45 protein-coding genes (1 of these 45 only partly in view) are annotated in these 54,482 nt (G+C 50.6%); 19 read left to right on the top strand and 26 right to left on the bottom strand.

All coding sequences use genetic code 11. From position 1 onward, the window contains the following. Window positions 1–203 precede the first annotated feature (203 nt). The 3 genes from CRP01_RS03500 to CRP01_RS03490 form a co-directional block, all read right to left on the bottom strand. Window positions 204–623 (bottom strand): hypothetical protein, encoded by a 420-nt coding sequence (locus tag CRP01_RS03500; RefSeq protein WP_143473249.1) that lies wholly within the window; start codon window positions 621–623, stop codon window positions 204–206. A gap of 535 nt (window positions 624–1,158) precedes the next feature. Beyond that, window positions 1,159–4,539, bottom strand: coding sequence for a methylmalonyl-CoA mutase family protein (locus tag CRP01_RS03495; RefSeq protein WP_099148612.1), 3,381 nt, complete (start codon window positions 4,537–4,539; stop codon window positions 1,159–1,161). A gap of 155 nt (window positions 4,540–4,694) precedes the next feature. After that, the gene (locus CRP01_RS03490; RefSeq protein ID WP_099148611.1) at window positions 4,695–7,082 is read right to left on the bottom strand and encodes a S8 family peptidase; all 2,388 of its coding nucleotides are present in this window, start codon (window positions 7,080–7,082) and stop codon (window positions 4,695–4,697) included. A 270-nt stretch (window positions 7,083–7,352) separates the two neighbouring features. Between CRP01_RS03490 and CRP01_RS03485 the strand changes: the two genes are divergently transcribed. Both CRP01_RS03485 and CRP01_RS03480 read left to right on the top strand, forming a co-directional pair. Next, complete coding sequence (locus CRP01_RS03485) at window positions 7,353–8,282, top strand: alpha/beta fold hydrolase (protein ID WP_099148610.1); 930 nt, start codon at window positions 7,353–7,355, stop codon at window positions 8,280–8,282. Window positions 8,283–8,284: 2 nt separating this feature from the next. Next, window positions 8,285–9,190 (top strand): sigma-70 family RNA polymerase sigma factor, encoded by a 906-nt coding sequence (locus tag CRP01_RS03480; RefSeq protein WP_099148609.1) that lies wholly within the window; start codon window positions 8,285–8,287, stop codon window positions 9,188–9,190. On the opposite strand, the gene CRP01_RS03475 is transcribed toward CRP01_RS03480, so the two are convergent. Then, window positions 9,174–10,793: a hypothetical protein gene (locus tag CRP01_RS03475; protein ID WP_099148608.1), complete on the bottom strand. Its 1,620-nt coding sequence runs from the start codon at window positions 10,791–10,793 to the stop codon at window positions 9,174–9,176. The two genes, CRP01_RS03480 and CRP01_RS03475, sit on opposite strands and share 17 nt — an antisense overlap. Window positions 10,794–11,069: 276 nt before the next feature. Between CRP01_RS03475 and CRP01_RS03470 the strand changes: the two genes are divergently transcribed. Beyond that, the gene (locus CRP01_RS03470) at window positions 11,070–13,187 is read left to right on the top strand and encodes a tetratricopeptide repeat protein (RefSeq protein WP_170110201.1); all 2,118 of its coding nucleotides are present in this window, start codon (window positions 11,070–11,072) and stop codon (window positions 13,185–13,187) included. Between the two features lie 9 nt (window positions 13,188–13,196). On the opposite strand, the gene CRP01_RS03465 is transcribed toward CRP01_RS03470, so the two are convergent. Continuing rightward, window positions 13,197–13,805, bottom strand: a complete 609-nt coding sequence (locus tag CRP01_RS03465) for a TetR/AcrR family transcriptional regulator (protein WP_233752621.1) — start codon at window positions 13,803–13,805, stop codon at window positions 13,197–13,199. Between the two features lie 847 nt (window positions 13,806–14,652). Between CRP01_RS03465 and CRP01_RS03460 the strand changes: the two genes are divergently transcribed. After that, on the top strand, window positions 14,653–15,915 hold the full coding sequence (locus tag CRP01_RS03460; RefSeq protein ID WP_099148605.1) for an aminotransferase class I/II-fold pyridoxal phosphate-dependent enzyme: 1,263 nt from the start codon (window positions 14,653–14,655) through the stop codon (window positions 15,913–15,915). Window positions 15,916–16,023: 108 nt separating this feature from the next. Here CRP01_RS03460 and CRP01_RS03455 read toward each other — a convergent pair whose 3' ends face one another. Further along, the gene (locus CRP01_RS03455; RefSeq protein WP_099148604.1) at window positions 16,024–16,911 is read right to left on the bottom strand and encodes an endonuclease/exonuclease/phosphatase family protein; all 888 of its coding nucleotides are present in this window, start codon (window positions 16,909–16,911) and stop codon (window positions 16,024–16,026) included. A gap of 42 nt (window positions 16,912–16,953) precedes the next feature. Continuing rightward, on the bottom strand, window positions 16,954–17,451 hold the full coding sequence (locus tag CRP01_RS03450) for a TlpA family protein disulfide reductase (protein ID WP_099148603.1): 498 nt from the start codon (window positions 17,449–17,451) through the stop codon (window positions 16,954–16,956). Window positions 17,452–17,701: 250 nt separating this feature from the next. Between CRP01_RS03450 and CRP01_RS03445 the strand changes: the two genes are divergently transcribed. Both CRP01_RS03445 and CRP01_RS03440 read left to right on the top strand, forming a co-directional pair. Further along, entirely contained in the window at window positions 17,702–19,408 is a 1,707-nt protein-coding gene (locus CRP01_RS03445) for a DUF6029 family protein (protein WP_099148602.1), read from the top strand. Between the two features lie 29 nt (window positions 19,409–19,437). Further along, window positions 19,438–20,277, top strand: a complete 840-nt coding sequence (locus CRP01_RS03440) for an Omp28 family outer membrane lipoprotein (RefSeq protein ID WP_099148601.1) — start codon at window positions 19,438–19,440, stop codon at window positions 20,275–20,277. Window positions 20,278–20,420: 143 nt separating this feature from the next. Here the strand turns inward: CRP01_RS03440 and frr are convergent, their stop codons facing one another. The 3 genes from frr to serS form a co-directional block, all read right to left on the bottom strand. Beyond that, window positions 20,421–20,984: a ribosome recycling factor gene (gene frr, locus CRP01_RS03435; RefSeq protein WP_099148600.1), complete on the bottom strand. Its 564-nt coding sequence runs from the start codon at window positions 20,982–20,984 to the stop codon at window positions 20,421–20,423. 69 nt (window positions 20,985–21,053) lie between these two features. Continuing rightward, the gene (locus CRP01_RS03430; RefSeq protein WP_099148599.1) at window positions 21,054–21,755 is read right to left on the bottom strand and encodes a zinc metallopeptidase; all 702 of its coding nucleotides are present in this window, start codon (window positions 21,753–21,755) and stop codon (window positions 21,054–21,056) included. A 58-nt stretch (window positions 21,756–21,813) separates the two neighbouring features. Continuing rightward, window positions 21,814–23,091 carry a serine--tRNA ligase gene (gene serS / locus CRP01_RS03425; protein ID WP_099148598.1) on the bottom strand — a complete coding sequence of 426 codons (1,278 nt, stop codon included), beginning with the start codon at window positions 23,089–23,091 and terminating at the stop codon, window positions 21,814–21,816. 354 nt (window positions 23,092–23,445) lie between these two features. Here serS and rho point away from each other — a divergent pair, with 354 nt between their 5' ends. Next, complete coding sequence (gene rho / locus CRP01_RS03420) at window positions 23,446–25,125, top strand: transcription termination factor Rho (protein ID WP_099148597.1); 1,680 nt, start codon at window positions 23,446–23,448, stop codon at window positions 25,123–25,125. Between the two features lie 135 nt (window positions 25,126–25,260). On the opposite strand, the gene CRP01_RS03415 is transcribed toward rho, so the two are convergent. The 4 genes from CRP01_RS03415 to CRP01_RS03400 all read right to left on the bottom strand — a co-directional run bounded on the left by CRP01_RS03415 (window position 25,261) and on the right by CRP01_RS03400 (window position 28,845). After that, the gene (locus tag CRP01_RS03415; protein WP_099148596.1) at window positions 25,261–26,058 is read right to left on the bottom strand and encodes a nuclear transport factor 2 family protein; all 798 of its coding nucleotides are present in this window, start codon (window positions 26,056–26,058) and stop codon (window positions 25,261–25,263) included. A 60-nt stretch (window positions 26,059–26,118) separates the two neighbouring features. Further along, window positions 26,119–26,598, bottom strand: coding sequence for a nuclear transport factor 2 family protein (locus CRP01_RS03410; RefSeq protein WP_099148595.1), 480 nt, complete (start codon window positions 26,596–26,598; stop codon window positions 26,119–26,121). Window positions 26,599–26,857: 259 nt separating this feature from the next. Beyond that, complete coding sequence (locus CRP01_RS03405) at window positions 26,858–28,537, bottom strand: PspC domain-containing protein (RefSeq protein ID WP_099148594.1); 1,680 nt, start codon at window positions 28,535–28,537, stop codon at window positions 26,858–26,860. Continuing rightward, entirely contained in the window at window positions 28,534–28,845 is a 312-nt protein-coding gene (locus CRP01_RS03400; protein ID WP_233752619.1) for a PadR family transcriptional regulator, read from the bottom strand. Before CRP01_RS03400 ends, CRP01_RS03405 begins: the two co-directional genes overlap by 4 nt. Before the next feature lie 526 nt (window positions 28,846–29,371). Between CRP01_RS03400 and CRP01_RS03395 the strand changes: the two genes are divergently transcribed. Next, window positions 29,372–30,205 carry an inositol monophosphatase family protein gene (locus tag CRP01_RS03395; RefSeq protein ID WP_170110200.1) on the top strand — a complete coding sequence of 278 codons (834 nt, stop codon included), beginning with the start codon at window positions 29,372–29,374 and terminating at the stop codon, window positions 30,203–30,205. 48 nt (window positions 30,206–30,253) lie between these two features. On the opposite strand, the gene CRP01_RS03390 is transcribed toward CRP01_RS03395, so the two are convergent. The 4 genes from CRP01_RS03390 to CRP01_RS03375 all read right to left on the bottom strand — a co-directional run bounded on the left by CRP01_RS03390 (window position 30,254) and on the right by CRP01_RS03375 (window position 32,841). Continuing rightward, on the bottom strand, window positions 30,254–30,775 hold the full coding sequence (locus CRP01_RS03390) for a phosphoglycerate mutase family protein (protein ID WP_099148591.1): 522 nt from the start codon (window positions 30,773–30,775) through the stop codon (window positions 30,254–30,256). A 115-nt stretch (window positions 30,776–30,890) separates the two neighbouring features. Then, window positions 30,891–31,439: a hypothetical protein gene (locus CRP01_RS03385; RefSeq protein ID WP_099148590.1), complete on the bottom strand. Its 549-nt coding sequence runs from the start codon at window positions 31,437–31,439 to the stop codon at window positions 30,891–30,893. A 197-nt stretch (window positions 31,440–31,636) separates the two neighbouring features. Further along, window positions 31,637–32,014, bottom strand: coding sequence for a DUF3127 domain-containing protein (locus CRP01_RS03380; protein ID WP_099148589.1), 378 nt, complete (start codon window positions 32,012–32,014; stop codon window positions 31,637–31,639). 209 nt (window positions 32,015–32,223) lie between these two features. Beyond that, window positions 32,224–32,841, bottom strand: a complete 618-nt coding sequence (locus CRP01_RS03375; RefSeq protein ID WP_233752618.1) for a DUF2911 domain-containing protein — start codon at window positions 32,839–32,841, stop codon at window positions 32,224–32,226. Window positions 32,842–33,323: 482 nt separating this feature from the next. Here CRP01_RS03375 and CRP01_RS03370 point away from each other — a divergent pair, with 482 nt between their 5' ends. Further along, the gene (locus CRP01_RS03370) at window positions 33,324–35,027 is read left to right on the top strand and encodes a tetratricopeptide repeat protein (RefSeq protein WP_099148588.1); all 1,704 of its coding nucleotides are present in this window, start codon (window positions 33,324–33,326) and stop codon (window positions 35,025–35,027) included. A 66-nt stretch (window positions 35,028–35,093) separates the two neighbouring features. Next, on the top strand, window positions 35,094–35,408 hold the full coding sequence (locus CRP01_RS03365; RefSeq protein WP_099148587.1) for a Dabb family protein: 315 nt from the start codon (window positions 35,094–35,096) through the stop codon (window positions 35,406–35,408). 99 nt (window positions 35,409–35,507) lie between these two features. On the opposite strand, the gene ftsH is transcribed toward CRP01_RS03365, so the two are convergent. Continuing rightward, a complete protein-coding gene (gene ftsH, locus CRP01_RS03360; protein WP_099148586.1) occupies window positions 35,508–37,517 on the bottom strand; it encodes an ATP-dependent zinc metalloprotease FtsH in 2,010 nt (669 codons plus the stop codon). Window positions 37,518–37,542: 25 nt separating this feature from the next. Further along, a complete protein-coding gene (rsfS, locus tag CRP01_RS03355) occupies window positions 37,543–37,923 on the bottom strand; it encodes a ribosome silencing factor (RefSeq protein ID WP_233752617.1) in 381 nt (126 codons plus the stop codon). 142 nt (window positions 37,924–38,065) lie between these two features. Here rsfS and CRP01_RS03350 point away from each other — a divergent pair, with 142 nt between their 5' ends. The 5 genes from CRP01_RS03350 (at window position 38,066) to CRP01_RS03330 (ending at window position 44,918) form a co-directional block, all read left to right on the top strand. Beyond that, on the top strand, window positions 38,066–38,827 hold the full coding sequence (locus CRP01_RS03350; protein ID WP_170110199.1) for a biotin--[acetyl-CoA-carboxylase] ligase: 762 nt from the start codon (window positions 38,066–38,068) through the stop codon (window positions 38,825–38,827). A gap of 154 nt (window positions 38,828–38,981) precedes the next feature. Continuing rightward, a complete protein-coding gene (locus CRP01_RS03345) occupies window positions 38,982–40,226 on the top strand; it encodes a competence/damage-inducible protein A (protein ID WP_099148583.1) in 1,245 nt (414 codons plus the stop codon). Window positions 40,227–40,316: 90 nt separating this feature from the next. Beyond that, window positions 40,317–41,687, top strand: coding sequence for a dihydrolipoamide acetyltransferase family protein (locus CRP01_RS03340; RefSeq protein ID WP_099148582.1), 1,371 nt, complete (start codon window positions 40,317–40,319; stop codon window positions 41,685–41,687). Window positions 41,688–42,099: 412 nt separating this feature from the next. Beyond that, entirely contained in the window at window positions 42,100–44,280 is a 2,181-nt protein-coding gene (locus tag CRP01_RS03335) for a PD40 domain-containing protein (RefSeq protein ID WP_099148581.1), read from the top strand. A gap of 83 nt (window positions 44,281–44,363) precedes the next feature. Then, window positions 44,364–44,918, top strand: coding sequence for a class I SAM-dependent methyltransferase (locus CRP01_RS03330; RefSeq protein WP_099148580.1), 555 nt, complete (start codon window positions 44,364–44,366; stop codon window positions 44,916–44,918). A gap of 326 nt (window positions 44,919–45,244) precedes the next feature. Here CRP01_RS03330 and CRP01_RS03325 read toward each other — a convergent pair whose 3' ends face one another. Both CRP01_RS03325 and CRP01_RS03320 read right to left on the bottom strand, forming a co-directional pair. Then, the gene (locus CRP01_RS03325) at window positions 45,245–46,420 is read right to left on the bottom strand and encodes a D-alanine--D-alanine ligase family protein (protein ID WP_099148579.1); all 1,176 of its coding nucleotides are present in this window, start codon (window positions 46,418–46,420) and stop codon (window positions 45,245–45,247) included. Between the two features lie 128 nt (window positions 46,421–46,548). Further along, window positions 46,549–47,583 carry an alkane 1-monooxygenase gene (locus CRP01_RS03320; protein WP_099148578.1) on the bottom strand — a complete coding sequence of 345 codons (1,035 nt, stop codon included), beginning with the start codon at window positions 47,581–47,583 and terminating at the stop codon, window positions 46,549–46,551. Window positions 47,584–48,000: 417 nt separating this feature from the next. On the opposite strand from CRP01_RS03320, the gene truA reads away from it, so the two are divergent. The 4 genes from truA (at window position 48,001) to CRP01_RS03300 (ending at window position 50,189) form a co-directional block, all read left to right on the top strand. Next, on the top strand, window positions 48,001–48,750 hold the full coding sequence (gene truA / locus CRP01_RS03315) for a tRNA pseudouridine(38-40) synthase TruA (RefSeq protein ID WP_099148577.1): 750 nt from the start codon (window positions 48,001–48,003) through the stop codon (window positions 48,748–48,750). A 258-nt stretch (window positions 48,751–49,008) separates the two neighbouring features. Continuing rightward, window positions 49,009–49,428, top strand: coding sequence for a hypothetical protein (locus CRP01_RS03310; RefSeq protein WP_099148576.1), 420 nt, complete (start codon window positions 49,009–49,011; stop codon window positions 49,426–49,428). A 108-nt stretch (window positions 49,429–49,536) separates the two neighbouring features. Beyond that, window positions 49,537–49,773, top strand: coding sequence for a hypothetical protein (locus tag CRP01_RS03305; RefSeq protein ID WP_143473246.1), 237 nt, complete (start codon window positions 49,537–49,539; stop codon window positions 49,771–49,773). After that, complete coding sequence (locus tag CRP01_RS03300; protein WP_099148574.1) at window positions 49,770–50,189, top strand: putative toxin-antitoxin system toxin component, PIN family; 420 nt, start codon at window positions 49,770–49,772, stop codon at window positions 50,187–50,189. The genes CRP01_RS03305 and CRP01_RS03300 overlap by 4 nt, the downstream gene beginning before the upstream one ends. A 19-nt stretch (window positions 50,190–50,208) precedes the next feature. On the opposite strand, the gene CRP01_RS03295 is transcribed toward CRP01_RS03300, so the two are convergent. The 4 genes from CRP01_RS03295 to CRP01_RS03280 all read right to left on the bottom strand — a co-directional run. Then, window positions 50,209–52,257, bottom strand: a complete 2,049-nt coding sequence (locus CRP01_RS03295; protein ID WP_099148573.1) for a S8 family serine peptidase — start codon at window positions 52,255–52,257, stop codon at window positions 50,209–50,211. A gap of 181 nt (window positions 52,258–52,438) precedes the next feature. Further along, window positions 52,439–53,020, bottom strand: coding sequence for an adenylate kinase (locus tag CRP01_RS03290; protein WP_099148572.1), 582 nt, complete (start codon window positions 53,018–53,020; stop codon window positions 52,439–52,441). 143 nt (window positions 53,021–53,163) lie between these two features. Then, complete coding sequence (locus CRP01_RS03285) at window positions 53,164–53,988, bottom strand: M15 family metallopeptidase (protein ID WP_099148571.1); 825 nt, start codon at window positions 53,986–53,988, stop codon at window positions 53,164–53,166. 151 nt (window positions 53,989–54,139) lie between these two features. After that, on the bottom strand, window positions 54,140–54,482 hold the final stretch of the coding sequence (locus CRP01_RS03280) for a sodium-translocating pyrophosphatase (protein WP_099148570.1). Its footprint extends 1,859 nt past the window's final position; the window shows 343 of its 2,202 coding nt (coding positions 1,860–2,202); its start codon lies off the right edge, out of view; the stop codon is at window positions 54,140–54,142.

Below are 54,482 nucleotides of genomic sequence, written 5' to 3'. Positions count from 1 at the left end.
CGATGATCAATAAGCTTAAATTGGCTGGGAAAAGGTATAAAATTGAGTACTATTAAAAGCTAAAATAAGTGAATGTTTCGTTTTGAGTTTGCGCGAAATTTCGAATTTTGATTCTTACAAGTGCCTCCAAAATAGAAGGCACTTAATAAAGAATCCCATGAAACGAAAAATAATTCGTGTGATTTCTTTTCAGTGAAAGCGTTTTAAAACTTGAAGTTGACACCCAGATCTAATCTTCGGGTTTTTATGATTCGGTCATCCGCGTTGAGAATTTCGGACAGACCGTAATTATAACGCAATCTTAGCCTGCCAAATTTTTCCAGATTAAAACTTAGTCCAGAAACCAGACCGGAATCGAAGCCAAGATCATAACGGGTATCGATATCTGCGGGTAGTGGACGTTCTCCCAGTGCTTCCGCCCGGTTGGCCACCATACCGAGGTACGCGCCGGCCTCAAAATCAACCAGCGGACTCAGGGGCAGACTGCCGTAGATGGGCGCACTGCCGTGGTATTGTTTCAAAAGATTGCCACCCAGACGGGAATAAGGCAAGCTATTCTTATTGACGGCAACATCGGCACAAACGGACCAGTTGCCCAGATCGAAGAGCGTTTTGGACTTCACAAATATGGTGATGGGAGAGCAGGTTCTTGACTTCCCGCCCTTGTTACCGCCGCCAACAGCTTGGGCATTACACTTATGCCAGGCTACTCCTAGAACCAATAAGCAAATAATGACCGCTAATTTCATGAATCCTACCTGTTTAAAAAGCTACAATATGGGGGAGGGTTCTGGCTGTTTAATTATCCAAACTGATTCCTCCGGCATATTATTTTACGAAAAATACGGAAATGGTTGCAAAAATGTGAGTCATGCTACCAAAAACCTTATCTATGACGGCGAAATTGGAAAAGGTAACAGTTTTTATTGGTCCCGGATCGGATGGTTTTTCCGAAAACCTGGGATGGTCCCAATTCCTTATCCCGCCACTTCAAAGTGTGCCGAATCCCGGAGATGTCCCCGGCAAATCGAAAGAAAAATAAAATCTATTCTGGATTGAGAACTGGTACGGGGAAGTTGCCTGACCGTGCCTCGCTCATTTGGAGCCAAATGGCACGGTCAGACGGTTCCCGTACATTTATGAAACAGGAAAATGGATCTACATGTTCCTTCGGTATTGCCCGCCCACTTCGTAGAGGGCACGCGTGATCTGACCCAGGGAACAATACTTGGTGGCTTCGATCATTTCGGCAAAGATATTGCCGTTCCGGCGGGCGACCTGCTGCAGCGCCTGCAGGGCCTTTTCCGCCCGTTCTTCCCGGGCCTGGTGTAGCAGCCTCAGGGATTCGATCTGCGCCTCTTTTTCCGCTTCCGTAGAGCGGATCACCTCGTTCGGGATAACGGTTGGAGAACCAGCATCGCTCAGAAAGGTATTCACCCCGATGATGGGTAGCTCACCCGTATGCTTCAGGGTTTCGTAGTGCAGGCTTTCCTCCTGGATCTTACTGCGCTGGTACATGGTTTCCATTGCGCCCAGTACCCCTCCACGCTCGGTAATGCGGTCAAATTCGGCCAGTACGGCTTCCTCTACCAATTCGGTCAGTTCTTCGATAATGAATGACCCCTGCAGCGGGTTCTCGTTTTTGGCCAGTCCCAGTTCGTGATTGATGATCATCTGGATGGCGACCGCCCGGCGCACACTTTCCTCCGTCGGCGTGGTAATGGCTTCGTCGTAGGCGTTGGTGTGGAGGCTGTTGCAGTTATCGTAAATGGCGTACAGCGCCTGGAGAGTGGTCCGGATATCGTTGAAAGCGATCTCCTGAGCGTGCAGCGAACGGCCCGAGGTTTGAATGTGATACTTCAGTTTCTGACTCCGCTCGTTGGCGCCGTACTTCTCCTTCATCGCTTTGGCCCAGATCCGGCGGGCTACCCGGCCCATAACGGCGTATTCGGGGTCCATGCCATTGGAAAAGAAGAAGGATAAGTTGGGAGCAAAATCGTCGATATCCATTCCCCGCGACAGATAATATTCCACAAACGTAAAGCCGTTGGCCAGCGTAAAAGCCAGCTGGGAGATCGGATTGGCGCCGGCTTCCGCAATGTGGTAACCGGAAATGGAAACGGAATAGAAATTGCGCACCTGGTTTTCGACAAAATATTCCTGGACGTCCCCCATCAGTTTAAGGGAAAACTCGGTAGAGAAAATACAGGTATTCTGGGCCTGATCCTCCTTGAGAATATCGGCCTGAACGGTGCCGCGAACGGCCCGTAGTGCTTTGGCTTTCAGTTCTTCGTAAACCTCCGGCTCCAGGATCTGATCACCGGTAATACCCAGCAACAGAAGTCCCAGACCGTCATTGCCTTCGGGAATATCGCCTTTGTAGGACGGCCGGTCCAGCTCCCGATCATCGTATAGTGCTTTGAGTTTGGCTTCGACCTGATCTTCCAATCCGTGTTCCCGAATATACTTCTCGCAGGTCTGATCGATCGCTGCGTTCATGAAAAAAGCACAGATGGTAGCGGCCGGTCCGTTGATCGTCATGGAAACGGACGTTTTCGGATCGCAGAGATCAAAGCCCGAATACAATTTTTTGGCATCGTCCAGGCTGCAAACGTTGACACCGGAATTCCCGACTTTCCCGTAGATATCCGGGCGATGATCGGGATCTTCCCCGTAGAGGGTCACCGAGTCAAATGCCGTTGACAGCCGGTTGGCGGGCATACCCAGTGAGAGGTAATGAAAACGCCGGTTGGTGCGTTCCGGACTACCTTCCCCGGCAAACATGCGGGTAGGGTCCTCCCCTTTTCGTTTGAAGGGAAATACGCCGGCGGTATAGGGAAATTCTCCCGGTACATTCTCCTGCAATACCCAGCGGAGGATATCTCCCTGATCGTTGAATTGCGGCAACACAACTCGCGGAATACGCGTGTGGGAAAGGCTGGTGGTATAGGTAGGCACTTTGATGTCCCGGCCCCGTACCTGATAGACAAATTCGTCGGCGGCATAGGCCGCTTTCCGATCCTCCCATTCTTCGAGAATGCGTTTGCAATGCCCGTCGAGATCAAGCGAGATCTCTTCGACCGTTTTATTAAGCTGTTCCACCAGATCTTTGCTGCTTTCCGGGTCCTGTGCATGCAGGATGGACCGGCTTTGCAGGAGTGCAGACCGCTTCCTGGCGATATCGCTCTGCTTTTCGACCCAACGATCGTATTGCCGGTTATTTTCCGCGATCTCCGACAGGTAACGCGTGCGGCTGGGGGGAATGATGTAGATCTTTTCGCTCTGGCGCCGGTCCTTCGGCAACTCGGTAGCAAAAGGTGCGCCGGTTTCCGCCGACAGGCGGTTCATCAGTTCGACGTAGAGCCGGTTCATACCCGGATCGTTGAACTGGGAAGCGATAGTGCCGAAAACGGGGATCTCCTCGGCCGGAGTGTCCCAAAGCTGATGATTGCGCTGGTATTGTTTGCGCACATCGCGTAGCGCGTCCTGAGCGCCCCGTTTGTCAAATTTATTGATCGCGATCAGGTCCGCAAAATCGAGCATGTCGATCTTTTCCAGTTGGGTGGCGGCCCCGTATTCCGGCGTCATGACGTACAGAGAGAGGTCCGAATGATCGACGATCTCCGTATCGGACTGGCCGATACCGGATGTTTCCAGAATGATGAGGTCGTATCCGGCAGCTTTGACGATATCCAGTGCGCTCTGAACGTGTTTGGAAAGCGCCAGATTGCTCTGACGGGTTGCCAGGGAGCGCATGTAGACATGCGAATGGTGGATCGAATTCATGCGGATACGGTCGCCCAGCAAGGCACCTCCGGTTTTCCTTTTGGACGGATCCACCGAAATGATGGCAATGTATTTATCCGGAAAATCGTGCAGGAACCGACGGACGAGTTCATCCACCAAACTGGATTTGCCCGCACCGCCCGTGCCGGTGATCCCGACCACGGGAATATCTTTATCTTCCACTTCGCTCCGGATCTGGAGCAGCCAATCCCGGTTTTCGTCCGGGAAATTCTCTACCGCCGAGATCAGCTTCGCAATGGCCCGGGGATCCTTTTCCCGAAAGCTTTTAACCTCTCCGTTCAAATTCAGCCCGAGTGGAAAATCACAGGTTTTCAGTACATCGTTGATCATGCCCTGCAAGCCCATCTGTCGGCCGTCGTCGGGAGAATAGATGCGGGTAATGCCGTAATTGTGGAGTTCTTCGATCTCCGCGGGCAGAATGGTGCCACCGCCACCACCGAAGATCTTGATGTGCTGAGCTCCTTTTTCCCGGAGCAGGTCGTACATGTATTTGAAAAACTCCAGGTGGCCACCCTGGTAAGAAGTAATTGCGATGCCCTGGACATCTTCCTGAATAGCGGTATCGACGATTTCCTGCACGGAACGGTTGTGCCCGAGGTGGATGATCTCAGCGCCCGTGCTCTGCATGATCCGGCGCATGATATTGATGGCGGCGTCGTGCCCGTCGAAGAGGGACGCAGCCGTCACCAGCCGGATCTTATTTTTCGGTTGGTAAGGCGGAATTCTTTCCATATGTAGTTTTGGTTAGGGAATGCAAAGATACGCATCTTTTGGCAGGTAGCACTAAGCAAAACCGGGCTGGAATTGGATAATTACCACCCGCGCCGGGTCTGCTAAGCATGCCTGTCCGGTAGCCCGAACCCTATCGCCATTTTTCCAGACCCGGATCAGCGCACCACCAGTTTCCCGCTTTGCAACAGCTGTCCATCCCGGATAAATCGGTAAAAATACATGCCCGACTGAAAGTCATCGGCAAAAAGTGCGCTTTGCAATTCGGTCAGACTCAGCGAGAACACTTGCGCTCCCTGGGCCGTATAGACCTGAAACCGGACCCGATCCGGATCCGGCACATTGTACAGAACCTGAAAATCACTCTGACGGGAGATCGGATTAGGGTAAATTATAAACTGATCGGGAAGAATAAAGTTCAGGCTGACTATGGAGGTATAAAGAACGGTACCGTCGCTGAGCGTGAGCTTCACCCGGTACGAATTGATTCCGGAATCAGGATTGGGATCGGTAAATTCGAAGCGGGAACCAACCGGGTTATTAATGCTTGATTTCGCGATAAATTGTCCGGATTCGGATCGTTCCAGCGTAAGGGTTTGCAGGTTGTACGTACTGCCGACAGAAAGGGACAGCACGGCCGACTCTCCGACGATCGTGCCCGTAAATTCCCGGATATAACAATTTTCCGGTTGCTGGTTGAGGTCATAGGCAAAACTGCGAATCCCTTCTTTACCGCCGGGCATCACCGGAGCGAAAGCGATCACGGGACTGATCAATTCATTTTTGGAGAGGATCACAAAAGTATCGGAGGTAAGCAGAAAGGGCTCCATATAGTTCGCACCCAATTGGTAGAATCGGTATTGGTCAATGCCCGGATGCCGGGTCCAGCTTACCCCGGTAGAGTCCACGCAGTTCAGTGCAAACTGAAGGAAGGACTGGGAGGAGATAGTAAAAGTGTCACTGATGTAGGATGCATTGCCGATCTCCATCTTCAGCAGCGCCCGGCTGACCGTATCCGGTGGTGTCCATGACCAGGTGCCTGCGGACAGGTCCACATTGGAAGCCAGCGATTGCCAGTTGACCCCGTCAAAGCTGAGCGACAATGCTCCATTTTGGGATCCGTCATTCGGAAATTCCCAGTACACCTGTTCGAGAAAGCTACCATTGGGCACCACCTGGTTGTCGCGACTCGGGAAGAGCCACCGGAAATCACTACCGGTATCCCACTCGTAAACGATGTGGTAGGCCTGTTCCGCTACCTGGAAATCAAAAGCATCGATCCGGATCTCGTAGTTGCCGGCTTCCGGTTGTTCCAAAACGATCTGCTCTACGTTATTGACATGATCTTCGCCGGATCTGGCGGGAAGCGCCAGTGAATCCGCATGCGGGAAGGTGCTCAACACCAGGGGAGACCACTGCCGGCCATCCGCTATCCGTGTAAGGCTCATATCCAGGTCATTTACCAGTGCTTTATCGGTATTGATTGCCGCCGGAGGATCGTTCCAGACCAGGGTGATCTTCAGTTGTTTTACGCCTTCGGGTATTTGTAGATTATGTTGCCGGGTCTGCTCAAATTCGACCGTATCGCTGATATAATGTCCAGTCAGCAGTGTCTGCAGGGACTGATAAACATCGGTATTTCCGAAGCCGTAAGTATAGTCCGGACCGTCAGCGCCCAGATCGGCAGCTCCGTTGATCAGTAAAGCTTTGACGAGCGCAGCGGCCGGCAGTTCCTGCTTTTCTTCCCAATAGGCCTGTTGCAGAATAAGCGCAGCGCCGGAAGCGAGCGCCGCCGCCGCCGAAGAGCCGTTTATCCCGAAAGCTACCAGTTCGGGTTTGATGCGACCGTCAAAAGTAGGACCGCGGGAACTGAAGGGATCAATGATCCGGAATGAATCGACCACTCCCATGGTCAGCACATTTTTGGCCGTTTTGAATTCTCCCGTCATATTGGCGTAAGCGGGAATGCCGGTATACGGACCGCTAACCGGGGTTTCCGCTCCGAGATTACCGATCGAAAACACCTGGAGCAGCTGGGGCAACTGACTGATCTGGAGATCGTATGCCGCAGCAACGGGCCCGTAGAAATTTTCGATGCTATCGATGCCGTAGGAGTGGTTCTGTACGCTGATATCGAGATCCTGGAAATAGCTGTTGGGATCCGGATAAATATCGAAAAAGCTGGAGGACGTCAGGTGGGCTCCCCAAGCGGTACCCAGACCGGTGTGAAAAGAGTTCCCTCCTCCGGCAATGATCGTAGCCATCAGCGTGGAGTGGGGCGATACAACCCCCGAGGATCTTGGATGGGGGATTTGCCGGCCATTGAAATCGATATCCAGCGTGTCGTATTGGAATTCCTTTATGGAAACGGTTCTTCCCTCTCCGTTGTATTCGGGCAGGTAAGCGCGTACCCGGTTGACGCCGTTCAGATTGAAATTGACGAAGTTGGATGCCGTTTCTTCGGAAGCCGGTTGTGCCAGAGCGGAAACTCCCAAAAAAAGGACGAGCATGAAGCTCGATAGAGCCGTTGCAGCGTATCGGATCATTTGTTCTATTTGTGGGCCAAACTGTTATTACCTATTTAATCGAAGTCGATGCAACTTAGGTAGAGGGAATAGAGTAGAGGGATTACTTATCGTTAAAATGGAGCAAAATCGCTCATTTTAACGGTTGCAGTCTCTCTACGCTTTACTCTCTACAATTCAAGTAGCGCAACTTGAATTATTTAACAGCAGGCTGCAAAGATCAATTTTTTTTGCGGATTTGTCACAAACGGGAATAAAGCGAGGTCTTCAGGTAAAATCAAAAAAATTATCATGAAAACTTTTGATCCCAAAGTGAATGCGGCGGCCAGACCCAATTGGCTGCCCTCCGAATTATACCCTTTCCGAAGTCATTTTTTTAATTATCGAGGTGCTAAGATCCACTACCTGGACGAAGGCCAGGGCCTACCGATCGTTTTTTCTCATCCGGCAGTAGGCTGGTCATTTATGTATCGCGCCCTGATCCGTATACTGAGCGAAAGGTATCGGTGCATTGCTGTGGATTACCCCGGTTTCGGGCTGTCGGAAAAACCGGTTGATTATACCTATTCCCTCCGGGGGCAGAGTGAAGCCCTGGAGGCATTATTTGATCATCTGGAGTTGGAAAGGGTGATCCTGCTCGGGCACGATACCGGTGGCGCTTCGGCCTTCGCACTGGCGCTGCGCCGTCCCGAAATTGCAATGGGAATGATCCTGACCGATACCGTGATCTTTCCGGTTAGCGAATACCCATTCATTATCAATTTTCTGAACACGATGGAATACCGGCTCTTTGGCTGGGTCAACCGGCGTTTCAATCTAATGATGCAGATCACCTCCCGTTTTGCCTTCAAGACCATACGATTGAGCGCCACGGAAAGCAGGGTTTACCGGCAAAGTTTCGGGACTCCCGAAAAAAGAGAGGCCATTCGGAAAATTTTACTGGACCTTAAGCACGACGAAGGTTTAATGCAACAGATCTATCAGGCATTTAAAGAGCAGTGGCCGGCAGTACCCAGCTTGTTAATGTGTGGGGAAAAAGATAAATTGGTCAGCGGTGGAGTTTACGATCGCATTAAAAAATTATTGACCAATGCCACGACTCTGCTGATCCCGGGAGAAGAACATTTCCCCCACGAAGGCCAGGCAGAACTTATGGCCCGCCAAATTGAAACCTGGATGGATCGGCATTTTGTAAGCTCCGGCGTCTCAAACCATTTTTGATCATGGCCATTGCGGAATTATTTTCCAGTTACCGACCTTACCTCTTTACGGTGGCCTACCGGATGCTGGGTGCCGTGGAGGAGGCTGAGGATGCGGTGCAGGATGCCTATCTGAAAGTGCGGCATTTACAGCCGGAGTCGATCCGAAACCCCAAATCTTATCTAACCCGGGTAGTGACTCACTTGTGTCTGGATCGGCTCAAGGCATTGAAGCGGGCCAGGCAGGATTATCCCGGCCCCTGGCTACCGGAACCTCTGGAGTTGGATAAGGAGCAACAGGTACACCATCGGGAATCACTGTCTACAGCTTATCTTTTACTATTGGAAGAATTGGGCCCAGTAGAGAGAGCGGTTTTTTTACTGCGGGAAGCTTTTGACCATCCTTACGAAGACATTGCCTTCATCCTGAATAAAAGTGTGGATAACTGTCGGCAGATCTATAGTCGCTCCAGAAAGCACTTGAAAAATTGCCGGAAGATCAGGAGTCAGCCCGATAATGAAAAGGCGGTGGAATTGATTAATCAGCTTATCGACTACGCAGAAAAAGGCGAATACGAGGCCCTGACCCGGCTATTTGTAAAAGAAGCTACGGTAGTGGCCGACGGAGGCGGTAAAGCCCGCGGAGCGCTGCGCCATATTCTATACGGCGCGGAAAATGCCGGTAAATTTGTTCTGGGAGCCGCCCATAAATTAAATCCGGACGGCGCAGTTTTCATTTATAAGGAATACAACGATGCTCCGGCCTTAGTTGGTCTGATAGATAATCAACCTTTCCTGGTACTCTCCATTGCGCACGATGGAGCGCAGATTACTGCCCTGTATGCACTGGCGAATCCGGATAAGCTCATTCACATTATGAATAAACCGGATCCTAATCGCGACAAAATAAAGATCACAAATTCTGACTAAGGTAAGTTGCCCAACTTTCCAATCCTTTTTGCTCATCGACCAGGAACAGTAAATTGGAATAAACGAGGATATCTCCCCGGGGACTGCCCAGGCGACCTATCGGCTCTCCGTATTGCTCTACGATCTGGCCGGTAGTGGCACCCCGACTGATCCCTTTGGCCGTCTCACCGGTGTATTCCGGATCGGTCATCTGAATGCAAATGATCAGTGACTGGGCCGCATTGTAGTGAATAAAGATCCGGGAACGGCTGTCTTCCCCGCCCGGATGGGGATTTTGCAGGAGGCTCATGGTGTCCGTAATGGCCAGAGAAAGATCTTCGTCGTAGCTGGGACCTTCGGAAAAATCCAGCAGATCGATCCCATCGATCCGTTCTTCCGGGAACCTGTCCTGTTCGGGCGATTGCACCGGCTTGCCCAGCAGGATATCCTTGTTGACGCCCGCCAGGGTATTATTTTTCGCCATTGCCTTGTTGAAATAATCCTGGGCGGAGGCATCGTCCTGCTGCAGGGAGGCGATGATGCCCAACAGGACTTCACTGTCGCTGACGACTTTATTATTACCGGATCCGACGGCGCGGTGCAGGGCTTCGGTTTCCGCGTAGAACTTGGCCCGTACAATGTCGCCGAGTAAAGTATAGGCGCAGGCTTTATTAAGATAAGCCGGTGCATAATCCGGGTCCATGCTGATCGCATAGTCAAATTGCAGGATGGCTTCCCGCAGCAGATCGAGGCGGGCGGGGTCCACTTCCCGGCTGCTGCCGCGCATGGTGGCGAGGTCCAGTTCCAGCGGGAACAAGAACCTGACCTCTTCCGTCGTGAATTTTTCCAGTGCTTCCCGGACGTAGAGAATGCCGAGATTATTGTACAGTTCGCGACTCTGATACTCCCGTAGAATATAGCGGTAGTACAATTTCGCTTCGGCGAACGACCCGATGGCGTTTAGCCAGTTTGCCATATCGAAAATGGTGATCAGCTGCTTCATGCGTTCACCGGAGCGGCGGGCGAGGACCTGCCGGTCCGAAAGGCTGGGGTAGTTGTCGCCCAGTTCCTCGGGGAAGCCGTAAGCTTTATAGATTTCCGTCATGAAATCCGGGGTCTGATCAAAAACCGGGTAACCGGCGGAATAAGCCAGAAAGCCCCCCAGATAGTCGGCCTGCGTTTCGTTGAGCACATTATCCCGGATCTTGTCGAGTTTGACACCAATATCCAGATCCTGGAAATTGGCGGCAAAACCGCGTCTCCAGGCGTGCTTTTCGTAGTAGTGGGTAAGCTCGTGTCCGAGGAGGGTGGCCATGGCCGCATCTCCGAGACCACCGAAATTCTGGCAGACGTCGTACGCTTTTTCTTCTAGCCCAATCTGCAGCCCGTCGTAATCCATCCAGGCAACCATTCGTTCGTCCCGGCTCATGACAAATTCCGGAATGGGGTATCGGAAATCACCCTTGGCCTGTACCAGGCGATCGTAAACGGCTTTTGCCTGCCGGTATTTTTCGCTATCCATGATGGGAACGACCGCCTCGTGTTCTCCCGGGCGATCGGTATAACGGAAATAGCCGGGATCGTTGCTGGAAGATTGAGGATCAGTATCGTTATGGTCCGCCATTGACGTTTAGATTTGAGTTCAGGGAAATTATCATTATTCGGGTATCTTTCCAAGTATTGATCAAATAAAGGAATATGGTTAATTTGGTTGCCGGATGTCTAGCACTGGGAAGCTAAAGCTTAATCGATGAATACTTTGAGAATACTACCCCCCTTAAAACTCTTAGAAGCGAGCAAGATGTTGAGTACGCGGATAAAAAAATATTCACTTTTCCTATTCTTGTTTTTGGCAATTTGCTGGAGTAATGCCGGGCAATTGCCGGCCCAGGGAAATCCTATGTTTCGCACCAGTGCGGTCCGTGCGGTGATCGTGGGGATCTCGGATTACCAGAACATTTCCGATCTGGATTATGCGGACCGGGATGCGGAGGCGCTGGCCGCTTATCTGCGTTCGTCGGCCGGTGGTGAAGTGCCCGATTCCAATATACGTCTGTTGCTGAATGAAGAGGCTACGCAAATGCAGTTGGCCATGGCGCTGGACTGGCTACAGGAAGAAAGCCAGCCCGGAGACCGTGCCTATATCTACTTTTCCGGTCACGGTGATGTCGAAAAAAAGACGGCGCGTCAGCGTGGCTTCCTCCTTACCTACGACGCACCGAATACCACCTACATGGCCGGAGGGGCATTCCCTATCCTGTTTTTGCAGGATATCATCGGGGTGCTTTCGTCGGAAAAAGACGTGGAAGTCATCCTGATGGCCGATGCCTGTCGGGCGGGAAAACTGGCCGGTAATTCGATTGGCGGAAACCACGTCACGGCCGAAAAACTGGCAGAATCCTACGCTAATGAGATCAAGATCCTGTCCTGTCAGCAGGATGAGCTGTCGCAGGAAGGGGAACGCTGGGGCGGCGGTCGCGGTGTGTTCTCTTACCACCTGATCGAAGGACTGATCGGTTTGGCGGATGCCAGTGGCGACTCGGAAGTTGATCTGCGGGAGATCCGCAATTACCTGGAAAGCCAGGTCGGACAGGAAACGGCGGGCAATCAGTTCCCGCTGGTCGTGGGAGATCTGGGCCACGCCCTGGCCAAGGTAAACAACGAGAGCCTGGCCCGACTGAAGGAAGAAAAAAGTGAACTCGTCATGAAAGAAGCCGTAGCCATGAAAAATCGTGGGGGTAGCCGGCCGGACCCGGACACCCTCATCTGGCAGCAATATCTGGCTTTCAACGAGGCAGTAAAAGATAAACATCTGCTGTACCCGGAAGGAGGTGCGGCTTACACCATTTACCAAAAAATTGCCGGCGAAACGATACTCCGTCCCTACCGGGATGAAATGAAGCGTAAGCTTGCCGTGGCTTTACACGATGAAGCCCAACAGGCGATCAATGCTTATCTGAGCACTCCCCAGGAAGAACTGTTGAAGCGTTGGTCCCACGATGATCGCTATACTTATTATCCCCAATACCTGGGGGTGGCGGCGGACCTTTTGGGGAAGGACCACTTTATGTACGAAGATCTGCGTACCCGGCAGTTGTATTTCGAGGGACTCGAGTTGAGACTGAAAGGGGAGCAGGAAAAGAAAAAAACGTTGTTTCAGGAGGCCCTTGCCAAACAACAGGCCGTGATCGGACAGGATTCCTCGGCGGCCTATGCCTTCAATGAGCTTGGCCTGTTGTACCGCCGGCTTGGGGAAGAAAAGATGGCAACGGCTTACTTGGACGAAGCGCACGAAAATTCACCGACCTGGGTGCTTCCTATGGCTAACCTGGTAGGCAATTACGCCGAATTGGGCAAATTGGAGGAAGCGCGCGAAATGGCTAAAGAAGCGCTGGCTCTAGATTCCTCTTTTACCCTCATTTATCACAACCTGGCGTACACTTACGAAATCGAGGAGAATTGGGAAAAGGCTATCGAATATTACAAAAAAGGCGTCAGCTTCAATCCGGAATATGCGCCTTCTTATTACAATATCGGCCTGGCCTATTACCACCGGGATGAGCTTGCAGAAACGGAAAAATACTTCCTGGAATACGCGGAAAAACTTGCCGATACGGATGCTTCGATCTGGAGCGATCTGGGGTACATTGCCAGCGTGCAGGAGAAATGGGATAATGCGGAGCAATACTTCAAGAAAGCCCTCACGGTAAACCCTGATTACGAACTTACCTATTTGAATCTGGGAGAGTTTTACCTGAATAACAACCGCCTGGCGGAAGCTGAGGAGGCCTACGGAACCTACGTGGAAAAAAGACCGGATCGCGATGTGGGCCACTACATGCTGGCGGCAACACTGGCCAGAATGGGGCGGAAGGAAGCAGCACTTAAAGAGCTGGAACTCGCCGTAAAGCAGGGATTTGACGATGCCGAGAAACTGGATCAGGATAAGCATTTCGAGAGCCTGCGGGGGAATAGAACCTTTAAAAAATTACTGCAGGACCTGAAGAGCGAAAAGTGAGCAGGGGAATTATTTAACCAGCTTGAATACCATAAAATCGATCATTTCCCGCACTTCGGATAAATTCTCACCGTTGATCTTGATGTCCGTCAATTGCGGCAAATGCTGGGCGAAGTAGACGTGGTCATTGGCCATTTCAAAAAGCGTGCTGGCCAGCGCGAAAGGATAAGGGAATTTGGGATTGACTTCCAGGATCAGATCCGCTACCTTCTTAACCAGCGCTTTGTATTTTATGAAGAAGCCATCCTTATTTTCTTCGTCCACCTGTTTGGTCCGGTATACCTTGGTTCCCTCGTCGATCACTACGCGGTGCAGCACACTCTCGTTGACGAAATCAACGGCAGGATTTTCCATAGAGGCTTCTACCAGGGATTGAATAGCGATCCGCAACTTTTGCTCGGGATCGGAAATATTCATGATATGGAAGTCGATCTGGAAACTGACCCATTCCCAGTACCAGGCTACCAGATAGGTAAGCAGATTGTGTTTATTTTCGAAATAGCGGTATACAGAAGCTTCGGTAGATTGAATTCTCTCCGCAAGTTTTTTGAAGGTAAACTGCTCGAATCCAATTTCATCAACCAGCAGGATCCCGTGCTTGATGATGTTACGACCCAATTTAGTATCTTGAGGATCGCGTAGATATAGCCTTTGGTTTGGACGAATCTGAATCGCAACCGCCATAAAATTGTTTTAAATATCGACCCTGCAAAAAAAAGTTTTGTGCGCGGGTGGTAATTATTGGAATTCTTCTATTGTAGCAAGTACAAAGTTACCAAAAAAATAGAAAATGTATTCGTGATGATAGTTTTACTCTACGCCCTGTAGGACTATGGAAAGGATCGCAAACGGGCATTCGCCCGAAGAAGATTTTTCCTACCCTGTGAGATCCATAGATGATCAACTATTGCTGTGCTTATTTGTTGAAGAAACAAGGCACAATATCTACAGGTTCTCTTTGTCCCGCAAAGAAAGGCCAAAGCTAACCATTATAGGAATGAAATAAAGAATTTTGCGGTAGGTTTTTTCGCTTGCAATTTTACCATTTCCACACATTAGTTTAAAGATTTATTGATCATATCCGTCCTTTCCCGGTGAGGACCCTGACCGTTCGTGGAGCGAAAGGCTCTGCTGTGCGATTGAGGGGGCTGACCTCACTCCCGTCGCTGTTGTGAAATTTGTTAATGACCGTTTCTGGAATTATTAATTGGATCATAAATGCCATTGATCCACCTTTACCTTAGGTTCCGTTGGCAGATGCGTTGAAAATGCCCCGGCCAACTATAGTAGAGGTGATCCCTGGGGTGTAGGAAACCGACCTGCATTTTACCAGTAAATTAGCCACATACCTGTCCGTTGGAAGGGCGCTCGTTTGATCTGATGTACGGACAGGCAGTTTGTAAAGTAAGGAGTTCCGACAAATCGGGAACAAAGAGTTTTTTTAACCGATTTAAGTACAAATAGTATGACCAACAACACGGACCACGCAATAGACCGCGTGGTGAAGAAGGCCACTATGAGTGGTCTGATCAATCTTTCTCTGAGTAATGCGCACGTCGAAGACCCCAAAATGGTGATCGACGGAAAATCTCTGACCTCTTTCGCATTTTGTAATTATTTAGGGCTCAATCATGATGTGAGATTAAAACAAGCTGCCATTGAACAATTACTGCGGAACGGCACCTTTTGCTCCTCCTCCCGAACTTTTCTTCATTTAGATCTACTGGAAAAAGCTGAACAAAAAGTCAGCGCTATCTTTGAACAACCCGTAGTCATCGTGCCCAAAACCACGCTTGGTCACTTTGCCGTCATGCCGCTTCTGATGGGCCCGGACGATGCGATCCTGCTGGACCAGCAGGTGCACGCAACCATCCGAATGGCGGCCGAATCCATGCGCGCCCAAGGCATCGAGACCATCACGATACGGCACAGCCGGCTGGACCAGCTGGAGGACAAGATCAATGAACTTAGTAAACGCAAAAAGCACATCTGGTACATGATCGATGGAGTGTTTTCCATGTTCGGGGACGATGCCCCCCTGGAAGGCCTGATGAAACTCCTGGACCGCTACGAGCAATTGCATCTCTACGCGGACGATGCCCACGGCATGAGCTGGGCCGGAAAAAACGGTCGTGGGAGGTTACTTTCCCGAATGAACTATCATCCCCGGCTTTTCCTGCTCACTTCGCTGAATAAGGGATTCGGAGCGGACGGAGGTGTGCTCGTCTGTCCGGATGAAGCGATTCGGCAAAGGATCATTTACGGAGGTAACACCGTCATCTTTACGGGGCCCATTGCACCTCCTGCTCTGGGCAGTATCCTCGCTGCGGCGGATATTCACCTCAGCGACGAGATCTACCAGTTACAGGCCGGATTACAGGCCCGGATCCGGTTCTTTAACGAAGTGGCCAACGGACTTAAATTGCCATTGATCGCCGAAAACGATACCCCTATTTTTTATATCGGGGTTGGAAAACCGGAAGTCGGATTTGATCTCTGTAAAGCGATGATGAGCAAGGGCCATTACCTGGGACTGGCACTGTATCCGGCCGTGTCTATGAACAATACCGGTCTCCGGGCTACGATCACCCTTCGGCACAGCGAAAGTGACATCGAAGCGATGCTGCAAACCTTGGCCCGGCTGTTGCCGCGCATTCTGACCAAACACCGCACCAGCATTGAGCGGATACACCGATATTTTAAATTACCAAAACAGGAAATAGCCTGATCCTGAAGCACCAATAGCAACGGGAGTGTGGAAAACCCCGATCGTCGAATCCGACAATTGGCCGGTTTTTCACACTCCCGGCTATGGTTGGATACAGGCCGCGCCAGATTATTCAATTTCCAGGCGGGCGATCACCGGCAGGTGATCCGAAGGGAGACGGCCACTCCATGAATCCGAAAGGGTGGCGTGTTTCAGGACCCTTACGTTGTTCTTAATGAAAATGTAATCGATGCGCCGGTCCGGCACACCGGGGAACTGGAATGCATTGGTCCACGTACTGATGGGGCCATGGTGCGGTTGAACGGACTGGTAAAGCGCGTCCAGCAGGTGATCCGGATGATGGTCACCGGTCAGTTCGCCGTAAGGCGGATCCGTTGGGGTGGTATTGAAATCGCCGGTAAGCACTACCGGTGCCGACCCGGCAATCTCTTTGATCTTTTTGCGAATAAGCGCGGCACTTTGCCGCCGGGCCTGCTGTCCGCGGTGGTCGAAGTGGGTATTGAAATAGTAGAACGTTTTTTCCGTGTTTTTGTCCCGCAGTTTTGCCCAGCTTACAATTCGCGGCAGGGCGGCGTCCCATCCGGCTACGCCTACTTTATCCGGCGTTTCGGACAACCAGAAGGTATTTCCCTCCAGCAGCTCGAAGCGGTCCGTACGGTAGATGATCGCCGAAAATTCACCGTCCGGATCGGGATCAGTCGAACCGTCCGTTCGGCAAACCCCGTACCATTGGTAGCCGGGAAGCAGTTCCATGAGGTCGTTCAGTTGAGACCGAAAGGCTTCCTGTACACCGATCAGATCGGCTTCGTGGTAGCGGATCATACTGGCCGCTATATCTTTGCGGTTGGGCCAGTAATTGAATCCATCACCCGGGTTCGGGTAACGGATATTAAAGGTCATCACCTGGAAATAGTCGTTCTGGGCCGGCAAAACGGTGTAAGTGGCAAAGAGGCAAAGAATGATCATTACCTTCTTCAGTGCAGCTCTAAAATTCATGTATCGTTGTTGTAGTTGGTTTTTCGCGTTCCGGTACGGAGTTTATTCGTTAACCAGGAGCTTCAGTTGTTCCTCCAGTTCGAACTCATCTCCCGGAGAGTAGCCGGTATGCGAGAAAACAATTTCTCCACTGCTACTGACGACAAATGTTTGCGGAATACTGACTACGCCCATGGAATTGCGCAACTGATTGTTGGCATCGGAAAGAATCGTGAATTTCCAGCCTTTGCTTTCCACCATTGGTTTTACTTTGGCCAGCTGGCGCTGGGTATCGATGGTAATGGCCACCAATTCGACATTATATTTGCTTTGCCATTCTTCGTAGACTTCGGCAATTGCATCGAGTTCTTTTTTGCAGGGAGCACACCAGGTGGCCCACATGCTGATAATGGTCGTTTTGCCGTTATCCGCAAAACTGATCAGGTCTACATTCTTGCCATCCAGCGTTTTTAGATTGGTGGAAGGGAGCGTATTCTGACTGAAACCAGGCGCACTCAACAGTACGAAAAAGAAGACCGCCAATACATTGAGGACTTTCATAGTAATTGTGTTTTAATTGGATTTTGATTGTTAATGAATGAAAATTTAGAATAAGGATTTTGGTGCGCGCATTTATTAACGACTAATAGCGTATGCTTTAGTCTGTTATGGGGTCAATTTTAAGTAGTTTAGGCGCTTGGGAAAGAAGATGGTGATTGGAGGTTATACCTGGATTTTTTCTGCGAATATGGATCGCAACTCCGGTCTTCTCTTTTACGTATATACCATGGATTAAGTTACACTTGGAGAGATGTACAAAATTACACTAAATTCAGTAGTCCGGAAAATCCTGTATGGCCTAATTTTTTGGGTATGTGCAATTTCTGTGTCTGCCCAGAAAGGTGGGGGAGGACAGCTCACCGGCAGCTTTCAGGCGAATGCCAATTTTTTTATCCGGGATTCGCTGATCGGTGCGGCCAATACCCCGCAGTACGACCGGCAGAAGTACGGAGCTGAGGCCTGGCTCAACCTGAATTATCAGAATTGGGGCTTTGATTTCGGCCTGCGCTACGATCTGTTCAATAATTCCAATCTGCTCAATCCGACCGATTCCTACACCGCCCAGGGCATTGGCGCGTGGTATATTCGCAAACAGATCGACAAACTGGGACTGCAGGTCGGATACATTTATGATCAAATCGGTAGCGGTATCATTTTCCGGGCCTTCGAAGAGCGACCGCTCCTGATCGACAATGCGCTGGTAGGCGGGCGACTAACCTATGATCTCAGCGAAAACTGGCAGGTAAAAGCTTTTACCGGTCAGCAAAAGCAACAGTTCGACCGCTATGATTCCATCTTGAAAGGCCTGAATATCGAAGGATTTTTACTCCTGGGAGACAGCACCTCCCGCTGGAGCATCGCTCCCGGACTGGGGATCGTCAACCGCACCCTGGATGATGCCAGTATGAATAGCCTCGTCGCTACCCTGAATACGTATACGGAAAGGGACACCTTCACTCCGAAGTACAATACCTATGCCTTCAGCCTGTACAATACGCTGAGCGCCGGCCCCATCACCTGGTACGCAGAAGCGGCCTACAAGACCAAAGATAATCTGAACGATCCCTTCGGGCGGTTCGAGCGGGATTCGACCGTGGTGATCGGGGATAAATATTTCCTGGCGCCCGGCTCGGTGCTGTATAGCAGCCTGAGTTACGCCGCTTCCGGACTGGGGATCAGTATCGAAGCGAAAAGGACGGAGAACTTCAGTTTTCGTATCCGGCCCCAGGCACAGCTCAACCGGGGGCTGGTGGGATTCCTGCCGCCAATGACGCGGGTGAATACCTATCGACTAACCTCCCGCTACAATGCGGCTACCCAGGAGTTGGGCGAATGGGCCTGGCAACTGGATGCCCGGTATACAACTCCCGACCGCAACTGGAGTTTTTACCTGAACCGCTCCCATATTGATGATCTGCAGGGAGGAAAACTCTACCGGGAATGGTATTCGGAAGTGATCTACAAGCATAAAAAGCTATGGACCCTGACGGCCGGCCTGCAGTTTCAGACCTACAACCAGGAACGATACGAAGTGAAACCCGGGGTACCTTTGCTACAGACCAAAACCCCCTACCTTGATTTCCTGTACAAATTTACCCGGCGGAAATCCATCCGGTTGGAGCTGCAGGCCATGCTGGTGGGGGATGATGCCGCAGTAAACAGTCGCCAGGACTACGGCAACTGGCTGTTCGGACTGGTAGAGCTGAGCCTCGCTCCGCGTTGGGTATTTGCCGTGTCGGATATGTATAATCTGGCGCCGGGACGCAATTCACCGGAACTGGACGGGAAGAAAAAAGGGCTGCACTATCCCCGGCTGGATGTGTATTACACCCTGCGCGCCAATCGCTTTTCCCTGAGTTACATTAAGCAGGTGGAAGGCGTGGTCTGTACCGGTGGTATTTGCCGCCTGGAACCGGCCTTCAGCGGTCTTCGTTTCTCGGTGACGACCAATTTCTAGGAAAAGCCAAATGACCAAAAAAAATCGAGATGAAACATCATCCCTTTCTTCTGATCGTGATCTTATTGATACTGATCGCCTGTGAGGAAATACCTCCGGAGATCCGGCCCGCCAAGGACGGCGAAACGCCCATAGAAACGCCGGTAAGCGAGCAAAAACGGCAGGTACTGATCGAGGAATTTTCCGGGGTACGTTGCGTCAACTGTCCGGCGGGAAGTGATGCAATCCAGGTGTTGCTGGATATCTACGGGCCGCAACTGGTGCCGGTGAATATCCACGCCGGTTTTTTTGCCGAGCCCTACCCGGAAAGCCGGTACGATCTGCAGACGCAGGCGGGCTACGGCATTCTGGAGTACCTGGGGCAGCCGCTGGGTTTTCCTACCGCGGTGATCAATCGCAAGCAGTTTCCCGGTGAGGATAACCTCCAGCTTACCCAGAGATCCTGGGCCGGCCGCATCGCTGAGGAATTGCTGGAAGCGCCGACGGTGAAGATCGATATCCGCAAGGATTTTGCAGTCACGGATCGATTACTTCTTGTAAACGTAGACCTATATTTTGAAGCGGATATTGCTGCAGAAGATGTACGACTGAGTGTCTATATTACCGAGAACGGGATCGAGGATTTCCAGCTCACGCCGGAAGGTAAGGTCGGTAATTACGAGCACCTGCACGTACTGCGCGAAGTGCTCACCGATGTACGGGGAGACCGCCTAACCGAAACCATCCGGGCGGGTACGATGCTGAACCGGCGATTCACGATCGTGCTCCCGGAAGCCTGGCGGGCGGAAAATTGTGAGATCGTTGCCCTGGTGCATCAGGACGGGGACAGCAAAAAGGTATTGCAGGCCCATCGATCGAGTGTTGAATAAAGAGAGAAATGCTGCTCGAATTCTTCAACACCAGCGGAGCAGTTATTATCGGCTAAAAGCTTGGCACTGAGCCAGGAAGGGGAAATAAAAAAGCCATTGCAAATGGTAATTATGCAATGGCTCTTCCTCTTTTACAAAAGAGTTTATATCGTCATGATGTCCTGTTCTTTTACCTCCAGCATCTTATCCACCTTGTTGGTGTAGGTATTGGTCAGATCCTGGATCTCATCTTCTTTTCGCTTTCCGGCATCTTCCGGATATCCGTTTTTCACTTCTTTCCGGATGTCGTTCATCGCATCCCGGCGAGCGTTGCGGATACTAATTTTGGCATCTTCCCCGAGGCCTTTTACCTGCTTGACGAGGTCGCGACGGCGTTCCTCGGTTAGGGGTGGGATGATCAAACGTATCAGTTCACCGTCGTTCTGGGGTGTAATCCCAAAATTTGCTTCGAAGATCGCCCTTTCGATAGGACCGACCATTGACTTTTCCCAGGGCTTGATCTCGATAGTTCTGGCATCCGAAGTATTGACATTGGCTACCTGTTTCAGCGGAGTAGGATTACCGTAGTAATTCACCAAAACACCATCGAGCATGGCGGTTGATGCCCGGCCGGTACGCACTCTCACTAACTCTTTTTGCAGGTGCTCAAGAGATTCCTTCATGTTCTCTTCGGTCATGCCGACAATTAAACTAACGTCTTCTTCCATTTTATCTGAATTTTAAATCTATTCTTATCATAAAGATTCGCAATTTCTACAGATTATGCAAATCTATCATTAATCACGGCTTCCCATATACCTAAGGATCAGCCAGATCAGGATCACCAGTGAGGATAAAGCAGCTACCACATAGGTCATAGCGGCCCACCATAGTGCATCCTTGGCACCTTCCTGTTCGGCCCCACGGGTTATATTGGAACTTTCCAGCCAGGCCAGCGCGCGTTTACTGGCGTCGAATTCTACGGGTAAGGTGATCAAACTAAAGGCCGTGGTAATGGCAAATGCGGCAATAGTGATCAGCAGCAGGGTCTGGCCTCCGCCCATTGAAATAGAACCGATAGCAAATAGCAACAATACCTGCTGGGCACGGGCCGCAAATTGCACGACGGGCACAATAGCCGAACGCAATTTCAGCCAGGCATAGGACTTGGCGTGCTGAACGGCGTGACCGCATTCGTGTGCCGCTACGGCTGCTGCCGAGATGTTCCGGCCGTTGTACACTTCCGGGCTCAAGGTGACGGTCTTTTTCAATGGATTGTAATGATCCGTTAAAAAGCCCTGCCCCTGGGTGATCTGGACGTCGCCGATACCGTAGGCATCCAACATAGCCTGGGCCACATCCCGACCACTCATCCCGTTACTGAGCGGGATCTTGCTGTAATGGGCAAATTTACTGCGTAGGCGATTGCTTACAGCCGCACCGATCAACGAAAAGATACCGGTGAGCACGATATAGATCATATAGGGACCACTAAACATATTGATTAAGTGTTTTGGTTTATGACGAAAAAATCGCGCTACGGTAACTGTCCGTCCTTTAGCTCAGTACAGAAAAGCCGGTATAAGAACGCAGCTTTTCCGGTATAACAATTCCCTCCGGAGTTTGGTTGTTCTCGATCAGGGCCGCTACGATCCGGGCCAGCGCCAACGCACTACCATTGAGGGTATGAGCCAGTCGGTTGCCGTTTTCAGAACGGTAACGCAATTTGAGCCGGTTGGCCTGGTAGGTCTCAAAGTTAGACACGGAGCTTACTTCCAGCCACCGCTTCTGAGCGGCGGAATAGACTTCAAAGTCAAACGTAAGCGCTGATGTAAAACCAAGATCACCTCCGCAAAGGCGCAGGATCCGGTAAGGCAGTTCGAGCTTTTCCAGTATTCGTTCCACGTGGCCCAACATTTCCATGAGGCTGTCGTAGGAACGGTCCGGATGTTCAATGCGCACGATCTCTACCTTATCGAACTGGTGCACCCGGTTCAGGCCGCGCACGTGTGCGCCGTAAGAACCTGCTTCTCGTCTAAAACAAGGGGTATAGCCTGTGAGTTTGATGGGGAAATCATCTTCTTCCAAAATTACATCACGATAGATATTGGTAACGGGTACTTCAGCCGTGGGAATGAGGTAGAGATTGTCCTCATTTACGTAGTACATCTGCCCTTCCTTGTCCGGCAACTGACCGGTGGCACGGGCGGTATTTTCGTTCACCAGCAGGGGCGGAATGACTTCGTCATAACCGGCTTCCGTGGCTTCGTCCAGGAAGAAGGAGATCAGCGCTCTTTGCAGCTTCGCCCCTTTACCCCGGTACACGGGAAATCCGGCACCGGTGATCTTTACCCCCAGTTCCAGGTCAAAGATCCCGTAGTCTTTTGCCAGTTCCCAGTGGGGTTTGGCGTCATCGCCCAATTCGGGAAGTTCGCCGCTCCAGGCCTTAAAGACCTCATTGTCATCATCGGTATTACCGGATGGAACAGATGGATGAGGGATGTTGGGAACGGTATATAAAAGTTCGGTAAGTTCGGATTGAATATTTTTCAGTTGGTCCTCCATCTCGGATGCCTGCTCCTTCAGCTCGCCGACTTGCGCCCGCATGCTCTCGGCTTCCTCTCGCTTGTTTTGTTTGAACAGATCACCGATCTCCTTGGATAGCCGATTGCGTTCGGCCAGTGTCTGATCCAGATCCGTTTGGGTGGATTTCCGCTGGTCATCAAGCGCAATGATTTGATTTACAATGCTCAGTTCCTCTTCCTGAAAATTGCGTTTTTTTAATCCTTCGATCAGTCTTTCGGGTTCCGCTCGGATCGCGTTAAGTTCCAACATAAAGGTTCGTTATTTAAATTTTTGCAAAGATAGTATTTGAAATACAAAAATTAAATGTAAATTTGCGTTGACAGATGCACCAACAGCACCCCACTTCTTACGCAATCACTATTAAGTTTGGCAAAGTTGTTGATCCCTCAACTCCTGTATTTTCCGAATCAGAAGTGATAAGAGTTGGCTGATTTTGCGGAGCATATCAATTCGATGTGTGGTATTTGCGGAACCTCCACGAGCTTTTTTCCACAAACCGAGACCATTGTTTCCACTTTTACTCATTCATTAAGATAAATTCTCACATTACTTTACTAATACCCAACATTTCTATAAAAAATCCTTAAGTAACACTTACGCTATATGTTCGATATATTGCAGTTGAACGATATGCTTGTACCAGAGCTGCGTGACCTAGCCGAAAATTTAGGCCTGACTGGTTACAAGCGATTGAACAAACAAGAACTAATTCACAAGATTTTGGATCAGCAGGCTGTAGTAGAGTCCAGCGGCGACAACAAAGCCAAGGAAAATGCTAAAGCAGATAAAGATAACGATAAAGCATCGCCATCTCCCAAAAATACCAGTGAAGAAGAGTCCGATGATGACTCTGACGACGACTCCAGTGAAGAAAAAAATAAAGAGCGCGAACGACCGGTTCGCCGGCGCCGCTCCCGATCTTCCCGTGATGAAGCCAAAGAAAATGGACACTCCGAACGCGGAGGCCGCAGTGATCGCGGAGACAGAAGCGACCGCGGAGACCGGGACGATAGCCGTCGCCGTCGCCGCCGGCCGGAAGATGAGCCCGAAAACACCGGGCGCCAGACTTCTTCAGAAGGTTCTGATGAGCAGGCAGACAGTGGGAAAGAAACCCGCCGCCGCTCCCGCGAAGAAAATCAGGGCGATAAGTTCGACATTGAACTGGACGGTATCATCGAAGGAGAAGGAATTCTCGAAATGATGCCCGACGGTTACGGTTTCCTGCGTTCTGCCGATTACAACTACCTCACGTCTCCGGATGATATCTACGTTTCACCTTCACAGATCAAGTTGTTTGGCCTGCGTACCGGTGATACGGTGCGCGGTGCGATCCGCCCTCCGAAAGAAGGAGAGAAATACTTCGCACTGTTGCGCGTTTCCCGGATCAACGGTCTGGAACCCCAGCAATTGCGGGATCGCGTACCGTTCGATTACCTGACACCGCTGTTCCCACAGGAAAAATTCAACCTGAGCAGTTCTCCGACCGGCCGTGATTTCAGCGCCCGGATCATTGACCTGTTCACACCGATCGGTAAAGGTCAGCGTGGTTTGATCGTTGCCCAGCCGAAAACCGGTAAGACCTGGTTGTTGAAGGATGTGGCCAACGCCATCGCCAAAAACCACCCGGAGGCCTACCTGATCGTTCTGTTGATCGATGAGCGCCCGGAAGAGGTGACGGATATGAAACGCAGTGTGCACGCGGAGGTGATCGCTTCTACTTTCGACGAACCCGCCGACAATCACGTTCGGGTAGCGGGTATCGTACTCGAAAAGGCGAAACGCCTGGTAGAGAGCGGACACGATGTAGTGATCCTGCTGGATTCCATTACCCGTCTCGCGCGTGCATATAACACAGTTGCGCCGGCCAGCGGTAAGGTACTCTCCGGTGGTGTAGAAGCCAACGCACTGCATAAGCCTAAGAAATTCTTCGGTGCCGCCCGTAACATTGAGGACGGCGGCTCACTGACGATCCTGGCTACGGCCCTGATCGATACCGGATCTAAGATGGACGGTGTGATCTTCGAAGAATTCAAAGGTACCGGTAACATGGAGCTGCAATTGGATCGGAGCCTCGCCAACAAGCGTCTCTATCCTTCTGTGGACCTTACCAAATCCAGCACCCGTCGCGAAGACCTGCTGCTTGATAAAGATACGCTGCAGCGCATGTTCATCCTACGCAACCACTTGGCCGATATGAAGCCGGACGAAGCAATGGAGTTCCTGCGGAAGCACATGATCAATACGAGTAGTAATGAGGAGTTCCTCACTTCTATGAACGGATAGAATGATAAAACAAACGGAGCCACCGTGTTGACGATGGCTCCGCGAAGATAAACAGGAGGTATCCCGAATTTCGGCTTAGGTTGAAATTCGGGATACCTGTTTTAGGGAAGGTGTGATTGGGTGAGAGCGTCGGATTTATTCGGATCTTTTAGCTTCGTCAACCACCGATCCGTTTTCGGAAATATTCATTTTCAGTACTTTATCATCAATTTTGATGAATTCGAAGCGCAGGTCACGCTCTTTGGCAAAAAATGAATTTTGCGTTTCGGGGTAAAGAGCGATCTTCATCTTGCCGGCCTGCAGGAGTAAAGTGCTGTCATCACGGCCGATAACCACAGGACCGATCTGCGCGGACTGGTAAGTGCCCGTATACTGATCCAGTACCGCCTCGGAAAGGGAGATCTCCTGTCGGGTACTGACGTATCCCGCCGGCTGATGGTCATAGCTCAATACGCGGGACATCCTCCAGGTATCGTCCTTGTATTCCCATACATGCGTGAATTTGGCCGAACCGTCCAGCCTTTCCGCCTGGTCCTTCTCCTGTACGTAAAACAGATGCTCGCCGGTGATGATCGCTCCGTAATTATTGAGTGGATAGACCTGCACACTACCGGCAACTGCTTCTCTTCGCATCCGATAATGCTCGTTGGCGCACAGACCAGTTTCCATAGATTTGATAAAGTCGGACCGGGATCTGGTGAGGCCTCCTTTATCGTGGTAGAATTCCAGATCCTCGGTAAAAAACGTAATCATTTTCGTGAGATCACAGTGGTTGTAGGAATCCCAGAAAAGGCTATCGGCCAGCAGTACCTGCTGCGACAAGTCATCAGGAGCGGCGGTGTCCGCAGAGGATTGGGCCGGCAGTTCAGTACCAATGACTATTCCAATAAAAATCAGGAGCCCGGTGAATCGTAAGAGCGTGGGTGTCTTCATGTTTTGCTTCGTATAATAGTTGTTGAAAAGGATGTAGCGGGGTAGTTTCGTCAGAGGTGGCTAATGATCGTAACTGATCACCCGCGTCAATTCCCATTTCCCATCTTCCAGGCGTTTCCAGATATGGATGAATTTGAACGTGCCGCAATCCATTTTGCCGTTCTCTTCGTGGCAGAATTCGTGCCTGCCGATCTGAACGGCGCCATAATCCCGGATCGGATGGATCTCCGTGGTGCCGGGAAGCAGCTCGCGATGCAGGATATAATCACGATTAAAAAGTTGTTCGGTCGCCTGCATATTTTGTTCGTAGTTCGCCAGGCCGCCCTGATCGTGATAGAACTCCAGATCCTTGGAAAACAGAACGCCCAGAGTTTCCTGGTCCCGGTTATTGAAAGCCGTAAAAAGGAGGCTGTCCATGCGGAGTATTTCCTGCTCGAGCTTGGTTTGCCCGGATTCGGACGCATCCTGGGCAGAAAGGGGCGTACTCAGCCCCAGGGTTGCCAGAACGGCAACCAGTATCAAATACTTGGTAAATTTCATCTTTAGAATTTAGATAATGATAAAATAGGGGCAGGGGCTAAAATGCTTCTATCCGTTGCTCTATCGACCGGGATCAGAATTAGTCCGGCCGATGGAGCAATCGGATAGAAATGAGGTGAGGATGCTTAAGAAGTTCTTGTTGAATGCTGTGTTTAAACGAGCCAGAAGCCCAGGTAATACAGCAACTTAATGAGTATCAGTAAATAATTGATCATCACATAAGGTTTTCATGACAAGCGCTCAGTGGACCGGCGGTCCTTTATTCTTCGATCATCGATAGTTTCTCTTCCTCTTCTTTCAGGATTTTTTCTTCTAGTTCTTTTTCCTCTTCCTTTTCCTGTTCCTGGAAGCAATCGGTGCAGGCGAGTCCGTCGGCTTTCATCTGCCATACTTTACTCTCCCGGATAAAGCTGTAGAGGGTGGTATTGCGATCTTCGTAGTACCCGCTGATGCGCAGACTGTTGGTATGTGGCCAGGGCAGTGCGTGCAGGTATTTACCCTCCGGGACGTAGATCGTCAGATCGACCTTTTGGTTGCGCCATTTGCTACCTTCTTTTACCGAGATCCAGTTTTTCAGCTTCAGGGTATTGCCTTCCAGCTCAAAAGGCAGCTCGATGCCGTCAAGCAATTCGCTGGCTTCCTGATAATTACTACCCAGCGAACTGACTTCCTGGTCGATGTAGAATTTCTCGTCTTCGGATTTTCTGATCTTCACGGTAGTTTCAACCGGAGGCAGGATGATATCATCATCGTCCAGCCAGCTAAACACGGCGCGGCGGTTATCGGTATTGTCAATGATCTCCAGATTAATAGTATCACTGTTAAACTCATCCATCGTAAGCCGGTGCTCGGTAGAGGCCTTTTCGGCAAACTGAGCTACGCCGGCGCTGCCCAGAAAGAAAATGAAACCCAGGTTCATGGCCCAGAATACCGCCAGACTTACCCGCCAGGCTGAACTGACGCGGGTACCGAATACCAGCCGAAAGATACCAAGGGCGGTAAGCAGCAGTGGAATACCGACAACAAACATCATACTGATGAAACCCATGGAGGCCATACCGGTATGTTCCGGGAAAAAATGCTGGACCAGCGGCGGGCTGACAAATGCGGCAAATATGGCGGATACCCATGCTGCCAACAGCATGATGATCAGGACAATGGCAATGATGAACAGGATCGGTTTCCAGATCGCGCCCAGGCTGTTAAACGCTTTCCGAAGGAAGTCTCCGATTCCGTCAACTGCCTGGTTGATGCGGAAGTCGAGTTTGTAATCCAGGTCGGCTGAAAATTTCTCCTTCTTATCTTTATTGGTCATTTCCTCGCTGAACTCGGATACCTTTTTGGAGATGTTCTCGAATTCTTCCTGAATGATCTTGCCGATATTGGACACGTTGATGGGTTCTCCGCGCATCGCCAGGCGATCGCTGGCGGTTACGGCTTTGGGCACGATGGCCCACAAGATCAGGTAAATGGGTACTCCAAAACCTCCGGATAGGGCTATCAGCACAAAGGCCAGGCGCACCCAGATGGGATCGGAAATACCGAAATAGGCGGCAATACCCGAGCAAACCCCGGCAATTACCGTCTCATCCGGATTGCGGAACAAGCGTTTCCCGGTTTTATATTCACTTTTGCTACCGCCGGTGCTTTCTTCCGTGGAATCGTCATCCCCGATGGAGTCGGCACCGAATTCTTCGGGCCTACCCATCCGGGCAATGACATCTTCCACATCTTTAACACTAACAATCGGGCGATTTTCCAGACGTTGCTGAAACAGTTCAGCCAGCCTGGCTTCAATGTCGGTGGTGATTTCTTCGTAGGCATCCTTACCGGCAAAATGCTGGCGGATATTTTTTATGTAGGCGTCTAGCTGTTTATAGGCGTCCTCATCAATGGTGAAGGGATACCCCCCAAGATTGATCTGCAATACTTTATTCATTGCGAAACAATATTTTTAGTAGTGTGTGAAACGGCTTGCACCAATTCATTCCAGGCACCAAGCAAGCCCTTTAGGAAATTCCGGCCCTCTTCCGTAAGTGTATAATACTTACGGGGTGGTCCCTGACCGGCCTCCCGCCAGGTATAGGCCAGTAATCCTGCATTCTTCAGCCGGCTGAGCAAGGGGTAGAGGGTGCCCTCCACCACAATGAGTTCCGATTCTTTGAGCCGATCAATGATGTCGGAAGGATAAATTTCTCCCTCCGCAATGATGGAAAGAATGCAGAGCTCTAACACCCCTCGTCTCATCTGGGTACTCGATTTTTCAAGACGATCTCTTTTCATAAGCACAAATGTAGGTGAAATAGGAATACTATGCAACACAAGGTATTATAAAAGATATAGTATTCTCGACGAAAGAATACCTGGTGTCGATGAATGGAAGTAGGAAACCAGTGGAAAATGAGAACCAAATGCGGAGGCAAGGGGTTACTGTTAGTCAGAAAAGGGGGCGCCGTGGGTGATCAGTTGTAGGTATTTGTGGCTTATGCGGCCAATATTCCGGCAGTCCGGTGGCGCGTCAGCCAAGGAGTTTGCACAAATATGTATATCTTGGGGGCTGTTTTTAACCCCTGGATCGGATGAAGAAGACCCGAAGAAAATAAGAAACGCAAAATGTATACAGCCATCGGACTTAACGGTCCGCAACAGCGTTTTTTGCGTTCGGCTCTGCACCTTTTTGCCGCTTTCGGTAGGTAAGAAAGAGCTGTTTAAGAAAAGAACTACTTATAAGCGGGTATTTGAACCCAACATTGCCAAAAGAATAACAACTATCATGGATCAGGACCGCCTTGAAAAAATACTGGACTTCTTAAAGCAACAGGCAAGGTCTGCCGGAGAGATCATGCGTGCCCATTACGGTGGGAATTTCAAAGTGTATTATAAGCCCGACAATTCCAGGGTAACGGATGTAGATCTGGAAATATCGGCCATGATACACGAGCAGTCGCCCCGGGTCTTTCCAAATATCGGTTTGTATACTGAAGAATCTTCCGATCGCCAGTTCGTCCCGAACAAGGACTTTTTTATCATAGATGAATTGGACGGTACCAGCTTCTTTATCGAGAATACCAAAGGCTTTTCCCACCAGGCGGCTTACTACTCCAGTGAATATGGATTGATGATCGGGCTGGTCTACCTGCCGTTAGATAATATTCTGCTTTTCGCCATCAGAGGGCAGGGCGCTTTTATCGAAGAGAAGGGCCGGATCCGGCAACTGGAAGCACCTCCGATCAAGGATTTTAAACACCTGCACTACGCGCATCCCGCGCGTTACCGCGGCACCAAATACCGGGATTTCTACGCTAAAATGGGCGTAGGCTCTAAACAGATCCTGCTTACATCAGCTTATAAAACGTTGCAATTCGTGAAAGGTGAGCTGGATGTATCCATCCTGCTCAAGGGAGGAATGCCGGTTTGGGACTGGGCGGGTGAAAAAGTGATCGTAGAAGAATTAGGGTTCCGCTATACCTATCTCGATGGCCGGGAAATGCACTTCGGTCAGGTGCCCGTACCCCGGGAAACCGGATATCTCATTTGTCCGGCGCCACTACAGGCAAACATGATCCAACAGATCCAGCAGACCCTGTCCTCCAGTACGCCGGCCTGATAGAATGATGAGCAATGAAATCGATTTGCATTGCTCATCGATCCGTTACTAGTAAGAGAAAACCATGGCGCGTCCGGCGCCGCCGATCACGTTTACCACAAACAACTTATCGTACTCCATTTCATCAAGTTGCTCGTAGCGGGTAGTGCCCGTCAGCGCGTTCACCAGCATGGGAATGGTATTGGAATGCCCGACTACCAGTACAGTTTCTCCCACGTGCTCGGCCAGTAACTGCTGGGGGAAATTCTGATCCCGGGGATCATACTCGGTGACTTGCAGAGTTTCCAGTTCCGCCAGTGGCAGCCCCGTCAGCCGGGTTCTTTGGTAGGGCGTGCTGTAAACCGCATTGACCCCGGTGGGAGCCAGCATGGCCGCTAAACGCTGCGCCCGCGCCTGGCCCAGTGGCGTCAGACCGGGATTGGAAGTGCCGTCATCGGCCTTTTCCGCATGACGGACCAGAATGATCGTGGTGGTACCGGTCAGGTCTTCTGCGGACAATTGCGGTTTTCCGGTGCCGCAACCGTAGACCAGCAGCGCAACCAGCAGTAAGTTGGCAAATTGATATCTCATTTTTTTTGGAGGAGAAGTTAAGTAAGAATGGGGATAAAGCACGAAAAATCCGGTCAAATCGCCAAAAGTGTAGATGTGACCGGATTTTTTAATTTTCAGAAAAAGCAGATGGCACTTATTCTTTGGGCGTACTGTGGTACAGCACGATAAAGGCAAGGGCCATTTTTTCGGGCAGACTTACCTCTTCCTTCAATTCATCCACGATCACCCAATCCCGGGGATCCCCTTCCCAACTGGTATACATACCAAAGTAGCCGTAGCGTTCGTCGGTGATGTACCACTCGTCGATCTGGTTACCATATTTGCATTTCAGGGTGAATTGCCGGCCGCCGGGACCGCTGATCCGCCATTCCCGCGGATCATCATTCCACAGGGTCCGGGCCGTTACGATCACATTATCTCCGCGGATCTCCCATTCGTTCGGATTGTTGCGCCATTTGATCTTGGCACTGCCGAAATGCTCATCCAGAGAATAGTTCCATTCCGTCCAGTCTTCGCCGGTGGCCCAGCGCAGGCGCAGTTCACCCTCCGTTTCTTCGTTCAGGGTGTACAGGTTCCACTGCCGAAAAGAATCGCTCCACTCGGTGGCGATCCCCGTCAGTATCTGGGCCGACAGGCATAACGGTAGCAGGAATATAGCAGGTAAGAATATATGTTTTCTCATAGTAGTCGTTTCTTGAAAAACGCAGAAAACGCCCTTTTTGGTGTACGCTGCAGCCTGGAATATGCGGACCAGCTTAGGTAGAGGCCGGTACGAAAAAAGCGTTCTTTACCGATCCGGTATAGAACGCTTTTTATCTGCGAAGCCCTGGCTTCGACGCGATGCATCAATGGCAAACAACCACCGATAGGCAATGATCCCTAGAACGGCAGATCATCGTCAAAATCACCACCCGCTTGCGGTTCATCGCCGGCGGAAGGGAAAGAGTCATCGGAAAAATCGGGCGGCGCACTGGCGGTTGAAGCCGTCATTTCCACTTTTTCCAGTCTCCATGCATTCAGGTTGGTAAAGTATTTACCGTTCCATTCGCGACCGCGCAGGTCGAAATGAACTTTTATTTTTTCGTTTTCCTGGAATGGATCCAGTAAAGCACAGCGGTCCTGCACAAGTTGGAATTTAACCAATTGCGGGTAATTCCCGTCGGCTACTTCAATTACAAATTCGCGCGCCTGAAAAGTACCGGTCTTATTTTCCGTATCAAATTTTTTGTGCAGTGTTCCTTCTACTTCAAAAGACATAGATGATTTTTTTCTTTTTGGTTTCTGGTAACGGGTACCCGGTAGCCGGTGTACTTGGTACTAGAATCTTGCAAACAGTTTAAGATCCTCAAATTTAAAAAAATACGGTGGAAGTTGGGTCATCGACCGGGAACTTCCACCGTTCTTTTTGTCTTAATCACTCCGCTCAGCGGAGCGCACTAAAAATAAGCCGATATTTAGGGAATAGATCAGGCTGTGATCGCTACCGGCAGCTTCAGTTTACCCCAACGCAGTACCAGGTTGTTGCCTTCGACCATGAAATCCATGGTTTCGGAAGAATCGTTAACCATCGCAGGGCTGGCCATTACCCGGATCACGTCCTTGGATTTGTCGTAATCATAAGCACCCCATTGATCGGATACTTCGTTGAAGATTACTTCCCATTCGCCGTCTTCTTTCGGATACAGGAAGAAACCGTATTTACCCGCGGCCAGTGTCTGACCACCGATGGTTACGTCCTTAGAAACTTCGAAAGTGGTTGCTTCGTTGGCACCAGCACGCCATACCTGATCGTAAGGTACCAGACCGCCCCACAGATTACGTCCTTTTACGGATGGGCTACCGTAGTTAACGGTGATGGTTGCGTCTCCGATCGAAGCTTTCATCTCTTTACGAGGGCTGGGGATATCGGATTTCAAAACCGTAATGGTGTACGCTTCGCTGGAAGCCATGTCAGAAGAAGACTTTTCTTCCATATCACCACCTTCCATTTCGGTAGTGTCCTGGCTTTCGGTTTCCTTACCAGATTGACAGGAAAAGCTTAAGGTCAGCAGACCCAACAGAAATACGGCTAATAAATTTTTCATGTTGTTAAGTTTGGAAAACTAGATAATGATGTAATGATGCCTTTTACTCTGGCGGGAATTCAGTCGGTGGTGATCAGTAAGATGGATCCTTGACCACTCCGGTTGTACCCGGCAGAAGCGATCAGCATTGTAATAACGGGTCTTTAAGTAAGTTTATTAGTCGACGACAAACCGAATACCGGGTGTCCGATACCGGAAACCTATTTAAAGTCAATTATGATACAACTTTTTTATTGTGATTGTTTACCGCCTGATCCACTAAGTAAAAAAAATTAGTCATTTTCAGGCTAATACGGGTAGAAAGATCGTTCGGTCTATTACAGAGTTTTTTATATCTGCCCGGATAGTTGTAATTTTCGGGATTATACCAGCAATATCAGGGTTTACGCATTTTGACCAATCTAACCAAGTACTATCCGGCCGACACTGGCACCCGGGCACCGGGAAACCGGTAGATCCTGGTTAAACAATGAGCAATTGACATGAAGCATGCTAAGAAAATAGGAATGTTGTGGTTATGGTGTTCACTGACGCTCGTAGCTGCACAGGCCCAGAAGACATATACGGAAGCGGAGATCACACAGGAGCGCATGTTCCTGGAAGCTTATGAGAAAAAACTGATCGGCAAATACGACGAAGCGATCGCGCTCTACGAGAAGGTATACGAAGAATCTTCCGATAACCACGCCGCGGCGTTTGAACTGGCGCGTATCTACGACCAGCAGCGCAATTCCAACGACGCCATTCGGTGGATGAAACTGGCGCAGGACGGTGATCCCGGTAATGAATACTATCAGGAGTTCTTGGCGGAACTGTTGCAGTCGGCCGGTCGTTTTGCGGAAGCTGCCGAAGTGTACGAAAAGCTGGCCAAAAAAGGCGGGAATGATTATTACTACTACCGCTGGGCCTATTACCTCGTCCGGGCCAATGAGATCGACGATGCGATAAAGGTGTACGATGATCTCGAAAAGCTGGTTGGGATCAACGAGGAGATCATTCGCCGCAAACAGGCGCTGTACCTGGGACAGGGAGATACCCGGAAAGCAGAAAAGGAATTGAAAAAACTCGTGGATGCTTTCCCGGGATCGGTGGATTACCACCACCTGCTGGCAACTTTTTACGAACAGATAAACGAGCCGAAGGACGCCCGGGAAGTGTACCAGCAGATCCTGAAACTCGATCCCAATAATGCCGAAGCCCAAATGGCTCTGGCTGGTCGCTCGGCCAGCAGCAACAACGAACTACAGTACATCAATTCCCTCCAGCCGGCTTTTGAGCAGGAAGGTGTGGATATCGATCTGAAGATCGCTAAACTGCTCCCTTTCATTCAGAAAGTTGCGGATACCGGGGATCAGACCCTGGCTGACGCCGGTTTGCGGCTTACCAATATCCTGGAGCTGGTGCATCCGAGTGAAGCCAAAGCTTCGGCTGCCGCCGGTGATCTGTTCTTTTATACGGGACGGCTGGAAGAGGCCCGCGCCAAATACAAGCGCACGCTGGAACTGGACGAGTCGGTCTATTCTGTCTGGGAACAACTGGCCACGACCTATCTGCTGGAAGGAAATTTCTCCGAACTGTCCGATGTGACAAACGACGCGATTGATCTTTTTCCGAATAAAGCGCAATTGTATTACCTTAACGGCCTGGCGGAACTGGAGCTTGGTCAGTTTCGCGACGCCCAGGATATGCTGGATCAGGCGGTGCTGATGAGCGGAAGTGACCTCAGTCTAAAGCAACAGGTACTCGGAGCCCTGGGCGAGGCTTACAGCGCGATGGAAGAATTTGACAGCGCCGACCGTACTTTTACGGAAGCCCTGGAAATGGATGAAGATGCTCCCGAGATCCTGGCCCGTTACAGCCTGTCACTTTCCGCACGGGAAGGCGCTCAGAAAAGAGCCCTGGAAATGGCGGAAAAAGCCCTGAAGAAGGGGTCCAGCTATCCGCTGGCTCTGCAGGCTCAGGGAATGGCTTTTTACAGCGCTCAGAATTACGCCAAAGCCAAAACTGTGCTGGAGAAAGCGCTCGAGATCACGAAAGAACGGTCTCCGCATCTGCTGGAAGATTACGGCGATGTGCTTTTCCAACTGGGCGAAATGGACGAAGCGCTGGAATACTGGCAAAAAGCCAGAAAGCTCGGGCGGCAAACCAAGACCCTTGACAAAAAGATCAACGACAAAAAGATATAGGGTGCTGAATATTCGCACTCCGGATCAAAGAGAAATAATCACTTTAAACAAACTAATCTATTCAGCATGATCTCAGCAGGATTTGTACACACCGTGTACTTCTGGCTTAAAGAAGGAACTACCGAAGCCGACAAGGCCGAATTTGAAAAAGGCCTGGCGGGCCTCGGGGAAATTGATACCGTACAAACGATCTTTTTCGGCCCACCGGCCCAAACGCCGCGCGATGTGGTGGACAATTCTTACGGCTACGGTCTGACGTTGCTTTTCAAAAACCGGGCCGATCAGGACTCCTATCAGGTTAATCCCGATCACGATAAATTCATCGAAGCACACAGTCACCTGTGGGAACGGGTGCAGGTGTACGATTATCTGGTGAAATAAGCACCGGATACAGCCAAAAGTAAAAAAGCCGCTGACGGAATTCCGTCAGCGGCTTTTTTAGTGATATATAGGAGTTGCCGGCCAGCCGGCAACTATCATTTATGCCTGATCATCCTCATCGGATTCTTCTTTCCGGTCAATCTTGGAAGTACCGTTCTGAACGATCGGTGCATCCGCAACGGGAGAAAGTGGATTCGGATTTGGTTCGGCCTCGTACGGACGGGGACCGATCAGTCGCACCAGATCCGATTTCAGGATCACCTCTTTTTCCAGCAATGCTTTCGCTACGATCTCGAGTTCCTTACGGCGCTCGGTCAGCAGTGCTTTGGCACGAGCGTACTGAGAATCCAGCAACTTACGAACCTCATCGTCGATCAGCGTCGCGGTATCATCGGAGTAGGGGCGCTGGTAGCCTTCCTGGGACATGCCGTAGAAAGAAACCTGGCCAACCTTACCGTTCATACCAAATACGGTGATCATGCTGTAAGCCATCTTGGTGACCTGATCGAGATCACTCTGGGCACCGGTAGAGATCTTGGTAAAGATCAGATCCTCTGCGGCTCGTCCGCCGAAGGTCATACACATCCGGTCGAGCAGTGCCTCGGTCCGGGTGATGTACTCTTCCTTGGGCAGGTACTGAGCGTAGCCCAGCGTACCGATACCACGCGGAACAATCGTCACCTTCACCAGCGGGGAGGCGTGCTCCAGGAACCAGCCGCAGACGGCGTGGCCCGCCTCGTGGTAGGCGATGATCTCCTTCTCACTCGGAGAGATGAGCTTATTTTTCTTCTCCAGACCACCGATCACGCGGTCAAGGGCGTGGTTGAAGTCGTCCATGTCCACCGCTTTTTTATTGCGGCGGGCGGCCACCAGGGCAGCCTCATTACAGACGTTGGCGATCTCAGCACCGGCAAAACCCGGGGTCATTTCGGAAAGGACCTTAGGATCTACGTCCGGAGCAGTTTTGATATTCTTCAGGTGTACTTTGAAAATAGCCGTACGTCCCTGGATATCCGGGCGGTCGATACCGATCTGGCGGTCGAAACGTCCGGGGCGCATCAGCGCTGTATCCAGTACATCGGGGCGGTTGGTAGCGGCCATCAGGATCACCCCTTTGTCCGTACTGAAACCATCCATCTCCACCAGCAACTGGTTGAGGGTATTCTCCCGTTCGTCGTTACCGCCCTGGAAACCGGATTTGCCCCGGGCACGACCGATTGCATCGATCTCATCGATAAAGACGATACAGGGCGCTTTTTCGCGGGCCTGACGGAAAAGGTCTCTCACCCGGGATGCACCCACCCCGACGAACATCTCTACGAAGTCCGAGCCGGAAATGGAAAAGAAAGGTACACCTGCCTCACCCGCAACGGCTTTGGCCAGCAGGGTCTTACCGGTACCCGGAGGGCCAACCAGTAAAACGCCTTTGGGGATCTTACCGCCCAGTGAGGTATATTTCTTTGGATTTTTCAAAAAGTCGACGATCTCCATCACCTCTTCCTTCGCCTCATCCAGACCAGCTACATCCTGAAAGGTAACGCTTACTTTGCTGTTCTGATCGAACAGGGTAGCCTTGGATTTGCCGATGTTGAAGATCTGGGCACCCGGGCCGCCACCACCACCGCCAACGCGGCGCATGATGAAGATCCAGATGGCGATCACGATCACAATAGGCAATACCCAGCCCAGTATATGCGAGATATAGTTCGGTTGGGTATCGTATTTGGGATAGATGCGATCCGCACGATCGATACTTGCGGCATCCTGCGCTTCGTTCAGGAAGGTATTGAAGGCTTCCGGAGAACCGATCTCCATCCAGTAGTGAAAGCGATTACTGCTCCAGCTTCCCTGATTGGCATCGCTGTAGGCAGGATCGTCCAGTTTATCCGGTTTGATATATATGCGGGCTACCTTTTCGTTGACGATCACCAGCTTTTCAATAGCTTTATCTTTGATCATCTCCTCCAGCCGCTGGTGGGAGATCTGCTCGTTTTTGCTGTCACTAAAGCCGAAAATATTGACGGCCAGCAATAGTAAAGCGATCACTCCGTAAATCCAGTAGGAACTGAACTTCGGCCCCGCATTCTTCTTGTCATTTTCATTTTCCATTCAAAATCACTTTTACCAACGCTTGCTATAAGGTTTCGTATTCAACGAATTTTGCGTCGCTCCACAGGTTCTCCAGGTCATAAAAGCCGCGCTTCTCGCGGTAGAAGATATGGACGACGGTTGTGAAATAATCGATGCAGATCCAAAGGGATTCCCGTTGGCCCTCGGTGTGATTGGGTAGTATACCCATTTCATCTTTTATACGACGATAAATATTATCGGCTATTGCTTTAACCTGGGTATTAGAATCGCCTTCGCAAATAATGAAATAATCGGTCGGAGCTTCTTCCAGATGGCGAAGATCAAGCTTGACTACATTTTTTCCTTTAATGTCATGAATGCTGTCAATGACCAACTCGTTCAACTCCCTCGTATCTACACTTGGCTGTTTGAGCTTAACTTGCAAATTCAATCTTAAATTTTAGTTTTGTAAAAAATTACCTACGGAAGCTCTTCCTATTTTATTTATTGCTTCTTAAACACGAAAAACTTCGCAAAGTTATCTTATCGTGTAGGTATAAATAATAAAAGTAGAAAAAAAATTCCGCTTGCCTAATAAAAACACCCTTTTTGTAGGAAAGGTTTCACGGCGGTTTTCAGCCCTTCCGTCCACCAATGACTACGCCGCAAACTGGCTGCTTCGGGAGCGACCGGCAGAGGGTGCTGCCATCCTTGCCGACCACCAAACTGCGGGCCGGGGACAGATGGGAAATACCTGGGACACTGAATCCGGTCAGAACCTGACGGTAAGTGTAATTTTTTATCCCACTTTTCTACTTGCCCGCGATCAATTCGAACTCAATCAGGCCCTCGCCCTTGCGGTAAGAGACGCCGTTGCGAATTTTACCGAAAAGCCGGTTATCGTAAAATGGCCTAACGACATTCTAATAGGAGAACGCAAAATCTGTGGTATTCTTATTCAAAATTCGCTCAGTGGCCCGAATATTCAGTCGAGCATCGTCGGTATGGGGATAAACGTCAATCAGGAAGCATTCGCTCCGGGGCTTTCCCGGGCCAGTTCCCTTTACCTGGAAACGGGGCAAAAGATCGATCTGAACGATCTCATGCTGACCTTATTCGCACACTTGGAAACGCGCTATCTACAACTCCGGCAAGGGGGGATCGATAATATCCGCACCGACTACCTCCAGCACCTCTACCGGAGAAACGAACGCCGCCAGTTTGCCTACCCGGACGGCCGCCAATTTTACGGCACCATTACCGGAGTGGACAAAAATGGAAAGCTGAAGATCGAAACCGGAGGGCAGGTGGAATTGTTTGCGATTAAGGATGTTGTTTATGTCTATTAGATGTTGATAACCGGCTCGGCGGTTTATTCGGAACGACAAGTCGCCGGCAGGTTTGTTGACTTAAAGAAGCGCAACATATAAAGCCCCGGATGCAAACGTATCAAGTTCCAAATCTCCCATAATCCCAACCTCTTTCAACATAAGCTTTCAATACATGACCGTACACATAATCACTATAGGTGACGAAATTCTCATCGGCCAGATCGTGGACACCAACTCGGCCTGGATGGGAACCCAGCTTAATCTCATCGGTGCCGCCGTTACCGGGATCTCCACGGTCGGGGACGGTGCGGAGGACATCCGCGGAGCCCTGGAACGGGCAAGTGCGCAGGCGGATGTGGTGCTGATGACCGGAGGACTGGGCCCGACCAAAGATGACATTACCAAAAAAGTCATTGCCGACTTTTTCGGGGTAGAGCTGCAGTTCCACGAACCTACTTACCAGCGGCTGGAAGGCTTTTTCCGGCAATTGGGGCGCACCCCGACGGCGGCGCACCGGACCCAGTGTATGCTGCCCACCAACGCGGAGGTACTTACCAATAAAATGGGAACGGCACCGGGGATGTGGTTTGAATACAATGGCAGTGTGATCGTTTCCATGCCGGGCGTGCCCTACGAAATGAAATACCTGATGACCAACGAGGTCATTCCGCGTTTGCAGGAAAAGTTTCCCGTACAGGCCATCTATCACCATACCCTCATGACCGCCGGAGAGGGCGAATCCCGGATCGCGGAAAAACTGGAAGAAATTGAAGACCAGCTGCCGGCCCATATTAAGTTGGCCTACCTGCCGAATCTGGGTTACGTGCGGGTACGTCTGTCGGGTACGGCGATGGATGCGGCGGCACTGCAAATGGACGTCGAAAAGGAAGCCGGCCGGATCCGGGAGCGACTGGGAGATCTGATCTACGGTCAGAACGACGAATCCCTGGAGGAAAACCTGGGGCATCTATTGCGGAACCGCAAGCTGACGCTCACTACTGCGGAGAGCTGTACCGGGGGCTACGTCGCCCATCTGATCACCTCGGTTGCCGGATCTTCCGACTACTTTATGGGAAGTATTGTGGCTTACGCCAACGCAATAAAACAGGATTTGCTCGGGGTAGATCCCGCCACTCTGGAAACCCACGGCGCGGTGAGCGAAGCGACGGTGCGGGAAATGGTAAGCGGTGCCCTGAAGGTCATGAAGACCGATCTGGCCGTTGCCATTTCGGGCATTGCCGGCCCGGGCGGAGGAAGCCCGGAAAAACCCGTTGGTACGATCTGGATGGCGGTCGGCAACGCAACAACTACCGAAGTTTTTAAGTTGCAATCAGGGAAGGACCGGCTGAAAAACATCCAATATGCCGGCAATATTGCGCTGAATATGGTGCGCAAGTTTGTGCTTAAACACTATTAGAGCCCGCAAAACGGCTGATTCCCTTTTTTCCTGTATTTTTGCAAAAAATTACGCCTAATCAAGTCAACCAAATAAAAACAGTTTACAACTATGTCTCGTGTGGAATTGATCATGCCTAAAATGGGCGAAAGTATCATGGAAGCGACCATCCTGAACTGGGTGAAGCAAGTGGGTGATACGGTAGAAGAAGAAGAAACGGTACTGGAAATAGCAACGGATAAAGTTAATTCGGAGGTTCCCTCACCGGTGAGCGGTAAGATCCTGGAGATCCTTTTTCAAGAGGATGAGACCGTACCCATCGGTAAGGTAATCGCCATCATCGGAACGGAAGCGGGGGCCGACGAGCCGCTGCCATCGCCCAGCGTAGCCGAAAAGAAAGCCCAGCCGCAGGAAGTTGAACCGGAGGAAAAGAGCGCCGCTGCACCGAGTCCCGCCAAGCCGAGCCCAGCCGTTAGTACGGCCATTGCCGAAGGCAACCAGGGAGGTGACGTCGAAGTTTCCCGCACGGGAAGTGACGGCCGCTTTTATTCGCCCCTGGTGCGCAACATCGCCCAGGCCGAAGATATCTCCATGTCGGAACTGGAGCAGGTGCCGGGTACCGGCCAGGCCGGAAGGGTGACCAAACGGGATATCCTGAATTATATCGAAACCCGCAAAACCAGTCAGCCCGCGACGGCTAACGGCAACGGCCAGCCCGCGCCCATGGCGAAAAAACCGGAAGCTCCGGCACCGCAGGTGCGTTCCCAGAGCGGTCAGGATGAGATCGTCGAAATGGACCGTATGCGCCGTCTCATTGCGGATCACATGGTACGCTCCAAGCATACTTCTCCCCACGTAACCTCTTTTGTAGAAGTTGATGTAACCAATATTGTCAACTGGCGCAATAAAGTTAAAGCGGAATTCGCTAAGAAATATGGGGAAAAGATCACCTTTACCCCCATTTTCATGGAAGCGGTGGCGAAAGCGATCCGGGATTTTCCAATGATCAACGTATCGGTGGAAGATTCGAAGATCATCGTGAAGAAAAACATCAATATCGGGATGGCAACGGCCCTTCCGACGGGCAATCTGATCGTGCCGGTTATCAAAAATGCCGATCAGCTCAATCTGCGGGGACTCACTACAGCGGTGAATGACCTCGCCGGGCGGGCCCGGGAGAATAAACTGCAACCCGATGAAATACAGGGAGGCACTTTCACGCTTACTAACGTAGGTACTTTCGGTAACGTAATGGGAACGCCCATTATCAACCAACCCCAGGTGGCTATTCTGGCGGTGGGGGCCATCCGGAAGAAACCGGCGGTAGTGGAAACCGAATACGGCGATCTGATCGCCGTGCGGCAAATGATGTTCCTTTCCATGTCTTATGATCATCGGGTAGTGGACGGCTTCCTCGGCGGTTCGTTCCTGCGCCGGGTAGGTGATTACCTGGAACAGTTCGATCACAAGCAGACGATTTAAACAGTACCGGGTTTCCGGTTTCCGGAGCCCGGTATTCCAAAGCTTTTGCACATTTTGCTTTGGTTCGCTTACAACCCTTTTACTACCTGATACCCTAAAAAACCGATGCAGATGTCGGTGTTTTGGCCCGGTGATCCGTTGAATTCAGGTTGCAATGCAACATTGTAGAGGAAAAATAGTAAAAGGTATAGAGGTTGACAATTGTTAACAGGATGATCTGTACCTGTTGATAACTGAACCGTCGGACCCCGTGTTCCGATACTTTTTTCTACCAGAGACCCCCTATCCTCTTCCACACAACCTGCATTTTCAATGGCGGTCGATCCGCCGGATCACCACCCGATCTGGCTTGAATGACCCTAAGAAACTGCACCGGCCAATTGAAACAGCTTCTATAAAACAGTGACGGAATATGGCAAGACTTAAACTCCTTTTATTTTGTTTGTTTGTCGGCAATATACTCTGGGCCCAGAATTCGGACCAGGATAAATTGCGCGAAGCCAAAGTCTTTTTCGGCCACGAGCGCTACGCCGAGGCACTTTCTATTCTTTCCACATCCCGGCAGTTGAGCCGGGTGGACGAAGAAGGGCGTTTCCTGATCGGGGTTTGTCAGTACCAGACGAACAAGCTGGATGAGGCTTATCAAACGCTGGCCGGACTGACTCAGGGCAACAAACCCTCCTATCCGGAATGCTGGCTCTATATGGGCAAGGTGCGTCACGCCCAGCATCGCTTCAAGGAAGCCAGTGATCATTACAAAACCTATCTGCGCACCATATTTCCCAATGATCCCAAACGACGAATGGTGATCGAGGAGATCCGTCGCTGTGCGAACGGTATCGAGTTGCAGTTCCAGTCTACCAATGTATTCGCGGAAAACCTGGGCAGCGAGGTCAATACCGCCGGAGACGAATTTGCACCTATTTCCAGTCCGAACTACGCCGATCGGCTGTACTTTTCCGCCATCCGGTCCCAGAATACCGGTGGTGCCCGGGACGCTTACGGCAATCCGGATCCGCGCTGGGGACATTTCTACAGTGATATGTTCAGTACCCGGGTGATCCGCGGTTTGTGGTCGGATGTAAAGCCGATGCACTATCTGCTCAACAGTCCGAAACACGAAATACTGTTGGGCATTGACGAATCGGGCCAGGCACTGTACTACTTCCAGGGCTGGGACCTGCAGCGGGGCGATGTGATCGTGGACACTTTCCAGCGCATGGAAAACCGGACGCTGAGCTCTACGCCGCTACCGGCTCCCCTGCGAACGCACGAAGGAGATAATTATCCGGTCTTTTACCGGGATACGCTGATGATCTTCGCCAGCAACCGCCGGGGCGGTTACGGTGGCTGGGATCTGTATAAAGTGAGTAAGCGCGACGGCAGATGGTTATTGCCCGAAAACCTCGGCCCGACCATCAATACCGCTTACGACGAAACTACCCCTTTCCTGGCCAATGATGGCCAGACGTTGTACTTCAGTTCCAACGATAGTAAAAAAAGTATCGGTGGGCTGGATGTCTTCAAATCGACTTTCGTTCCGCAGAAAAATATCTGGTCACCTCCCAAAAGCGTCGGTATGCCGATTAATTCGGCGAGTGATGATGCTTTTTTTAAGATCGCTCAGGATGGTTTTACCGCCTATTTTGCTTCTTCCCGCAAGGAAGGGTACGGCGAGCGGGATATCTACATCGCCTTCTTTCAGGACTTTCTCATAGAAATGGAGTACCCGCCGAATTACCACCAGGATCAGGCCGCCAATAATCGTGTTCAACCCCCGCAAGTCGAACCCGAATACATTCCCGATTTTCCTCCTCCGGTAGAACCCGCTAAACCCGCCGAGTCCAATCCGCTGGCGGAAAATGATTTTGACCGGCCGGTATCCCCACCGGTAAATCCTCCGCTGAATACCCAGCCGGCGCCGGTAAATACATCGATCGGTGCAACTCCGAAAGCCGAGCCGGAACCCGTTCCGGTATCGCCCTACGCTCCGATTGAGGTGGATGGAAAATCCATTCTGCCCACTGAATACGATCGTCTGGATCAACTGGGTGACAAGCTGATCGGTCGGCGTGATCTGCGGCTGGTCATTACGGCTTATCATCCCGCGGGAGGACCCACGGGGATCGCCTTGTTTGAGGCGATCGAAAAAGCCGAAGCGGTCGGACAGTACCTTTTGCGGAAGGGCGTTGCGAAGGAACAGCTCTTCATGCGCGGAGCACTGCTGGAAGGCGATGAACAGCTGCAAAAACGTGTAGAGGTTGCTTTTACTACTGTTGACGGGGCTAGCCCGGGAGACGATCTGCCGGCACTGGGCGGTCAGCCGGAACTCCACCAGCCGCTTACCATCAATGCTCCACTGCACTACAAAGTACAGGTAGCTTCCGCCAAAAGAGCGATCGATTCGGATTATCTGGAAGGTTTCTCCGCTCCCATGATCGAGAAAACTCCGGATTTTGAATACTACCGCTACACGCTGGGCGCTTTCACCGATCGATCGGCTGCGGAGAGTTTTAGACAAAAGATGAAGGCTAATGGACGAGGCAGTGCGTATTTAGCTACCTACAAACTCGGATGGCGGATGGCCCGCTAGGATTTCGGACGATCATTTGGGAAATTCCGTGTATCTTTAAGTCTTTGAATACCCTTTTATTGATAGGAGCATAAGAAATGGTTATGAAAAGATTAGACTTTCTGGTGGAAGGATTGAAAGACCTGAAGACGGTCGGTACCGTGACCCGTAGTTCCCGAAGCCTCTGCCGAAACATGATCAAACACGTGAATTTTAAGGAGGCGGACCTGATCGTGGAATTGGGCGCCGGCGACGGCGTGATCACCCGTTTCATTCTCGAAAAAATGAAGCCGGATGCCAAATTGCTGGTCTTTGAAGTTAACTCGAAATTCTGTGATATCCTGAGAAGTATCGGCGATGAAAGGCTGATCGTAGCCGAGGATTCGGCCGAAGAACTGGACCACTATCTGCAGCAACTGAACGCTACCAAAGTAGACTATGTGATCTCCGCCCTACCCTTCGTTGCGCTGCCAAAAGAACTGGGGCTGGATATCGTTGGGAAGTGCTACCGATTCATGAAACAGGGAGGACGTTACGTGCAGGTACACTATTCTCTGCTGTCCAAAAAACTGTATCAAAGTATCTTTGGAAATGTGGACATCAACTTTGTTCCGTTCAATGTACCTCCGGCTTTTGTGCTGGTTTGCGAAAAGAAATAATCCGGCCCTTAATTGGACCGGTCGGGGCCTTATCCCCGCAGAACTATAGCGATACATCTCCGGCTCCGGGATCGGCTGGCATTTCGATAATCAGGTCCTGCACTAAATTGTGTACTTTTGTACTGCAATGTGCTTTATGTACAATCATCAGGTTTTTAGACCATAAACATGGGGCCGTCCCTGCAAGTAGATTAAGACGTAAGAAATTTTGGTTATAACTATGATATGTTGTTTTGAGGATGGCCCCTCCTTTTTTTCTTAGGTGTTGAGGTGTTGAGGTGTTGAGGTGTTGAGGTTTTACCCCGAACGTTGATTCGCTTTTCTCCTTACTTTGCTTTCCCCAACTTCAGTGATTGCAAACTTCCCGCAAACAGATTCACTTCTTCGTAAGTGTAGGTTACACTGTTCTTTTCGCGCTGGGCTTTCAGGGCAACACTGATCATCTGGTCCAGTAGCTGAGGATAGGACTTCCCACCCGCTTTCCAGAGGTAAAAAGACAAAGAACCCGGAATGGCATTGATCTCGTTCACGTAAACCGAATTGTCCGTCTCATCGATCAGAAAATCAATACGGGCGACACCGGCGCAATCCAGTGCCTTGAAGGTAGCGATGGCAAGTTCCTGGATGTGTTTGGACATGGCTTCGGGAAGGTCGGCCGGAAGCTTGCGTTTGGCCCCGCTCATGCCCTTGGTGCTATCCGCTACGTATTTGTCCTGGTAGCTGAGGATCTCGCCCGTGCGCAGCGGTTCTTCGCAGGGAGAAGCTTCTGCCTTTTCGTAATCACCCAGTACAGAGCAGTTGATCTCTTTCAGGTTCGTTACCATTGGTTCTACCAAGATGCGCCGGGAAAACGAAGCCGCTTTTTCCACCGCGTCCCGCAGATCATCTACTTCATTAACTTTACTGATGCCCACACTGGAACCGGTATTTGCGGGTTTCACGATCAGCGGATAGCTGAGTTTTTCCGCAATCTCCTGCGTGATAGCCACTTCGTCACTGAGCCAGTCTTTCAGATAAAAATTCACATAATCCAATACCGGCAATTCATTCTGACGCAGCACCATTTTGGTGGTGATCTTATCCATACCCACGGCGGAGGAGAGTACATTACAGCCCACGTAGGCAATGCCCATCAGTTCAAAGACGCCCTGAATGGCGCCGTCTTCACCGAAGGTGCCGTGCAGTATGGGGAAGGCCAGATCTACTTTATGGATCAGCGGCTTTTTGAACAATCCCTCTCTTTCCTGGACCAGGCTTCCGCCGTCCGCGTGGGGCACGATGCGCACCTCGTCACAATCGGCGATCAGTTGCTTCAGATTTTTATAATTGTCTACCTTGAGCAGATGATCACCGGTAAGCCAACGACCGGTCTTACTGATATAAACGGGCAGTATCTCGTACTTCTGTTTATCGAGTGCATCAATGGCCTGGAGGGCAGAAATAACCGAAACTTCGTGCTCAACCGAACGTCCGCCAAAAAATACCGCGATCTTGATTTTCATGTACCTGATTTTTCCGGATTAACAGCCGCAAAGTAAAGGAATTTATTCATTAGTCGGGACTTATAAATAGGAAAGTCGCTAGCGCCGGACAGCGAACGGCACCAGAGTTCGGGCGGCCTTCGTTCAGCTTAGTACCGCTGAATGTACGGACGCATCATCCGGAACCATAGCGGCGGTACCAAGGCCGTCAGAATGGAGCCCGGATACCCCGTCGGCAATTGCGGACTTTCGGCAAAGTACCGCAGGGTCTGGTATTTGCGGGTCGCTTTATAATGATGGTCGCTGTGCCGGGTGAGTTCGTAGAGGAAAATGCGACCCAGCTCGTGATTAGAGTTCCAGGAATGCCGTGGTTCCACCGGCTCGTACCGCCCACTGGGCAGCATTTGGCGACGCAGACCGTAGTGTTCGATATAATTGACGCTTTCCAGCAATAGAAAACCCACTACCGCGATAGCGACGGCAAATCCGACCATTGCTAAGGAATGGAGCCACCAAACGGACAGCAGATAGCCCAGCTGCAGGATCTGAAAGCGCAGCATCTGATTGCTCCAGCTCCAGACCGCGTGTCCATCGCGTTCCAGTCTTTCGCGCTCTAGTTTCCACGCATTGCGGTAGCTACCTGTCGCCGAACGCCACCAAAAAGCATAAATGGATTCTCCGGCCCGGGCAGAAGCCGGATCGAGATCAGTACCCACATTTTTGTGGTGGCCGCGATTGTGTTCAATAAAAAAGTGCATGTACAGTGCCGAAAGTAGGAGGGATTGCGCCATCCATTGTTCAATTTTGCTGACGCGATGGCCAAGCTCGTGCGCCACATTAATCCCGATGGTGCCGACCACCAGACCTACATTGAACGTCATGCCGACGATCTCGCCGGTACTAAGCACCCGGTGTTCCAACGTGTAGAAATAGTAAGCGATCAGGCCCCACAGAATAGGAATATTGAGATAGAGGAGGTAATCAAAAAAGCGTTTGTTCAGCTGTTGGGCCTCCTCCGGTTCGGATAAATTTTGGGTGGTGCCGGGAAGCAGCAATTCCAGCAAGGGGATCAGTAGAAATCCTACATAAATGCTACCCAGCGACCAGTAGTCGCCGAAATAAATGCCCAGATATCCGGCCAGGGGGGCAATATAGGCAAGGAGGTATTTGGTATCTTTCCACATGGCGAATGATGGTTGGTTATGGACTGGCCCGCTTATCCGATATACAGGGGATCCAAACTGATTGAAGCACTCATCCCTTACTGACGGACCCTTTGAGCCTAATTGTAACTTGCAATAAATAAAAATACGGAATCTGTTTAAAACGGGAGGTCTCCCGTTCGGAATATAGCTTTTATCTTTGGGCGAAATGTTTTGATGTGCTAAAGTTTGAAGGTGTGAATGTATGAATGTTTAAATGTGTAAATGTCCTGATGTGTGAATGTTGGGAGTCGGACAAACGAAATTATCGATCGATCAGCATCATAGAGGACGTCCCTGCAATCGTTTCCCCCGGCGTAGCCGATCACCAACATTAACACGTTTCAACATTAACACATTAAAACCTCAATGCATTTTGACACAAACTAACTAATACGCATGCGCTACTTCGCAGAACTGGCATATAAAGGAACCGACTTCTTCGGCTGGCAGATCCAACCGGAGCAGATCAGTGTGCAGGAAACGATACAAAGTACTTTTTCGACTATTCTGCGAACGCCGATCGAAGTGGTGGGATGTGGCCGTACGGATACGGGGGTGCACGCCAGTCAGTACTATCTGCATTTTGATTTTGACGGGGAGTTCCCGCAACATTTTTTGAGTCGGGTCAACAAATTTCTGCCGCCTTCGATCGCGATTTTCCGGATCTTTCCGGTAGCGGAGGAGGCCCACGCCCGTTTTGATGCTTTCCACCGGGCTTACGAATACCGGATGCATTTCCAGAAAGATCCCTTCAAAAAGGAGATCAGCTACTTTTATCCGTTTCCCAAACGACCGGATATCGATAAGATGCAGGCGGCGGCTAAGTTACTGCTGGATTACGAAGACTTTTTCCCTTTTTGCAAAACCCACCACGACGCGCAGACGTACAAATGCGATCTCAATCGCTCCGAATGGGTCGCCGATGCGGATGGGCTGAGTCTGAGCTATCATATCGCCGCCAATCGCTTTCTGCGCGGCATGGTCCGCCTGATCGTAGGCATGTGCATTAACGTGGGCACAGGAAAACTGGAGCTGGATACCGTGCGCCGGGCAATGGACGAGCAGTCCCGCCTGGAGCGCAGCACCAGCGCACCGCCGGAAGGATTGTATTTGCGGGATATTCGGTATCCATTCCTGAATGGATAAACCATTTAGGGGCACTTTGGGCACTATTCACCTAAAGGTGTTAAAAACACTTTTCCGGATAAACCAGGAATATTTTTTGCCATTATTACTAAGGTATTTTACTACAGAAAAAATAAGCGCGCAAACTGTTCTACTGCTCTCTAATTATATCTCTGATGAAATCAAAACAAATTCCTTTCCCGAATCTTACCGGTTGTCGATACGTTGCTATGCAGACTTTCCCAATCAGACGTTTTTTGATCAATAAATGCTAATGCTATGAAATATGGAATTTTCTGTGTATTGCTGTTGATTGTCGGAGCTTGCAAAAAAGAAGAGACGGAAGAACCTAAGCTCGAGATCACGGTTGAAAATTTACTGGGTACCTGGGAAATTTACGAGGCAACTATAAATGGGGATGTATCTCAGGGCAGTTGTGCCTGCTATCCATTTGTCGGTGGCTACGTTTCGGGAATTGAATTCCTGGATGGTTCGCAATCCAGGCTCCTGCCGAAAGACTATCCATCCTACCAAATTGTACATACCTGGGAACTTTCAATTGAAGATAGTCAATTGCAGTTTCAATCAGATGATTACGATCTTACCTACAAGATCAGTAAGCTTAGCCAGCAGGAGTTATGGCTCGTTGATGATCGGAACGGGATGGAGGATAGCTATAAATTTAAAAAGAAGCAGTAATCTAGCCATCAAGGGATTCTTATAAAGGGGCATAAAACCTCCAGACGAAACTATTGCTCCTTACAATTGGTTATTTTTGTAGCTTTGTTAAATACATATTTCACGACGATGACCGGACAAGAAACCATATCCCAACCGTTGAACAATGCTCAACTGGAGCTTTTGAAATTGTTTGCTGACGATGTCTCGGAGGAAGATCTGGTGGCAATTAAAGCGTTGATATCCAAGTATTTCCTGGATAAGGCAAAAGATGAGGCCGATAGGATCTGGGATGAAAAAAATATGGATTCTGATGAGTTGCTAAAAGAACACCGCCGAACGCCTTATCGTAAAAACCAATCATGAAGATTGTACTCGATACTAACATTCTGTTAGTTTCTATTTCCCGTCGATCCCGGCATCATCCTATATTTCAAGCCTTCGAAGAAAAAAGATACAATCTGCTGGTTACAACGGATATCCTCCTGGAATACGAAGAGATTATTGGAAAAGAGATGAGCACGACCATCGCCCATAATGTAGTTATGGGTATTCGGGAAGCCGAAAATGTCGAGACCATTCATAAATACTTTTTCTGGAATCTAATCACTAAAGATCCGGACGATAATAAGTTTGTTGATTGTGCCATTGCCGGTAGTGCCGATTTTATCGTTACCAATGACCGTCATTTCAAGCAATTGAAAAAGATTGACTTTCCGCAAGTGAAAACCATATCGGCCGACGAGCTTCTGGATTTGCTTGCTAAAATTGACTTGCCTTAATATTTTTTGGTTTTCAAAGCTACACCTTCATCACCCACCAGCCTTCCTCGCTCGCTTCTTCGCCCGTATAGCTCCATTCCTGCAATAGATTATCCTGAGCATTCCGCAGGCTGACGGTACTGCCGGTATTGATCAGCCGCGCATTGCGTAGGGTGAGGATGATGCCCGATCCACTGGCCAGCGTCAGTCCGTCCAGGGATTCCGTTCGATTGCGATCGTCGGTAGCTGTCCAGCCGTTCAGGCTGATCTCGGTGTCCGATCTATTGAAGAGAACGATCTTCTCGTTTCCTGCTTCGGGTCCGGCCGGATTAACCAGGCCGGCGATGATCAGTACGGGACTATTACCCGTGATGCCCGGTTCTGCCGGTGGTTCCGGCTCGACGGGTTCTTCGGGCTCTTCCGGTTCTTCGGGAGGTGCAGGGGGCTGTTGGGGGCTGGCCATAGCCAGCGCTTTGGCCGCATTGACCTTACCGAAACCAAACCATTCCGAATGCCCGCCGGAGTCATAACTCCCCTTTTGGGTACCGAGGATCGGATCGGATTCATTGTCGACGATCTTATCGGTCGTTTTTTCCAGGATCTCTTTTACTTCCAGTGCGGTGAGTTCGGGATTGACCGAACGGATCAGGGCAGCTACGCCGGCCGCCAGGGGAGTAGCGGAAGAAGTACCGCCAAAATCACCCGTGTAGCGACTACCACGGGCAAAATCATAACCGTAGTCTTCGTTATCCGTCGTCCAGATGCCCCGGCCGGGGGCCTTGGTGAGCGGATCTATGGGGTGAAAATTATTACTCGGCGTACAGATGCTGATCTCTTTCCCCCAGTTGCTGTACCACGCTTTTTTATTGAGACTGGTCGAGGCCGCTACCGTAATGATATCCGGATGGGCGGCATGACCGTTCAAAATGGCTCCCCGCTGGATCACGATGCCGCGACTGGGGTCCCGCCAGCGGAAAAAGGTATTATCGAGGTCTTTGATGGGGGCATTGTAGTTACCCGCCGCAAAGAGGATCACACAGCCTTTTCCGGTCGGACTTCCGCTACGGGTAAGTTTGGTAAACTGATCGTAGTTGAATTGGTTGAGCGGAGCGTATACCGGCACCGGTCCCCAGCTACAGGAAAGTACGTCGGCCCGCTGACCGGCGTATTCAAATATTTCCCAGAGCAAATTATCATCCGCTGCCAGCGGAAAACGAACCGGCAAAAAACTACAGCCCGGCGCAACGCCCACGATCCCCTGTCCGTTCTCCTCGCCGATGGCCACGCCCGCGCAGGGAGTGCCGTGGTAATCTCCGGCCGTCTGGGTGGGCAAAGGATTATTGTCATTATCTACAAAGTCGATCTGGAAGGGGATCTTTCCCGGTCCGTTCAGATCCGGATGGGTGAGTTCGAAACCATCGTCGATGACAGCTACCGTCACCGAGCGGGAGCCCCGGCTGATCTCCCAGGCGCTGGGCGCATCTACGTCCGCGCCGGCAACCACATCCAGTCCGGCCCAGCTTTTGAGGTGCCACTGTCGCTCAAACAAATTGTCCGTAGGCAGATAAGCTTCCTCAAAGCGATTGATCAGGTTGGGTTCTGCAAAGTCGACATTGGGATCCTCCTGCAATTCCAGGGCGCATTTAAGCGGATTTTTTCCGGTGGAATCGGTCACCAGCACCATATAGGTCGGCTTCGCAGCGGAAGGATAGAATTTGAGGATCTCCAGTTTGTGTTTGGCGAACAGCTTCTCCGCGGCTTCCGCTGCGATACCGGATTTAAAACAAACGATGATCCGGTCGGTAATATAGTAGCGGGTGATGGGATCTCCCGTTGGGTTGTAAGCGTGATGAACGACGGCGCCTTTTGGCAGTTGCCGCCGCATTTTGTTCATGAGCTCGTCCCGTTCTCCACTGATGGAGCGTACTTTGTAAACATTATCCAAAACGTGTTTTACCTGTTGCACGTCGGGCATACGCTCAAGGTCGGGTAAAAGCTTCTTGTCCGGAATGATAGTGGTGAAAAAGTCTGGTTCTCGTTCGATGGGGATGGCCTTGCCTCCGCGGAGTAATGGATAGCTGGTTGGCATTTGATTGTTTTTTGGGTAAGTTGGTGTAAGGGTTTAACAGTGGTGTGGGGATAAGGTTGGTTGTACCGCCCGGTTTTTACATTAAATTTAAAATTAAAATGTAGATCGGGGAATTCAGGCCCTGAGCGGAAGCAGGAAAGATATGCCTGAACAGGAATCCGGGCGGTACAAACCGGTATGTTTAGCTGGTGACGAGTACGTCGATCTCTTCACTTAGGCGGGTAAAGATATCATCGATACCGCCTACTCCGTTGATCTTAACGGACTTGTCTTTTTCTGCGTAATAATCGAATACCGGAGTGGTCTCATTCTTATAGACTTCGATCCGGTTGCGAATGATAGCTTCATCCAGATCATCCGGCCGGCCGGAGGTCTCACCACGTTTTTTGATCCGGGTAACGATCTCTTCATCGGGTACATCCAGCATGATGAGTTTGGAAATGGTAGCCCCTTTTTCCAGCAGGAGTTCGTCGAGGGCGTCACACTGCGGAATGGTGCGGGGGAAACCATCAAAAATATACCCTTCTACATCCGGATTCGCTTCCACCTTGTTGCGCAACATGCCTACGGTCACTTCATCCGGTACCAGTTCACCTTTCGCGATGTAGCTTTTCGCTTCGAGACCGAGTGGGGTGTTATTCCCCATTTCGTAGCGAAAAAGATCACCGGTTGAAATGTGAAGCAATTGGTACTTGTCAACCAATTTGGCAGCTTGCGTGCCTTTTCCTGAGCCCGGAGGACCGAAAAGAATTAAATTAATCATACTTAAGGTTTCTGTATCACGGTATACTTGGTTGGGCAGCGTGAAATTACGAAAATAAACGGTTTGAAGATAATACGTTAAAGTGTATTTGGTCTTCGGTATTAGGACCTGATCTTTGCACCGGGGTCACTCCCGGGGACAGATCACTCCGGTAAACATTCCAGGTTGATGCCCAGTACGTATTTTTCTACGATCCCGATCTGCTCGGCAACTTCCGCGCCGGCAAACCCCTGGATCATGTTGTCCTTTAATTGCAAACGGGCGAGGGCCGTCAAGGGTTGAGCCAGCGGCAGAAAAGACCAGTGCCAGCGTTCTTCGTGGTAGCCGTGGGGGCGTCCGGCGGTGTAGGGCTGGCAAAATCCGTAAGTGGCGGCATTCGCCAGGAGCCATTCGTAGGCCTTTTTCCCGTCTCCACTATCGAAATATTCATTATTCAGATTGATCAGATCGATATCCGTACCCCAGTGGTGGCGGGAAGAGCCGGGCATAGAGCTGTATTCCAGGATCTTCAGGGCCCGGGTCTTGGGATCGGGATACGCCTGAGAGGCATCTTTCCCGTTCTCGATCTTCCGACTGCCGTTCCATTTGGCTTCCCAGATGCTTTTTTGTACTTCAAAATTACGGGCGGCGGAAACGATCGTCAGCTTTACCCCTTCCTCCAGAGCGGCGGCATACATTCGTTTGAATGCAGCGTAAGTATCCTGATGCAGATAGCGACCGGCACTGTTGGAATACTGATCTTCCACTACCACAAAATCCTCGTGCTGAGCGGGATCAAACTGGCCCATTACGTACTGCAGGTCATAGCGGAAAGTATCGGCACTAAAAGCCGGTGTTTCTTCCGATAGTGCGTTCATGAGTTTATCCTCACCGGTTTCGGCGGTCCCGTTTTGCGGCTCCGGCGTATTGGAGCAGGCCAGCAGCCCCAGGAGCAACAATCCGGCGAGTAAACTGATCTTCTTGTTCATATCTTTTAGTTTTTTGGTGGGAAGTAAGTTCTGCAAAGATCCCGGGGGCTATGCAGAGCTGGTTGTTTCGGCAAAAGTCCAAAAAAAAAGCCGATCTCCGGTTAGAAGATCGGCATTTTTCCGTTTTGAGCGTACGCTCGTCAGCTATCGTTTAAAGCATCGGTGCGATTACCAGCGCTACTACTGACATCAACTTCAGCAGGATGTTCAGAGAAGGACCGGAAGTATCTTTGAAGGGGTCACCCACGGTATCACCTACCACCGCCGCTTTGTGCGGATCGGAACCTTTCAGATAGGTATTGCCCTGGATATTCACACCTTCTTCAAACATCTTCTTGGCATTATCCCAGGCACCACCGGCGTTAGATTGGAAGATCGCCATCAGGACACCGGCAACGGTTACACCGGCCAGTAGACCACCCAGCATTTCGGCACCCATATCGCTACCGAAAAGACGAGGACCGAAACCGATCACTACGGGCGTCAGTACAGCG

Origin of the sequence: Flavilitoribacter nigricans DSM 23189 = NBRC 102662, from assembly GCF_002646595.1 — a bacterium.
In the GTDB taxonomy this organism is placed as follows: Bacteria; Bacteroidota; Bacteroidia; order Chitinophagales; family Saprospiraceae; genus Flavilitoribacter; species Flavilitoribacter nigricans.
This window is presented reverse-complemented; position numbering and strand designations above follow the sequence as displayed.

What these genes read in the sequence shown, in the direction of transcription:
- CRP01_RS03495 (WP_099148612.1), bottom strand. Translation starts at nt 4,539, where the DNA reads ATGGAAAGAATTCCGCCTTACCAACCGAAAAATAAGATCCGGCTGGTG.
- CRP01_RS03490 (WP_099148611.1), bottom strand. Translation starts at nt 7,082, where the DNA reads ATGATCCGATACGCTGCAACGGCTCTATCGAGCTTCATGCTCGTCCTT.
- CRP01_RS03485 (WP_099148610.1), top strand. Translation starts at nt 7,353, where the DNA reads ATGAAAACTTTTGATCCCAAAGTGAATGCGGCGGCCAGACCCAATTGG.
- CRP01_RS03480 (WP_099148609.1), top strand. Translation starts at nt 8,285, where the DNA reads ATGGCCATTGCGGAATTATTTTCCAGTTACCGACCTTACCTCTTTACG.
- CRP01_RS03475 (WP_099148608.1), bottom strand. Translation starts at nt 10,793, where the DNA reads ATGGCGGACCATAACGATACTGATCCTCAATCTTCCAGCAACGATCCC.
- CRP01_RS03470 (WP_170110201.1), top strand. Translation starts at nt 11,070, where the DNA reads ATGTTTCGCACCAGTGCGGTCCGTGCGGTGATCGTGGGGATCTCGGAT.
- CRP01_RS03460 (WP_099148605.1), top strand. Translation starts at nt 14,653, where the DNA reads ATGACCAACAACACGGACCACGCAATAGACCGCGTGGTGAAGAAGGCC.
- CRP01_RS03455 (WP_099148604.1), bottom strand. Translation starts at nt 16,911, where the DNA reads ATGAATTTTAGAGCTGCACTGAAGAAGGTAATGATCATTCTTTGCCTC.
- CRP01_RS03450 (WP_099148603.1), bottom strand. Translation starts at nt 17,451, where the DNA reads ATGAAAGTCCTCAATGTATTGGCGGTCTTCTTTTTCGTACTGTTGAGT.
- CRP01_RS03445 (WP_099148602.1), top strand. Translation starts at nt 17,702, where the DNA reads ATGTACAAAATTACACTAAATTCAGTAGTCCGGAAAATCCTGTATGGC.
- CRP01_RS03440 (WP_099148601.1), top strand. Translation starts at nt 19,438, where the DNA reads ATGAAACATCATCCCTTTCTTCTGATCGTGATCTTATTGATACTGATC.
- frr (WP_099148600.1), bottom strand. Translation starts at nt 20,984, where the DNA reads ATGGAAGAAGACGTTAGTTTAATTGTCGGCATGACCGAAGAGAACATG.
- CRP01_RS03430 (WP_099148599.1), bottom strand. Translation starts at nt 21,755, where the DNA reads ATGTTTAGTGGTCCCTATATGATCTATATCGTGCTCACCGGTATCTTT.
- serS (WP_099148598.1), bottom strand. Translation starts at nt 23,091, where the DNA reads ATGTTGGAACTTAACGCGATCCGAGCGGAACCCGAAAGACTGATCGAA.
- rho (WP_099148597.1), top strand. Translation starts at nt 23,446, where the DNA reads ATGTTCGATATATTGCAGTTGAACGATATGCTTGTACCAGAGCTGCGT.
- CRP01_RS03415 (WP_099148596.1), bottom strand. Translation starts at nt 26,058, where the DNA reads ATGAAGACACCCACGCTCTTACGATTCACCGGGCTCCTGATTTTTATT.
- CRP01_RS03410 (WP_099148595.1), bottom strand. Translation starts at nt 26,598, where the DNA reads ATGAAATTTACCAAGTATTTGATACTGGTTGCCGTTCTGGCAACCCTG.
- CRP01_RS03405 (WP_099148594.1), bottom strand. Translation starts at nt 28,537, where the DNA reads ATGAATAAAGTATTGCAGATCAATCTTGGGGGGTATCCCTTCACCATT.
- CRP01_RS03400 (WP_233752619.1), bottom strand. Translation starts at nt 28,845, where the DNA reads ATGAGACGAGGGGTGTTAGAGCTCTGCATTCTTTCCATCATTGCGGAG.
- CRP01_RS03395 (WP_170110200.1), top strand. Translation starts at nt 29,372, where the DNA reads ATGGATCAGGACCGCCTTGAAAAAATACTGGACTTCTTAAAGCAACAG.
- CRP01_RS03390 (WP_099148591.1), bottom strand. Translation starts at nt 30,775, where the DNA reads ATGAGATATCAATTTGCCAACTTACTGCTGGTTGCGCTGCTGGTCTAC.
- CRP01_RS03385 (WP_099148590.1), bottom strand. Translation starts at nt 31,439, where the DNA reads ATGAGAAAACATATATTCTTACCTGCTATATTCCTGCTACCGTTATGC.
- CRP01_RS03380 (WP_099148589.1), bottom strand. Translation starts at nt 32,014, where the DNA reads ATGTCTTTTGAAGTAGAAGGAACACTGCACAAAAAATTTGATACGGAA.
- CRP01_RS03375 (WP_233752618.1), bottom strand. Translation starts at nt 32,841, where the DNA reads ATGAAAAATTTATTAGCCGTATTTCTGTTGGGTCTGCTGACCTTAAGC.
- CRP01_RS03370 (WP_099148588.1), top strand. Translation starts at nt 33,324, where the DNA reads ATGAAGCATGCTAAGAAAATAGGAATGTTGTGGTTATGGTGTTCACTG.
- CRP01_RS03365 (WP_099148587.1), top strand. Translation starts at nt 35,094, where the DNA reads ATGATCTCAGCAGGATTTGTACACACCGTGTACTTCTGGCTTAAAGAA.
- ftsH (WP_099148586.1), bottom strand. Translation starts at nt 37,517, where the DNA reads ATGGAAAATGAAAATGACAAGAAGAATGCGGGGCCGAAGTTCAGTTCC.
- CRP01_RS03345 (WP_099148583.1), top strand. Translation starts at nt 38,982, where the DNA reads ATGACCGTACACATAATCACTATAGGTGACGAAATTCTCATCGGCCAG.
- CRP01_RS03340 (WP_099148582.1), top strand. Translation starts at nt 40,317, where the DNA reads ATGTCTCGTGTGGAATTGATCATGCCTAAAATGGGCGAAAGTATCATG.
- CRP01_RS03335 (WP_099148581.1), top strand. Translation starts at nt 42,100, where the DNA reads ATGGCAAGACTTAAACTCCTTTTATTTTGTTTGTTTGTCGGCAATATA.
- CRP01_RS03330 (WP_099148580.1), top strand. Translation starts at nt 44,364, where the DNA reads ATGAAAAGATTAGACTTTCTGGTGGAAGGATTGAAAGACCTGAAGACG.
- CRP01_RS03325 (WP_099148579.1), bottom strand. Translation starts at nt 46,420, where the DNA reads ATGAAAATCAAGATCGCGGTATTTTTTGGCGGACGTTCGGTTGAGCAC.
- CRP01_RS03320 (WP_099148578.1), bottom strand. Translation starts at nt 47,583, where the DNA reads ATGTGGAAAGATACCAAATACCTCCTTGCCTATATTGCCCCCCTGGCC.
- truA (WP_099148577.1), top strand. Translation starts at nt 48,001, where the DNA reads ATGCGCTACTTCGCAGAACTGGCATATAAAGGAACCGACTTCTTCGGC.
- CRP01_RS03310 (WP_099148576.1), top strand. Translation starts at nt 49,009, where the DNA reads ATGAAATATGGAATTTTCTGTGTATTGCTGTTGATTGTCGGAGCTTGC.
- CRP01_RS03305 (WP_143473246.1), top strand. Translation starts at nt 49,537, where the DNA reads ATGACCGGACAAGAAACCATATCCCAACCGTTGAACAATGCTCAACTG.
- CRP01_RS03300 (WP_099148574.1), top strand. Translation starts at nt 49,770, where the DNA reads ATGAAGATTGTACTCGATACTAACATTCTGTTAGTTTCTATTTCCCGT.
- CRP01_RS03295 (WP_099148573.1), bottom strand. Translation starts at nt 52,257, where the DNA reads ATGCCAACCAGCTATCCATTACTCCGCGGAGGCAAGGCCATCCCCATC.
- CRP01_RS03290 (WP_099148572.1), bottom strand. Translation starts at nt 53,020, where the DNA reads ATGATTAATTTAATTCTTTTCGGTCCTCCGGGCTCAGGAAAAGGCACG.
- CRP01_RS03285 (WP_099148571.1), bottom strand. Translation starts at nt 53,988, where the DNA reads ATGAACAAGAAGATCAGTTTACTCGCCGGATTGTTGCTCCTGGGGCTG.